Below are 57671 nucleotides of genomic sequence, written 5' to 3' on the forward strand. Positions count from 1 at the left end.
GGGGCCGCAGGGCATGGGGATGATCCTGCGTCCCCGCGCGGGCGCCCCCGGTTATCCAACCTCTTCGATAGGAGCTTTTCCCACATGGCAGACATCGCATTCGAGAAGGACCTCTCCGTGGTGGAGACCGGCATCGAGGGCCTCAAGGTCGTCGACCTGGCCGTCCACGGCGACTCGCGCGGCTGGTTCAAGGAGAACTGGCAGCGCGCCAAGATGTGCGCCCTGGGCATCCCGGACCTCAGGGTCGTCCAGAACAACGTCTCCTACAACGACAGCCGCGGCGTCACCCGCGGCATCCACGCCGAGCCCTGGGACAAGTTCATCTCGGTGGCCCGCGGCAGCGTCTTCGGCGCCTGGGTGGACCTGCGCGAGGGCAGCGCCACCTACGGCAAGGTATTCACCTGCACCCTGGACCCGTCCAGGGCCATCTACGTCCCGCGCGGCGTGGGCAACTCCTTCCAGGCCCTGGAGGACGGCACCGCCTACACCTACCTGGTGGATGCCCACTGGTCCCTCGAGCTCAAGAGGACCTACACCTTCGTGAACCTCGCCGACCCCGAGCTCGCCATCGAGTGGCCGATCCCGCTGGACCAGGCCACCGTCTCCGAGGCCGACCTCAACCACCCGATGTTGAGGGACGTCGTCCCGATGGCGCCGAAGCGCACCCTCGTCACCGGCTGCGACGGCCAGCTGGGCCACGCGGTCCGCGCGCTCGCCGAGGAGCGCGGCATCGCCAAGGACTTCGACTTCTGCGACATCGACACCTTCGACATGTCCGACCCGGACGCCTACGCGCAGTACGACTGGTCGCTCTACGGCACCGTGATCAACTGCGGCGCCTACACGGCCGTGGATAAGGCGGAGACCCCCGAGGGCCGTGTCATCGCCTGGAAGGCCAACGCGACCGGCCCCGCCCTTCTCGCCCGCACCTGCGCCGGGCACGGGATCACGCTCGTCCACGTGTCCTCCGACTACGTCTTCGACGGCACCGCCGAGGTCCATACCGAGGAGGAGCCCCTCAGCCCGCTGTCCGTCTACGGCCAGACCAAGGCCGCCGGCGACATCGCCGTGGCCGGCTGCCCGCGCCACTACATCATGCGCAGCTCCTGGGTCATCGGCGAGGGGCACAACTTCGTCAAGATCATGAGGGGGCTGTCCGACCGCGTCGCCGACCCGGACGACAAGCTGGACAAGGTCACCGTGGTGGACGACCAGCTGGGCCGCCTGACCTTCACGCGCGACATGGCCGCGGCCATCTTCCACGTACTGGACGCGAAGGCCCCCTACGGCACCTACGACTGCACCGGCTCCGGTGCCGTCAGGTCCTGGGCGGACATCGCCCGCGTCGTCTTCGATGCCGCCAACGGCAACGGCGGCAGGGTCGTGCCGGTTTCGACCGCCGACTACTACGCCGGCGCCGCGGGCCCCATCGCCCCGCGCCCGGTCCACTCGGCGCTCGACCTGTCCAAGCTCGAGGCTGCAGGCTTCCACATGCCCGACTGGGAGGAAGAGCTGGGGGAGTACCTCAAGACGCTCTAGCCGTTATTAACTTTTCGAGAGAAAAAGCCGCCGCTTGTTAACGGCGGCTTTTCTTATGCCTGGCGTATAGACCCGCTGCAACAAGGGCGGCGGCGGTCGCCAGACTCACTGCAAGCCCCGCAAGGGCGCCCGGAGTCTTGTAGGTCATCACGATCTTATTCGCGCCTTTCTGCATGTTAAGGGACGACAAGCCCTTATCGGCGGCGGGCGTTAGTTCTGCGGCGGTTCCGTTTACCGTTGCGTTCCAGCCCTCATCGTACGGAACGCTCAACAGCAGGTTGCCGTCATCCTTGGCGGTATACTCGCCTTCGATCCTTCCGTCCTCAAAAACCGTCGTAATAAACTCGCTCGCCTTAAGCTCGTTAATAATCTGCTCGAAAACATCCAGATTGAGGGCGTAAAAGACCGGCTCATTGTCTTGGGGCATGTCTGTATAGCCCTCTGCGACTCCGATTGACACCGTATGCTGGCTCGGGGTGTCCGATGCATCCGCAATCTGGCGGATATTATTGTCGAATCTCCAGGCCTCGTTTTCGATTGCTCGCTGGTCGATGGTAAGGGCGACGGGCCAATAACTGCCGGCGGTCGCATCTTTGTTGATGTAGAGATACCCGATGGAGCTTGCCGGAAGAGTAACGCTCCATTGCTTTAAGCTATCGCTATTCTCCGTGCTCGCGGCCTCGATCTTGGTATAGAGCTCGACCTTGCGGCCTAGGATTTTGCTGTAGAGGTCGTTCTGCTTTTCGAAGGGGTTCTCGCTCTTCAGCGTGCTGTTTTGGATATCGCTTGAGGCTGCGACGCCAATGCTGAGCGCATAGGGGTTCTCGTACACCGAGCTTGTGGAGTCGGCCTGATTCGTCTTGGCCGAAACGTATCCTGCAGGCGCGTTTTCAGGAATGGCGTACTTAACTCCCAATAGGGCATCGACGGCGAGAATGGGCTCGGCATAACGGGTCGAGAATTCGCCGACGCTGCTGTATCCAAGGGAGTTGAGCAGTGCGATGGCCTGCGGGTTGTTGGCAGACGAATACGAAGACAACTGGTTGTACCCAAGCGCTAGGCCTTCGTTGAGGGCGGCGCTATCGGCACGCGTGGTCGTTCGATCGATGCGGTAGAATGACGCAGAATCCTGGTCTTGAATGGCTGTGATCGTGTTGGTTGCGGTGGCGACATAGGTGCTGTTGGCTTCTTCGGAATAGCCTGCGTACAGTTGGTTCCACATCACATGGGCGTTGATAAACAACTCAATTGCGGTGATTGTCAGGATTGGTAATACGACGGCTGGTCGATAGGCATGACGAAATTTGGGCTGGCCCTCGAACACCTGCAACGAATAGCCCGCTGCCCACAGCGCAAAGAAGCTCAGCAAGAAAGTCGTGCGCGAATAGAATCCGTTGGGCACGCGCATGCCGCACCAGATGTACTCGAGCGGGCTCAAAACGGAGCTGGCGACCAGGATTATCGTGACGACGAGCGTTGCGATGCGTGTCTTGATCGAAACCGTGCGGTTAAACAGCAGGCTCACCGCGAGCAGCATCATGATGACGCCGCAATAGAACTGCGGTGTACTATCGTTGTTCACCCACATGCCAGGGAGAAAGCCCCTGATGAGCGATTTGAGGCTGGTTTTAAGCAGCGGCCCGAGGGCTAGGACGGGGCCGCCCTTGGACATGGCAAGGATGGTCGGCAAAAAGGTCCAAGCGGACAGAAGTAGCCCGAGCACGATGGCGCCTGCGAATCGCAGGGCCCGATCGAGCATGAGCTTCCAGCTAAAACCTTCTTCTGCAACATAATCGACAAATTCGACCAATACGAAGATGCAGAGGAACAGGATGCTGATGTAGGCCGTATACCAGCAGAACATGACATTGAGCGCCGTTGTGATGACGAGGCGGATCATGCACTGCTTGCGGATGAGCTCGTGGCATCCGTAGGCGCAGATGGGCAGCAGGATCAGGCAATCAATCCAGAGTGGGTTGCGCAGGTTGCTGATGGTCCAGCTGCAAAACGTGAACGAGAGGGATAGCAAGAATGCGGCGGGCTTGGAAAGGTCAAAGCGCTTTTGCACATACCAAGCGCTGCTGATGTGGATGCAGCCAAGCTTGAGCGCGGTTATGGCAAATACGAAGAGCGTCAGCTTGTCTGCGGGAAACAGCACGCAGAGCAGGTTGAAGGGGCTGGCGAGGTAGTAGCTATAGAGCCCCCATGTGTTCATACCGAGGCCCTGTGAGAAGGAATAGCGAAGGTTTGCCTCGCCTAAAAGGACGCGGCGAAACCACGCGAAGAAGTCGATGTATTGGTATTTGAGATCGTTGGTGAGAAACGAGTTGTCGCCAAAGGGGTAGACATGCCCCGCCTCTGCAAGTGCGACAAAAAATGCGATGGGAAACGTGAAGCAGGCGGCGTAGAACGCCACATTCTTGAGCGTGCTGTTATTGGGCCGTGTCATCAGATTCCTCGTTGGATTCTCGAATGATATAGATGGGGCGGTGCTTGGCCTCCAAGTAGGCTTTTGCTAGGTACTCGCCAATGATTCCCAGGCACAGGAGCTGCATGCCGCCAAACAGCGTAATGAGGCAGGCAAGGGAGGGCCATCCGCCTACGGGATCGCCCCAAACAAGCGTTTTGACCAGGATGACGATAAATCCCATGATGGCGATGAGGCAGAAGACGATACCCGTGAGGGCGGCGAGGGAGAGCGGCGCCGTGGAAAACGCGACGATGCCGTCGATGGAATAGAGGAGCAGCGACCAAAAGCTCCACTTGGTCTCGCCCGCGACGCGGTTGACGTTTACGTAGGGGAGCCATTTGGTCTTGAAGCCCACCCAGCCGTAAATGCCCTTGGAGAATCGGTTGTATTCGCCCATGGAGATGATGGCGTTGACCATAGGTCGCTTCATGAGCCTAAAATCGCGTGCTCCGTCGACGATGTCGGCCTTGGAAATGCGGTTGATGATCTTGTAGAACATACGGGCACAGAACGACCTGATGGGAGGCTCGCCTTCGCGGGTGGTCCTGCGTGTGGCGACGTTATCGTAGTCTTCGGTCTGCAAGATTTCGTACATCTGCGGCAGGAGCGAGGGCGGGTCCTGCATGTCGGCATCCATGGTGGCGACATAGTCGCCCTTTGCGTGCTGGAGTCCGGCGAGTAGTGCCGCCTCCTTGCCAAAGTTGCGCGAGAAAGAGTGCCAGCGGATGGCGTATGGATGCGCCGCCGCGGCTTCCGCCTTCATGACGGCGAGCGTTTTGTCTGCCGAGCCATCGTCGATGAGGACGGCTTCAAAGGAGATGCCGGGGTCTTGCCGGGTCATGATGCGAACGACGCCATCGAGCTCTTTGAGAAAGATCGGAAGTGATTCCTGCTCGTTGTAACTCGGTACGACGATGGAGATGAGCGGCATGGTGGTTTACCTCTCGCTTGGCTTGGAAGTAGGGTGGCCGGGCTGGTCGTCGTAGGCGTATTTGCTGTACACGTTGACCTCCCACTGCTTTTTTTCGACCTTTGCCACGGAATCGAGGATGAAGCCGGTCGCAAGGCTCAGACCGCACAGGAACATAAACGACGCGGCGAGCATGGCGGTGGGGAAGCGCGGAACGAGGCCGGTCTGGAAATACTCGACAACGATGGGCATGCCCAAGGCGAGGCCGATCACCGCAAACAGAAGCGCGACGAGGCTGAAGAACTTCAGCGGGCGGTAGTCCTTGAACAGCGTGCCGATCATCGCAACGACTTTAATGCCGTCGCTCACGGTATTGAGCTTGGACTCGGAACCTTCCGGACGGTCGCGGTACTCGATGGGCACATCTTTGATGCGCCAGCGGTGGTCGACGGCGTGGATCGAGAGCTCGGTTTCGATCTGGAAGCCCTCGGAAAGCACAGGGAAGGTTTTAACGAACGGGCGGCTCATGGCGCGGTAGCCGGTCATGACGTCATCGAAGCTGTAGCCATAGATCCACTTGATCATGGAGCGGACCAAATTATTACCAAAGCCGTGGAAGGCACGCTTGTTTTCCTCGGCATAGGTGCCATTTGAGAGACGATCGCCTACGGTCATGTCGGCTGTGCCGTTAAGGATGGGCTCGCAGAGGGCTTTGGACGCCTCGGCGGGGTAGGTGTCGTCTCCGTCGACCATCAGGTAGCAATCGGCGTCGATGTCGCGAAACATCTGGCGGCATACGTTGCCCTTTCCCTGACGGGGCTCAAAGCGGACCGTGGCGCCGTGTTCGGTGGCGATGCGTGAGGTATCGTCCGACGAGTTGTTGTCATAGACATAGACCGTCGCTTGCGGAAGCTCGCGGTGAAAGTCGTCGATGACTTTGCCGATCGTGAGCGCTTCGTTGTAGCAGGGGATGATGACGGCGATGGATTCAGAATTCACTCAATGCTCCTTATACATTCAATCCTTGAAAGTATAGCCGTTTGGGCTTGGCATCCTAAGATGTGGGTTAGTTCTCCAGTTTTGTTGCGCGAATCGTTTGCATGGCCGTCGGGTCTATACTGTTCGTTTGTCAACGATTACGAGTAAAGGAGTTGCATCCGTGTCGGATCAGACAAAGCAACAAGAAACTCGCAGTCTGCCTGCGACGTTTGCTAAGAACGAATTTGAGAAGGATGCGTTTATCCTTCGTCAGCTGGTTACCAAGGATTTTAAGATCAAGTATCGCCGTAGCGTTCTGGGCGTCGCATGGTCGGTTCTCAACCCGCTGCTGATGATGATCGTCATGGCCATCGTGTTCTCGACGATTTTTGGCCAGGGCCGCAATGGATCAATGACGCCCGAGATGTACCCGCTGTACTTGATCGTGGGTAACGTTACCTTTGCCGTCATGTCCGAGTCCACGAACCAGGCCCTAACGTCGATCGTGGGTGCTGCCCCTCTGCTCAAGAAGGTTAAGGTGCACCGCTGGGTCTTCCCGGTGCAGAAAGTGCTTTTCTCGCTGGTGAACTTTGCCTTCTCGCTGGTCGCCGTCGCCATCGTCATGCTGTGGTTCCGCGTTATGCCTTCTTGGCACCTGATTCTGCTGCCGGTTTGCCTGCTGCTGCTTATGTGCTTCTGCATGGGCCTGGGCATGATGCTCTCTGCCCTTACGGTCTTTTTCCGCGACGTTATGCATCTGTGGAGCGTAGTCATTACGGCGTGGACTTATATTACGCCCATCTTCTGGACGACTGACTATATTGCGCAAATGCCGCATCTCGTGCGTATCTTGATGTATGCGAACCCCATGTACAACTACCTGCAGTTTATGCGCGATATCTTTCTGTTCCAAACTACGCCCTCGCTTATGACGTTTGGTATGTGCGCTGCTTGGGCGGTCCTTGCGCTTGTTATTGGCTATACCGTGTTCCATAAGTCCGAGCGCAAGTTCATCCTCTACATCTAAGGAGTGCTGTGATGACTGAATCTGTTGTTGATTACAGCGAGCAGCCTCTGGCTGTCGAGGTCGACGACGTCACCATGATCTTTAACATGGCGTCCGAGTCGCTGACCAACCTCAAGGAGTACTTCATCAAGCTTGCCAAGCACGAGTTGTTCTTTGAGGAGTTTAGGGCGCTTAAGCATATTTCGTTTGATATTCATCGTGGCGAGGTCGTGGGTCTGGTTGGCACCAATGGCTCCGGCAAGTCTACGATGCTCAAGATTATCGCTGGCGTGCTTGAGCCAAGCGAGGGCAGCGTTAAGGTGCACGGTAACATCGCGCCGCTGATTGAGCTTGGTGCCGGCTTTGATCCCGAGCTGACCGCCCGCGAGAACATCTATCTGAACGGCGCCCTGCTCGGCTATACCAAGGAGTTCATCGACGTCAACTTTGACGGCATTATCGAGTTCGCTGAGCTTCAGAACTTTGTCGACATGCCGCTTAAGAACTTCTCCTCGGGCATGGTTGCGCGTATTGCCTTTGCAATCGCGACGATTACCGAGCCCGATATTCTGATCGTTGACGAGACGCTGTCCGTCGGTGATGTGTTCTTCCAGCAGAAGTGCGAGGCCCGCATCCAGCACTTTATCCAGAGCGGCGACGTGACGGTTCTGTTCGTTTCGCACTCCATGGAGCAGGTTGAGCGCATCTGCCAGCGTGCCGTTTGGATTGAGAAGGGTGACCTTCGCATGGATGGCCCGGTCGATGAGGTCTGCAAGGCGTACCGCGAGCAGTTCAACTAGGTTATAATTACTTGCGCCTGACAGGCTTGCGCTTGCTTGGGTGTGCGGTTATATGCTCCATTAGCTCAGTTGGATAGAGCAGGGGACTTCTAATCCCAAGGTCGACGGTTCGAATCCGCCATGGAGCACCATCGTTTATTAAGCCCGGACCGCTTGGAGGTCTGGGCTTTTTTCATCTTGTGTGCTGTGGTTTTGAAGGGTTCGCAATGGGAAGCAAAAGGCTCGACTGGATCGATATTGCAAAGGGGATCGCAATTATTCTGGTCATTGTGGGGCACACCGTCCCAAATCCCTCTCCCTTGCGGCACGCGATCTTCTCGTTTCACATGCCGGTGTTCTTTATTCTTGCCGGGTATACGTTTAGGCCGAAGCCGTGGCGCGAACTGCTGAGTGATTCGGTGTCGCGCCTGCTGGTGCCGTATGTGGTTCTTGCACTGGCGTGGCAGGTGCCGACGTTCTTGATGAGCGGCGCTCCTTTGACGAGCGGTACGCTGGTTGCGGGGCTTAAGACGCTTGTGTTTGCCTCGGGCGTTGATGTGCCTGGGTTTGGCGTTACCGCCGTTGGCATGGCATGGTTTTTGGCGGCGCTGTTTACGTCGCGCCTACTGTTTAATGTACTTGTGCGGCTGTTTGATCGCCGCGGGATTGGGGTAGTTTGGCAGGGTGTTGTCTGTGCCGCGATTGCCTTTTGCGGATTGAGCGTGTCTCGCTTAATGGGTGTTTACCTGCCGCTCGATTTGGATCTGAGCTGCTATATTGTGCTGCTGATGTGGGTTGGCTATACGGCGCGCCAAAGGGGGCTGGAGCCGAGCGTGAGCAAGCCTCTGCTGTTTATTGGAGCCGGTGTCGCTTGGCTTGTCCTTGGCGCGCTGAGTGGGCTTGAGCTTTCGAGCCGCCGCGTGGATGGGTTTGTGGTTGCGACAGTTGCCGCTCTTGCCGGCAGCTACTGCGTGTGCTGGGTTTCCATGGCGCTGGAGAAGTTGAAAGACGTGCCGGTTGTGGGATCCTTTGAGCGATCGCTCGTGTTCTGCGGACAGGCCAGTCTTGCCATCTTTGCAATCCACGCGGTCGATTGGTTTATTCCTTGGCAGACGATGCCGCTGCTTATGACGCTGCCAGTGCCATGGCTCTTTGCGTCGATTGTGCGCTGCGGGTGCGACATAGGGTTGGCGTACGTGATCAAGAAGGCGTAATTAAAAGCGGGGAGGACCAAGTTGGTCCTCCCCGCTGTCATTTATTCGGTAGTGTTGCAGGCTTACTTTTCGAGATGCTTTTCCAGCAGCTCCAACGCGTGGGCGTAGCCTTGGAGGCCTTCGCCGGTGATGGTGGCGAAGCAGGCCAGGCGTGCATAGCTCACCTGGCGGAAGTCCTCGCGTGTCTCTACGGCGCTGATGTGGACCTCCACAGCCGGGATGGCGACGGCCTTGAGGGCATCGAGGATCGCCACGCTCGTATGCGTATAAGCGGCCGGGTTGATGACGATGCCGTCGACCTTGCCGTAGGCCTCCTGGATCTTGTCGACGATGCTGCCCTCGTGGTTAGACTGGAAGACCTCGATCTCGTCGAAGCCCTGTGCGGCACCTGCCTCCTGGCAGATCTGCACTAAGCGGTCGTAGTTGCCGCTGCCATAGATGCCCGGCTCGCGAATGCCGAGCATGTTGAGGTTGGGGCCGTTGATGACGAGTGCTTTCATGGTTGCTTCCTTTGCGATTGGAAAACCACCACAAAGGCGCCTGTCCCCTTTGTGGTGGTTTTGGTTAGAGAGCGGGTGGGAGGGTGTCGAGGAGGGCTTGGGCGGTGTTGGCGGCGCAGTCGCGTGAGTCGATGATGTAGTCGGCCCAGGCGCGGTAGCGTGGCATGCGCTGCTTGGCCAGCTTATCGATCCCGTCGCGCGCGGTGATGGGGCGGCCCTTGTGGGCGAGCTCGTCGAGCTTGCGGTTGAGCATCACAATCTGGCTGTTCTGGTGCAGCAGCGGGTAGTTCTCGTCGCGCGTGACCACGCCGCCGCCGGTGGAAAGCACCAGGCCGCTGCGCTTGGAGATGTCGGCCAGCGCCGCCGTCTCCTGTTCGCGGAACGCCGCCTCGCCGCGCTCGACGATAAAGTCGGCGCAGGGCATGCCCAGGCGCTCCTCGAGGGCGCGATCCAGATCGATGTGCTCTCGCCCCGTGAGCAGGGCAATCTGCTCGCCCACACGGGTCTTGCCCGAGCCCGGCATGCCGATCAGCGCGATGTTCTGTTCGCGGCGTGACAGGCGCTCCGTTACGTCCAGAATGCGCTCGCGCGGAGTGACCTGGCCGGTGTAGCGCTCAACGGCTTGCGCCGCCTGGGCCACGAGCATGAGCAGACCGCCGATGCAGGGGATGTCGCGGCGCTCGGCCTCGAGCATGAGTCCCGTGCGGGCGGGGTTGTAGACAATGTCGATAACGCCCTCGAGCGCATCGAGCCCTTCGAGCGTGCATGGCGCGTCGGGGCAATGGGGGAACATTCCGGCGGGTGTGCAATTGACGAGCAGGGCGGCGTCGGACTGCTGCGCGATGTTGTCGTAGCTGACTTCGCTCGTACGGCCGACCGGCACGACGATGGCGCCCAGGTCTCCCAGCACCATACTTGCCGTGGTGCCGGCGCCGCCGGTGGCTCCGAGCACGAGGACCTTCTTGCCGGCAACCTCTACGCCCAACTCCTCGACCAGACACTGAAAACCAAAGTAGTCGGTGTTGTCGCCGCGCAAACAACCGTCAGGCAGGCGTGTGATGGTGTTGACGTTGCCCATTCGCTCGGCGAGCGGACTCAGCTCGTCCAGGTATTCCATGACGGCGCGCTTGTAGGGGATGGTCACGTTGGTGCCCTCCCATTCGTCACCCGTCATAAAAGCCTGGAGGTCCTCGGGCTCGCGCTCAAATCGTACGTACTCGAGCCCCGCGAGCTCCTTGTAGATGGTCGGGGTGTAGCTGTGGCCCAGCACACGGCCCAGCACGCCGTAGGGGCGGGTTGCGGCGACATCGGTCATCTAGAGCACCTCCGTGTAACTGCCAAAGTAGGTGAAGCTCTCGCACACGTCGTCGATGGAATCGAGCAAGTCGTCGAGGGCCTTGCTGCCAAAGGGGCAGTCCAGGTCAAAGTAGAACATAAACTCAAAGTCGTGCCCGGGGATGGGGCGGCTCTCGAGCTTGATGAGGTTGATATTGAGCGCGTAGAAGCGCTCGAGTACGCGATAGAGTGCGCCCGGCTCGTTGGCCGTGGTAATCATGAGCGAGGTGCGGTTGGCGCCGGGGTAGACGCGTGGCTCGCGGCTGATGACGACAAAGCGCGTGTAGTTGTTGTCCGAGTCCTGGATGTTGGGCTCCAGCACCTCCAGGCCGTAGAGTGCCGCGCAGCTGCGCGATGCGATGGCGGCAACATCGGTGCGCTCGGAGCTGGCGACCATCTCGGCCGACATGGCCGTGTTGGGGTATTTGGTGGCGTGCAGGTCGTGGGCTTCGATAAAGCCGGCGCACTGGGCGATAGCCTGGCCGTGGCTATAGACCTCGTGCACGTCGGCGAGCTTGGTGCCGGGTTTGACGAGCAGATTGTGGTCGATCTTGAGACGCAGCGAGCGCACGATATGGAAATCGAACTGGGCGAGCAGGTCGTAGACGGCGTTAACCGAGCCGGCGGTGGAGTTCTCGATGGGCAGCACGCCAAACTCGCAGAAGCCGTCGCGCACGGCGCGCATGACGCCCTCGAAGGTCTCGAAGAACGCGATGTCGGGCACGTCAAAGAGCTTGCATGCGGCGATCTGGCTGTAGGCGCCTTCGACGCCCTGGCAGGCAACGGTGGCCGTTTGAGGGAAGGGCGTGTCGGAGGCTGCAGCCGTGGCGTGGGCCTTTTGCGAGACGGTAATGCCCTTGAGTTCGTTGATGTAGCGCTGCTGCTCGGCCTTGCTCATGCTCATGAGGAGACGGAACAGGGTGATGGTCTGCGCCTCGTAGCGCTCGGGCGCGCGGCTGGCGAGGTTGTTGAGCTTGGAGCGCTCACGGGCGGGGTCGAAGACGGCCTTGCCCATCTCGATTTTTGACTTGGCGACCTCGGTGGCAATGTCCATGCGCTCGACAAAGCTGTTGAGGAGCGTGGTGTCGATGCCATCGATGGCCTGGCGGATGTCAGCAAGGTCCATGGAGACCCCTTTCACGTGTCGGGGGATGTTGAGGGGTGGGTAGTTAGCGCTGGGCGGCGTCTTCGAGGAGGGCGTCCCAGATGGCGAGGGCGGCGGCTGCTTCGGCTACGGGGACAGCTCGGGGGACGATGCAGGGATCGTGGCGGCCGTGGACCGAGAGCTCGGCATTTTCCATAGCGTCCATGTCCACCGTCTGCTGCTCGCGGCCAATTGAGGGCGTCGGCTTTACGGCCATGCGCCACATGACGGGAGCGCCGGTCGAAATACCGCCCAGGATGCCGCCGGCGTTATTGGATTCGACCTCGATCTCGCCGGTTTCGGCATCGATTCGATACGGATCGTTGTTCTCGCTGCCGCGCATGGCGGCCACGGCAAAGCCCATGCCGAACTCCACGCCCTTTACGGCGGGAATGCCAAACGCGATTTGCGCGATGCGGTTCTCGATGCCGTCGAATATGGGGTCGCCGATGCCTGCGGGAAGCCCGTAAATGCCGCACTCCACGATGCCGCCGATGCTGTCGAGTTCGTCGCGCGCGGCTAGGATCTCCTCACGCATGCGGCCGGCTGCGGCGGCGTCAATGCACGGCAGATCGTTCGTAAGGATCGCCTTGCGGTCGGCCTCGCGATAGACCATATCGTCCATCGGCAGGTCGGAGATGCCGCCGATCTGCGCCACATGCGCCATCACTTTAATGCCGCAGGCCTCGAGTGCCTGCAGCGCAATGCCGCCGGCGATGCATAAGGGGGCCGTTAGGCGGCCGGAGAAATGACCGCCACCGGCGACATCGTGCATGTTGTGATACTTCACGCGCGCAGGGAAGTCCGCATGTCCGGGGCGGGGCTTGCGGCGCAGCTCGGAGTAATCCTTGGAGCGCGTGTTGGTGTTCTCGATAATCGCGGCGATGGGCGCGCCGGTGGTATGTCCATCGACCACACCGGCGATGATGTGGGCGGCGTCGGCCTCGCGGCGTTTGGTCGCGGTCTCGTCGCGACCGGGGGCACGACGGTCGAGGAAGGCCTGCAGCTGCTCCTGGTCAACAGCGATGCCCGCCGGAATGCCATCGAGGGAGCAGCCGATGGCGGGGGAGTGCGACTGACCGAAGATGCTTAAATGCAAGACGTTGCCAAAGGTCGAGGACATGCTATTCCTCCTCGAGTGTGACCTTGCCGCCCAGCAGGCGGTAGTGGTCGAAGAAATCGGGATAGGACTTGTTGACGGCCTCGGCGCCGTGGATCACGACCTCGCCGGTGGCGCGGCTCGCGGAGATAGCGGCCATCATGGCGATGCGATGGTCGTTGTGCGAATCGACCTCGCCGCCGGTGAAGGCATCGACACCCTTGATGATGAGGTCATCGCCGGCAATGCGCACCTGCGCGCCCAGCGCGGTGAGCTCGCGGGTGGTGGTGGCCAAGCGATCGGATTCCTTGATGCGTAGGCGGGCGCAATCGCGAATAAAGGTGCGGCCTTGCGCCAGCGATGCCACGGCCGAGATTACGGGCACCAAGTCGGGGATGTCGTGGGCACTCATCTCAAAGCCGGCGAGCTTGTCGGACTGCACGGTGGCGGCGTTGGTGGAGCGCACGATGCGGGCGCCAAAGCGCGAAAGCGCGGCAAGCACGTTACGGTCGCCCTGTGCGGAGCTTAGCGACACGCCCTCGACGGTGATTGGGTCGGTGCCGATGGCACCGGCGCACAGCCAAAAGGCAGCGTTGGACCAGTCGCCCTCGACGGCTACGCTGCCGGGCGTGCGGTACGAGCCGCTGCTCACGCGGAAGTTCGTGACCTCGGGCTGGCCGTCCTTGGCCGGAATACGCTCGACGTTGACCTCGACGCCAAAGGCCTTCATGGCCTGGATCGTCAGGTTGATGTAGGGACGGCTCTCAATGAGGCCGGTTACCTGCACGCAGGAGGGCTGGGCCAGCAGCGGGGCTGCCAGCAGAAGGCCGGAGATATACTGCGAGCTCACGTTGCCCGGAAGCACAAAGGTGCCCGGGCGCATGCGGCCGCTCGTCTTGAGCGGAAAACCGCCCAGACCCTGTAGGTCGCAGCCGGCGGCGATGATCTCGTCCGAGAGCGGGGAGAGCGGGCGGGCGCCCAAGCGCCCCTGACCCACAAAAGTTGCTTCTGCACCCAGCGCGCAGGCGACAGGCAGCATAAAGCGGAGCGTGGAGCCGCTTTCACCGCAGTCAAGCGTGCCGCCGGCAAGGGCCTTGAGCAGGCCAAACTCAACACTCTTCATGGTGGGGTGGACCTGGAAGCCGTCCTCGACGGTCTCGATGCGAGCACCCAGGGCCGTAAGGCAACGCACCGTGGCCTCGATGTCGGCGCAGGTGGTATTGCAGGTGACGTGTGTCTCGCCGTTGGCAAGCGCAGCGCAGATGATCAGGCGATGCGCCATCGACTTGGACGCGATGGCGGGAACGGTGCCCTTGAGCGGGGACGGGGTGATGCGGGCTAGCATGCGGATGCGTCTCCCTTCTGGCCGAGGCCCTCGGCAATGAGTTCGTGGAAAGTGGAAAGCGGTGTGCGGTCGATGCTGCAGCGGCCAATGCCGTGCGGAATCACCAGGTCGATGGTGTCGCCCGCGCGCTTCTTGTCGTGGAGCGCCTCGGCAAAGACGGTATCGGCATCTAGGTCGCAGCGGGTCTTGAGGCCATGGCGGGCGCAGAGCTCCTCAATACGACCGGGCAGTGCAGCATCGCAAGCGCCGTGCAGGGCCGCGGCGCGCGTGATGATGCCCATGCCGATCGACACGCAGTTGCCGTGTCCCAGCTCAAAGTGCTCGCAGGCCTCGACGGCGTGTCCGGCGCTGTGTCCAAAGTTGAGGAGCTTACGCTGGTTGGTTTCGCGCTCGTCGGCGACGACCACGGCGCGCTTGATGTCGATATTGCGGGCGATGATGAGCGCTACGCGGGCCACATCGCGGTTGAGCAGCTCCAGCGTGAGCGGGGTCTTCTCCAGCTCGGCGAAAAGCTCCGGGTCGGCGATCACGGCGTGCTTGACGACCTCGCCGCAGCCGTCGGCGAACTGCTCGGGCGTGAGGGTGGCCAGGCACCCCACGTCGGCAATAACCACGCTCGGCTGCCAAAAGGCGCCGGCCAGGTTCTTGCCGGCAGCCAGGTCTATGGCGGTCTTGCCGCCCACCGACGAATCCACCATGGCGAGCAGGCTCGTGGGGATCTGCACAAACTTGCAGCCGCGCATGTAGGTGGCGGCCACAAAGCCCGCCACGTCGCCCACGACGCCGCCGCCGAGTGCCACGATCACGTCGGAGCGCGAAAGCTCGTGCTCGGCCACAAACTCCAAAATGGCAACGTAGGTCTCAGCGCGCTTATGGGCCTCGCCGGCCTCGAAGGTGCAGATGCTCACCTCGTAGCCTGACGCCTCCAGGCTCTGCTTAACGGGCATCTGGTAGAGCGGGCCCACGTTGGTGTCCGTCACGATGACGGCCTTGGTGCCGCCGGCGGTGGCGCGCACGAGCGGCCCCGCCTGCTCCAGCAAAAACGTGCCAACATGCACCTGGTAGGGGCGTGCAGTGTCGATATCGATGGTAATCGCCATAAGCTTCGGTCCTTTCGACCTGGCGTGATGGGTTGTCTAGTGGGAGGCCTCGTCGTCGAGTGCGCGCTTAATGCGGTCGCCCTCGGCAAGGAGATTCTCCAGATAGCGCTGGTCGCGGTCCTTGAGCGCGCGGCTGTAGGCGCCAAGCGATTCGATCAGATGGTCGATCTCGAAGGCGAGCGCGTCGGCGTCGTCGATCATGAGCTCGGACCACATTTGCGGATTGAGGTGCGCCACGCGGGTGAGGTCGCGGTAGCTGCCGGCCGAAAAGCCGTGGTGGACCTGAGCGGTCGGGCTCTTAACATAGGCGTTGGAGACGACGTGCGCGAGCTGGCTCGTAAAGGCGATGACGCGGTCGTGCTCGGCGGCGCTGGTCACGCTGAACTTGCCAAAGCCCAAGGGGCGTACCATCTCGCGCACCTGGCCCAAAAGCTCCAGTTTGAGCGCATCGTCCACCGCGGGCGGTACGAGCACGAGCGGGGCGCCCTGGAACAGGTCGGCGCGGGAGTGCGCATAGCCCGAGTACTGCGTGCCCGCCATGGGGTGCGCGCCCACAAAGTAAAAGCCGTGCTCGCGGGCAAGCTCAAAGGCGCGCTCGCACACGATGCCCTTGACGCCCACCGTGTCGATCACCACGGGGCCCATGATGGCCTCGGTGTCGGTGGCGTCGGCGAGCGCCTGGGCGTGCGCCTCGAGCCACTCGATGCATGCCTCGGGATAGCAGGCAAGGACGATGATGTCGCATTCGCCGAGCGTCTTGTCGTTAAGCTCTCCGGCGACAGTGCCCATGCTGGCGGCCGTCATGACATCGTCATCGGGGTCCCAGGCCAGCACGCGGACGCCCGCCTGCGCATAGCCGCGGGCAAAGCTGCCGCCGATGAGGCCCAGGCCGACGATGCCGGCGCACTTGGGGCCGCCCTGGTTAACGCGCGCGTTTCTCACTGTACCCATGGGCTACTCCATGGTCTCTTGGCAGACGACCTCGCGGATGGCGCGGATGCGGCGCATGGTGTCGTCGAACTGGTCGGGGGTGAGGGCCTGAGCGCCGTCGGACCATGCGCGGCTCGGCTCGTCGTGGACCTCGATCTCCAGGCCGTTGATGCCGCAGGCGGTCGCGGCGAGCGCCATGGGCTCAACGTAGCGGGTGTAGCCGGTGGCGTGGCTGGGGTCGGCGACGACGGGCAGGTGCGACAGGTGGTGCAGCACCGGCACGGCATTGAGGTCGAAGGTGTTGCGGGTGCGGGTCTCGAAGGTGCGGATGCCGCGCTCGCACAGGATGACGTTGTCGTTGCCCTCGCTCATGATGTACTCGGCGGCCATGAGCAGCTCATCGATCGTGCCGGACATGCCGCGCTTAAGCAAGATCGGAGTCTTGGTCTTGCCGACCTCTTTGAGCAGAGGGAAGTTCTGGGCGTTGCGGGCGCCGATCTGCATGACGTCGATTTTCTTGTCCAGGAAGACCTGCACGTCGCGCGGGTCCATGATCTCGGTGACGATCGGCATGTCGAGCTCGGCAGACGCCTCGCACAGCAGGTCCAGACCGGCGGGGCCCATGCCCTGGTAGGCGTACGGGGAAGTGCGGGGCTTGTAGGCACCGCCGCGCAGCATCGTGGCACCGGCGGCCTTCACGCGGCGGGCGATGCGGATGAGGTTCTCGCCCTCGACGGAGCACGGGCCGGCGATGACCTGGAACTGATCGCCGCCGATCTTGACGCCGTGGCCGCAGTCGATGACGGAGTCCTCGGGGTGGAACTTGCGGTTGGCGCGCTTGAACGGCTCGGAGACGCGCTGCACGCGCTCGACGACATCCATGGACTCGAGCAGGAACGGGTCGATCTTGGTCGTATCGCCCACCAGGCCGATGATCGTCTCATTCTCGCCGCGCGAGACATCGGTCTTCAGGCCCTTTTTCTCAATCCAGCTGACGATATGGCTGACGGCCTCGTCGCTGGCGCTCTCTTTTAAAATTGCAATCATGGTGTGCCTCTCACCTCGATGGATAACCCTTGCAAAAACGGCCCGCATCGCGAGCCGTGTACATATGGTGCATGAGAGTTTATACTATCTGACTCGCTTTTGCCTTCTAAAGTGGGCCGTTGAGCCGCGTCTTCCTCGGAATTGCAAAGCTTTTTCTTTTATTTTGATAGCCCGTGGTGCACTTGGGTATAATGCCAAACGTTGGCCCTATTAGCTCAGGGGATTAGAGCGTCTGCCTCCGGAGCAGAAGGCCGTTGGTTCGAATCCAACATGGGGCACCATCGAACGTGAGACCGTCCGAACCTCGCATGGTCCGGGCGGTTTTTCTTATACCGACGCGACGTGATGGGACGTGGTATGGCAGCAACGGATATCGAGCGCGGACTCTCGACCGCCGAGGTCGAGGAGCGCATCGCCGCCGGTAAGATCAACCGCAACATGGAGCTCAAGACCAAGTCGGTCAAAGAGCTCATCATCGAGAACCTCTGCACGCTGTTCAATTTGATCAACGTGATCTTGGCGTTCCTGGTCATTTTGACCGGTTCGTTTAAGAATCTGACGTTCCTGTTCGTGGTGTTCCTCAATACCGCTATTGGCGTCATTCAGTCCATGCGTTCCAAGAAGATGGTCGATAAGCTCACGCTGCTGACCTCCAAGAAGGCCATCGCGGTGCGCGACGGCTCCGAGGTGGAGCTCGACCTGGACCAGATCGTGCTCGACGACATCATCCGCCTGGGGCGCGGCGACCAGATCCCCGCTGACGCCGTGGTGGTTTCGGGCGAGGCGCTCGTGAACGAGAGCCTGCTGACGGGCGAGAGCGATCTTATTAAGAAACAGCCCGGTTCCGAGCTCATGAGCGGCAGCTTTATCGACTCGGGTCTGCTGCGCGCCCGCGTGATCCATGTCGGCGCCGACAACTACGTGGCCAAAATTAATAACGAGGCCAAGTACGTCAAAAAGGTCAATTCCGAGATCATGAACGCGCTTAACGCCATCGTGCGCTTTGCGAGCATCATCATGATCCCGCTCGGTTTGGCGTTGTTTGCCTCGAGCGTGAGCGAGCTGTGGGATGCCGCGGGAACCCCAGGCAATAGCGCGCTTTCGTGGTGCTTCTCCGAGCTGTTGGCTGGTCATGTGCCTTCGTCGGCGCTGCTGTCCACGGTGGGCGCCCTGCTGGGCATGATCCCGCAAGGCCTGGTGCTGCTGACCTCGTCGGTGCTCGCCATCGCCACGGTGCGCCTGGCCCGCCGCAAGGTACTCGCGCAGCAGCTCTACTGCATTGAGACGCTCGCGCGCGTCGACGTGCTGTGCCTGGACAAGACGGGCACCATCACGTCGGGCCGCATGGAGGTCGAGGGTACCTATCCGCTGCCGGTCGAGGGTATGGGTGCGGGGGAGGGCGACGCCGCCGTTCCCGTCGATACCACGGTGCTCGATTTTGCGCTGGCTAACGTCGCACGTGCGACCTCGGCCGATGCCAACGAGACCTGTCAGGCGCTGCTCAACTATTACGCCGACCGTCCGGTCGAGGTGTCCGAGCCGCTGTCGGTCATTCCGTTCTCGTCTTCCAAAAAGTGGAGCGGCGCGTCGTTTGCACAGGGCTCATATGTGATGGGTGCGGCGCAGTTTGTGCTCTCTGATCGTGCGTTTGCCCAGGTCGAGAACCGTGTCGCCGAGCTTGCCGATACCTGCCGCGTGCTCGTGGTGGCGCGCGTTGACGGCTTTACGCCCGATGGCGATATGGTGGGCGAGGCCGAGCCCGTGGGCTTTGTGACCATACGCGACGAGATCCGTACCTCGGCGGCCGAGACCATCGGCTACTTTAACGAGCAGGGCGTGACTCTCAACGTGATCAGTGGCGACGACCCGCGTACGGTGTCGTCGATCGCGCGCGTGGTGGGCGTGCCGGGGGCGGACGCTTATGTGGACGCCACGACGCTCGATACGCCGGCCAAGCTCGATGCCGCAGTGGACCGCTACCATGTCTTTGGTCGTGTGACCCCGCAGCAGAAGCGCGAGCTCGTGCAGGCGCTCAAGCGCCGCGAGCACACCGTGGCCATGACGGGCGACGGCGTCAACGACGTGCTGGCGCTCAAGGAGGCCGACTGCTCCGTGGCCATGGCGGCCGGCTCCGATGCCGCGCGTAACGTGGCCGAGATCGTGCTCGTCGACAACGACTTTGCCTCGATGCCCGCCGTGGTGGCCGAGGGCCGTCGCTCCATCAACAACCTGCAGCGTTCGGCTTCGCTGTTCCTGACTAAGACGCTGTTCTCGATGGGCCTGGCGGCGCTGTGCATCGCACTGCCGCCGTACCCTTTCGAGCCGATTCAGATGACGCTCATCAACTTCTTCTGCATCGGCGCGCCGGGCTTTGTGTTGGGCCTGGAGCCCAACAATGCTCGTGTGAAGGGGTCGTTCCTGACGAACGTGCTCAAGCGGGCACTGCCGGCGTCGCTTGCGGTCATTTTGGCCGCGGCGCTCGATATCTTTGTGGCGCGCGTGTTTGGCTTTAACCAGCTCACGCTGTCTACGATGTGCCTACTTACGTCGTGCGCGGCGAGTGTCAGCCTGATCTGGCGTATCTCGCAGCCCCTCACGCCCTTACGTGTGGCGCTCTTTGTGTTTGTAGTTGCCGGCATCCTGACGGGCGTTATCGGATTCCCGAAGCTGCTGTCTATTGCCAACCTGTCGATGGGCCAGATGGTTATCTTGGCTGTCATCGTGGTCATCACCTGCTCGGTGTTCTTTAAGCTCGCCACGATGATGGATTCGCTCAAGCCGCGTCGTCGTCATGCCGCAACTGGTTTTGGCCGCGGTGTGCGCGTCCGCTTGGGTCGCGGTGGCGGCAAGGTGAGCTCGACGGGTTCGACGGCCGAGCGTTTTGCCAAGCGCGTCGCCGCCGACATGGCGCAGCGCCGCGAAGCTCGCACCGTTCGTGAGGCCGAGGCCCGCGCACTCGAGGGCGTGGCCCAGGCCCAGCCCAAGAAAAAGAAGAGTACCGGAGTCAAGCGCTCCCGCGTAACCAAGTCCGCCCAAGGCATCAAAGTCTCGATGCCGAGCAAAAAGAAGAAGTAACTACGCGCCCTGGCGATGTTGAATTGGTGCCTTGCTCCTGTGGGGCCTTGGCGATGTTATGCTCTAACCTCGATTGTTTGAATTGCTTCGAAAAGAGGATGCCGTGATCTGTCCGCATTGCCTTAAGACCATCGAGGACGGCGCCTCGTTCTGCCCCTACTGCAACGCCTATGTGGGTCCGGGCGATGGTCCCGAGCACACCGAGTTCGTGTTCTGTGAGGGCTGCGGTGCCCGTCTTTCTCCGCATGATCGTACGTGCCCCAAATGCGGACGCCCCGCTCCGGGTATCCTCTCCGAGGACGCGGCCGCATCCGACCTGGCAGCGGGCCGCACGGCGGGCTTTCCGCGCCTAACGCAAGAGCAGATCGATACCGAGGTGCCGCATGCGCCGGCCTCTGCCGCTGCGGTGCTTTCGGACGCCGCCGACCCCAATGAGACCTGCGTGCTGCCGGCTTTCGATAAGGATTTCGGTATCCCCAAGGTCGATATTCCCATGCCCGTTTCCCTGCATGACGATGCTCAAAAACCCAAGCGCAAGGTGCACCCCGACGAGGACGCCTATCACAAGCACAAGCGTCATATTCCCAAGTCGCTTATCGTAATCGCGGTCCTTGCCGTCGTTTGCGGCGGTGCCTATTGGTTCGTGACGACCGATCCCATGGGTGTTATGCCCGGCTTCTACGACCAGTTTGGCCAAGCTGCACAGACCACCTTCCCCACGCGCCAAAAGGGCGAGGCCACTGAGGACGATACCAAGCAGGACGATTCTGCGGAGGTGGTCCAGGAAGAAACCGTGCTCACCGATGATCAGCTCTATACCAGGCTCGACGGTCTGTATCAGACCATCGTGTCCTACGCTGACGAGGACCAGATCGGCGAGGTCATCGATTCCTTTAACAACGGCTATCTCCGAACGCCGCTGTCCACCCGTCAGGAGCTGTCGCAGAGTGCCTACGCCCTGCGCGACCAGATCAAAAAGACGCAAGATGAGCTCAACAACCTTAAGTACCAGGACGATACGGTCTATGCGGATGACATCGCCCACTTAAAGCAGCTTGCCGAGTGGATGTATGAGCGCGTTGACGTGATCTGCCAGAGCTGGGATATCTCGCTGGCCATTCCCGATGGCGAGTCGATGAGTTCCCACCAAAGCGAGATCCTGGCGCCCATCGCGCAGGGTGGCAACAGCGCGCTGAACCAGTACGATGCCAATGTGGGTTCCTGGAAGCCGCAGCAGCGTTCCTAAAATTAGTTCGCCATAGTCGGCATAACCTACGTGCGCAATTGATGTAAGCCCGTGCTTATTGCTACAATTCGTACAAATATGCTTTAAACGCACGAGGAAGGAACCACATGTTTGGTTTTAAGAAAGAGCTCTACACGCCCGAGTATCAGCTTGTCGGCGACGAGTGCGCCGTAATCGAGACGTCGAAGGGTACCATCAAGGTCAAGTTTGACGGCGAGGGCGCTCCCATTCATGTCGCGAACTTCTGCGAGCTTTCCACGATGGGCTTCTATGATGGCCTTAAGTTCCATCGCTATGTGCCCGGTTTTGTTATCCAAGGTGGCGACCCCAATACCCGCGACATGTCCGGCGCCGACGTCGCCGCCGGTCTTGAGGGCCCCGACGGCATGCCCGGCACCGGTGGCCCCGGCTACTGCATCAAGGGCGAGTTTGCCACCAATCCGCGCAACAGCCATGTCGATGGCGCCCTTGCCATGGCACGCTCCATGGATCCCGATTCCGCGGGTTCGCAGTTCTACTTCTGCCTGGGTGCCCAGCATAACCTCGATTCCGGTTACACCGTCTTTGGTACCACGGTCGAGGGTCTCGATGTGATTTCGCAGCTGCGTGCCGGCGACGAGATCGTCCATGTCGAGATTGTTCACGAGTAAAGGGGACTTTCTTGAATAGCCAGCTGATCCAACAGGGCCGCGCCGCTTACCGCGCGGGTGATTTTTCCGCTGCAGCCCAGATGCTTGGGGCGGCAAAGACTCCCGATGAGATTATGGGCGAGGCCGATCACCTTCGTGGCAACGCCTTGATGCACCTTGGCATGTATGCCGAGGCCGCCGAGGCCTATGCCGCCGCCCTCAACGACGGTACCTACGGCAAGCGCGGCGCGCTGCTCACCAACCGCGGCAAGGCGCTCGCTGCCGTGGGCGACTACACGACGGCCGCTCAGGCGTTCTCTGCCGCTACGCAGGATGCTTCCTATGCCACGCCGTTCAAGGCCTATCTGGGCCTGGGCAATGCGCTGTTCCAGTCGGGCGACTATGCCAACGCGGGAACCGCCTTCCGTCAGGCTGCCATCGACGGCGCCAATCCGGCTCCTGCCGCCGCGCTCGGCGAGCTCGGTCGTTGCTTCATTAAGCTCGGCCGTCCGGCGGATGCCGTGGAGACTTACCGCACGGCTATCGACTTTGCCGGCCCCCGCGACGACACGCGTGCGCTCAACGCCGGCATGGGTCAGGCGCTTTCTGCCGCCGGCCGTCCCTCCGACGCACTCGACGCCTTTAATGCCGCTACTGCCGATGGCATCTACCAGCTCACCTCCGAGCAGGCCGATGAGCTTGCCCGCGTGCACGATTCGCTTGCCGCGCTGTCTGCCCAGACGGCTATGGCCACGGCTCCGGCGCCCGCGATGGACGCTCCTGCCGTCGATCCTCTCGATCCTACGGGCGCGACCGGTCAGTTTATGCCCGATCCCTCGGACACCGGCTTCTTTACGCTGTCCGAGTCCGAGATGGTCCAGCAGGACCGTCAGGATCGTAAGCAGGCCAAGGTCCGTCGTCGCCATCGCCATACGGGTCTTAAAGTCTTCATCGTTCTGCTTCTGCTTATTTTGATCGCCGCGGGCGGTCTGGGCTTTGCCTACACGCGCGGCTTTGGCTTCCCGTCTCAGGAGTCTGTCGTTACCGATCTGTTCCAGGCTGCCGGCGACGGTGACGCCGCAAAGGCCGAGTCTTGCCTGGCCTCGAGCCTGTCCGAGGACGCTAAGTCGATGATCATCTCCTCGATTCCGCAGGGTGCCACCGTGTCCGTCGAGGGCATGGATCAGTCCATGACCGAGACGACCGCCAAGGTGAAGGCATCGCTGTCCAAGGGCGGCGAGCAGGAGTACACCGTCAAATTCGTGCGCTCCGACAACCATATCGGCTGGGCCGTTTCTTCGCTTGATATGGATTTCTCGGCTGCTGACAACCAGTAGTGACCTTATGGGATTTAGCTTTGCCCGGCGCTTCACCGCAAGTGAGGCGCCGGGCTTGCGCTAGTATGATGAGCTAGTAGTTTTCCAGCAATCATCCAACACATCAGGAGTTGCGTTGTTTTCTTTGATGGATATGTTCTTCGGTAGCTATGCGGGCGATCTTGCCATCGACCTCGGCACCGCCAATACGCTTGTCTCCGTGCGCGGCAAGGGCATCGTCATTCGCGAGCCCTCCGTTGTCGCCATCGACAAGAACGACGAGCGCATCTTGGCGGTCGGTATCGAGGCAAAGCGCATGCTCGGCCGTACGCCCGGCAACATCGTGGCCGTTCGTCCCCTGAAGGACGGCGTCATCGCCGACTTTGATGTTACCGAGGCCATGCTTCGCTACTTTATCGACAAGGCGTCCGAGAAGCGCTATCCGTGGACTCCGCGTCCGCGTGTTGTCGTCTGCGTTCCCTCCGGTGTCACGTCGGTCGAGAAGCGCGCTGTCTTTGAGGCCACGATCCAGGCCGGTGCCCGCCAGGCCTATCTGATCGAAGAGCCCATGGCGGCTGCCATCGGCGCCGACCTGCCCGTCGAGGAACCCACCGGCTCCATGGTCATCGACATCGGTGGCGGTACCACCGAGGTTGCCGTTATCGCTATGGGCGGCATCGTCGTCTCGCAGTCCATCCGTATTGCCGGCGACGAGTTCGATCAGGCCATCCTCACGCACGTTCGTGATGCCTACAACCTGGCCATCGGCGAGCGTACGGCAGAGGACATCAAGATCAAGGTCGGTTCCGCCGTGCCGCTCAAGGACGAGCTCGACGTTGAGGTCAACGGCCGCGACGTGATCACCGGTCTGCCCAAGACCGTGCGCATCGAGAGCGAGGAGATTCGTCGCGCGCTCAACAAGCCGCTCGACGAGATGGCCAAGGCCGTCAAGGACGCACTCGACGCTACGCCTCCCGATCTTGCCTCGGACCTTATGTACTACGGCATTTTGCTGACCGGTGGCGGCGCGCTGCTGCGCGGTCTCGACGTGCGCCTGCGCGATGAGACCGGTGTTTCGGTCAACGTTAGCCCCACGGCGCTCGATAACGTCGTTAACGGCTGTGCCCGCGTGCTCGAGGCCAATGCGTTTGATGGCGGCTTCGTCCAGACCAATGCTTAATTTCCAAAAGGTGGATTCCATTTGGCACGATCTTCGGGTTTCTCCACAAATCTGAATACCAAGCGACAATCAACGGGTATGCGCCCGTTGATTGTTTTCAGCCTGATTTCGGTGTTGCTGCTCACGTTTTACATCCGCGAGGGCGAGGCAGGACCGATTCATGCCGTGCGCTCGGGCGTGACGACGATTACCTCGCCGGTGCGCTTTGTGGGCTCGGCTGTGGCGGCTCCCTTCAATGCGATCGGTAACGTGTTCTCTAACCTTACGGCGTCGCAGGACACGCTTGACGAGCTTAAGAAGCAAAACGAGGAACTGACCTCTAAGGTTGCCGAGCTCTCCGAGGCTCAAAAGACCGCCGAGCGACTGGAGGGGCTGGTCGGCCTGCAGTCGACCTACAACCTCAAATCAACCGCAGCTCGTATCGTCGGCGCTTCGTGCGATGCCTGGACCTCGACCGTCACCATCGATAAGGGTTCTGCCGACGGTCTTACCATCAACATGCCTGTGACGAGTTCTGCCGGTGTCATAGGCCAGATTATCGAGGTCTCGGCCAAGACGTCCACCGTGCGCCTGATTGGCGATGAGAACTCGGGCGTGTCCGCTATGGTGCAGGACACGCGCGCCCAGGGCATGCTGCAGGGTCAGGCTGACGGCACGCTGCGTCTTGAGTACGTGAGCGTCGATTCCGACGTTAAGGTTGGCGACATCATCGTGACCTCGGGCATTGGCGGTGTGTTCCCCAAGGGTCTACCGCTCGGCACCGTCTCGTCTGTTGAGAAATCGGCTAACGACGTGTACTACACCATTGTGGTGCGCGCCCAGACGACGGCCGAGAACAACGAGGAAGTGCTGGTCATTACCTCGCTGACCGACGAACAGTCGGCCTCGGATGAGGACGTGAACACGGCCAACAGCACGCCGCAGGGAACGTCGCGCGATGCTGCGACCAAGACGAAGGACGAGAGCCCGGATGACAGTTCCGACACGTCCGAGACGACCGATTCCGGCTCGAGCGAATAGGGGGCATGTCCATGGATCTACACGAGCAGGGGATGAGCTCCCGCACGTTTGTAATCGCCGCCATTGTGTGCGTGCTGCTGCAGGCAGGCCTGGCACCGCAGATCTCCATTGCGGGCGGTCGCGTCAACTTTATGATTATCCTGGTGTGCCTAAGCGTGTTCTCGGGCGACCCGACCCGTGCCGTCGTGTGCGGTTTTTGCAGCGGCTTGTTCTATGACCTTTCCGCTGCCGTGCCGGTGGGCGTTATGTCGCTCCTGCTGACCGTGGGTTCTTTTGCCCTGGTGCATAGCGCTGCCGGTCAGACGGGCGGTGCCCCGAGTGCGCGCGGCATCACGGTGGGCGCCTTCGCGTTCGTCATTAATGTGATCTACAGCATCATCTTGCTGTTTATGGGTTTGGAGACGAGCTTTGTCGTGGCGATCTTCGGCCATGCGCTGCCGTCTTCGATCCTGACGGGTCTGGTTGCCATTCCGTTTTTGATGTCCGGCGTCGTGCCGCAGTCCGGTTATGGATTCTCCGCACGTGGCGGACGCCAGACGGGCATGCGCTTTAAGCCCAAGACCCGTAAGCTCAAATAGGGGAGGCTCGTAGATGTCTTCCCAGATGACGGTTATTATCGCCGGTATCGTGCTGGTTGTGGCCATCGTGGTCGCACTGGTCATTATGCGTCGCGGCGATTCTCGTTTTACCTACGATACGCAGCATGGGACGGCCCCGCGCGCCACCGAGGGCGAGGGCAATACCGCGGCGACCGCCTTTAAGGGCCGCTTCTCCATCCTCACCACGGGTGTGGGCGCGATGTTCGCGGCGCTTGCCGTCAAGCTGTGGGGCATGCAGATGGTCTCGTCGGACTATTACGAAAAGCAGGCTAATAGCAATCAGACGCGCACCGTTACCACACCCGCTGTGCGCGGCCGCATCCTCGACCGCAATGGCGTGGCGCTTGTCCAGAACCGTCCCTCACTTGCTGTCGTGGCCTACCGCGACCTTGCCGAGGATGAGGTTCTGGTTCGCCATCTTGCCAACGTGCTCGGTATGCCCTACGTGGCGGTGCTGCGCAATATTCAGGACAATTCCGAGGGCGCTCAGAGCCTGCATACCATCGCGACGGACGTCCGTCGCTCCACGGTTGCCTATATTCAGGAGCACGCCGGCGAGTTCCCGGGCGTCAAGATTGCCGAGCGTACCGAGCGCCAGTATCCATATGGCGAGACGGCATGCCATATCTTGGGCTATACCGGCACCATTACCTCCGAGCAGCTCGAGGCCCAGAATAAGAAAACCTCTGGTGATGATGATGCTTCTGCTGGCCGGATTACGTACCAGTCGGGCGATATCGTGGGCCAGGCGGGTGTTGAGAGCTACTACGAAAACCTGCTGCAGGGTATTCGTGGCGAGCAGACCGTCAAGGTCGATGCCTCGGGCAATGTGACCGGTCAGGCCGGCGCCGTGCCCGCCAAGGCCGGCTCCGACATTAAGCTCACGCTCGATCTTAAGATCCAACAGGCCTGTGAGACGGCGCTGGCGAGCGCCATCGAGCTTGCCAAGACCACTGGCTACAGCAATGCCGGCAACGGCGCTGTGGTGTGTCTCGATCCCAACAATGGCGAGATCCTGGGCATGGCGAGCGAGCCCAAGTTCGATCCGTCCGTCTTTATCGGCGGCGTCTCAAATGACGTGTGGACCGAGCTCAATGATGACAAGGGTTCGCACCCGCTGCTCAACCGCGCCATTAGCGGACAGTACATGTCGGCCTCGACCATCAAGCCGCTCTCGGCACTGGCCGGTCTTGAGTTTGGAACCTACACTTCAACGCAGACAACCAACTGCACGGGCTATTGGACGGGCTTGGGCAAGGCTTGGGGCAAGCGCTGCTGGTTGACGTCTGGCCACGGCACCATGACGCTGCAGTCGGGTATCGCCAACTCGTGCGACCCCGTCTTCTACGACATGGGCAAGGCGTTCTTTTATGACGAGCAACATTCCGAGGGGCTGCAGGAGGTCTTTCGTCGCTGGGGCCTAGGCAAGACCTGCGGTATCGATCTGCCGAGTGAGGGCGCGGGCCGTATTCCCGATGCCGAGTGGAAAGAGTCGTACTTTACCGACGCCTCTGCCGAAGACCGCAAGTGGAATGCCGGCGATATGACCAACATCGCCATCGGCCAGGGCGACATTTTGGTGACGCCTCTGCAGATGGCATGCGCCTACATGGGCCTTGCCAACGGCGGCAAACAGTACGTGCCTCACGTGTTTTTGTCTGCCGTGTCGCGCGATGGCGACGGCGATGCCTATAAGTACAACGGCAAGGGCAAGAAGAAGCGCCTGGAGGCCAAGATCAACAGCGATTCGGATTTGGCTCTTGTTCGCAACGGCATGCACGACGTGATTTACACGGCATCGACGTCCTTGGCGGCTCACTTTGGCACCCTGACGCCGCAGGTGTACGGCAAGTCGGGCACGGGCGAGAAAAGCGGCGAGGACGAATACGCGTGGTTTTGCGCCTATGCGCCGGCCGATGATCCCAAGTATGTCATCGCTACTGTCCTGGAGCAGGGCGGCGGTGGCTCAGATACCGCGATGCATGTCGTGCGCGATGTGCTCGGCGTGATTTATGACGAGCCCGATACCTCTTCGGCCTCGGGCGATTCTTCGGTTCGATAGGAGGTTGCGATGGATTTTTCTCCGGCGGATCTGTTCCGTTCAACCAAGACCGGCTCTCGCAGCAGCCTGGACCGCGTCAACAAGCAACTTTCGGCCTCGCGCGGTACGTTTCGCCAAAAGGTGCATATCGGTGTGCTGCTGGCTACCGTCGCGCTCGTTGCCTATGGCGCCATCATTATTTGGTCGGCGTCACAGTTTAAGGCCGACGCCTCATTCTCGCGCCACCTGCTGGGCATTGGCATTGGCGCGGTGCTTGCGGTGCTCGTCTGGCGTACCGATCTGCGCGGCATCTCTAACTTCTCGACGGCGCTGCTCGTCATTGACCTTATTGTGATCTTCTCGCCCAAGATTCCGGGCCTGTCCTATACGGGCGGTCTGGGCATGACGGGCTGGATCAAGATTCCCGGTATCGGCTTGACATTCCAGCCGGTTGAGCTTGCCAAGCTCATCACCATCTTCTTTATCGCCACGCTTGGCTCGCAGTATAACGGCCGCATCGATACCGTTCGCGACTACGTCAAGCTCTGCGGCATGCTGTCCATTCCGTTTTTGGCCGTCGTCGCCATGGGCGACCTGGGCTCGGGCCTGGTCGTGCTGGTCTCGGGCGCCATCGTCATCTGCATGAGCGGTGCACGCCGCGAATGGGTGCTGTCGACCCTGGCCCTGCTCGTGGGCCTGGTGGCCCTCGTCCTGGCGCTCGATTCGGTCTTTGATTCGTTGCTCGGCCACGATGTGCTCATCAAGCAGTATCAGATGAACCGCCTGACGGTCTTTATCGACCCCGATAATGCCGATTCGGACGATGCCTACAACCTGCAGCAGTCGCTTATCGCCGTTGGCTCGGGCGGCTTCTTTGGTAAGGGTTTGGGCCATGCGACGCAGTCGGCCGGCGGCTTTCTGCCTGAGTTCCACACCGACTTCGTCTTCGCCTTCCTGTCCGAGACCTTTGGCTTTTGCGGTTCCTTTTTGCTCCTATGCCTCTACGTGCTGCTGATCTTTTCGACGATTCGCGTCGCCTTTAAGTGTGAGTCGCTGTTCTTGCGCCTATCGTGTGTGGGCATCGTTGGCATGTGGGCGTTCCAGACCTTCGAAAACATCGGCATGTGCATCGGCATGATGCCGATTACCGGTATTCCGCTACCGTTTATTAGCTTCGGTTCGTCTTCGATGATGATTCAGCTGCTGACGGTGGGTATCGTACAATCCATATGGCGGCATCGTTCGGGCGCCGCGTAACCGCTGGAGGGGTTTGCTATGAAAATTCCCGTAGATAAGCTGACCCGCGCTTTTAAGATGGGCGCGTCCGTTAAGAAGGATTCCGATACGCCGGTGCGCGTCTCGGTCTATCTGGATTCGTCCGCCTCGCGCTTTCTTGCTGAGACGGTGCGTGACGCCTTTGTGCCGCAGACGACCTCGGGCATTGTGCGCGTCGAGCGTCTGGGGGAGGAGCGAATTGCTCCAAAGACCGATACCGATGTGGTACTGGTGCTCTCGTGTGGTTCCGACCGCCTGGAGAGTGCCGTGCAGGAGCTCGTGATCGCCGGCGCGCCCGTGTGCGTGCTTGCCGAGTCTGCTGTGGAGGTGCCGTTTATCGAGGAGTCCACGCCCATGCTCGGCGTGGTGGCGGCAACCGATAAGACGTATCTGCTCGAGACGCTTGCCCGCTGGATTCTCGATCGCACCGACAAGGAAACGGCTTTTGCGGCGAACTTTGCCTTTATGCGCATCGCGGCAGCTAATCGTATCATCACCTCGTGCGCGCTCACCAATATGGCGACCGGTGCGCTGGTGTTTTTGCCGGGCGCCGATTATCCCGTTATGGCGCTGGCGCAGGTGGGCATGCTCTTTGAGCTCGCTGCCGTCTTTGGACGCGGCATTAAGCCTGAGCGCGGCTACGAGGTCGCGGGCGTGCTTGCCGGCGGTCTTGTGATCCGCGCGGTCACCCGCGCGCTCGTCAAGCAGACGCCGCATATTGGGTTTGCCGTTAAGGCGCTCACTGCTGCCGCGGGCACCTATGGCATGGGCCGTGCGCTTGTTTCGCTCTACGAGCGCGATGTCGACTACAGCCGTGCCAACGAGGTGGTCACTGCCACGTTCTCCCGCGTTCGCGATCTGGTGACCACGGTCGCGGGCGCTACCCGTCCTATGGCGTCCTACCAAGACGCATCCGATCTCGCTGCTTAGGGGTTTTCTGTTGCGCGTTCCGTATCAAGACTGCTTTCATTTAATTGAGCCGCTGCTCGCCAAGGTCGAAAAGCCGAGCCGCTATATCGATCACGAGTGGGGCACGCTTTCCAAGGCCGATGCCGACTACCGTTGCTGCCTGATCTACCCGGATGTGTACGAGGTTGGTTTGCCCAACCAGGGCATCGCCATCCTCTACAACATCCTTAACCAGGCCGAGGGCATCTCCTGCGAGCGTGGCTATGTGCCGTGGCCCGATATGGGTGACGCCATGCGCGAGGCGGGCATTCCGCTGCTGTCGCTCGAAGGTGCTGCCCCCGTTGCTTCGTTTGATATCGTCGGTCTGCATGTGCCGCACGAGATGGCGGTGACGAACTTCCTCGAGGCACTCGATCTCGCTGGCATTCCGCTGTTAGCGGCCGACCGAGGTGAAGACGACCCCATCATCATCGCCGGCGGCCCCTCGGTGTACAACCCCGAGCCGTACGCGGCCTTCTTCGATGCCATCCTCATCGGCGAGGGCGAGGAATCGCTGCTCGAGACCTGCCAGCTGCATCGGCGCCTGCGCGACGAAGGAGTCCCGCGCGCGCAGATTGTTGAGCAGCTTGCATCCATTGCCGGCAACTACGTGCCGTCGCTCTATGAGATTCGTCACGACGAGCCCTGCTCGCCGCATGGCTACACCGTGCCGCGCGAGGGCAAGGATGCTCCGGCCGTGGTCTACAAGCGCGTCGTCGAGGATTTCGGCGCCACGAATCCGCTGTCGCAGTCGTGCGTGCCCTATGCGCAGCTGGTTCACGACCGCCTGTCTATCGAGATTCTGCGCGGCTGCGCTCGCGGCTGTCGTTTTTGCCAGGCCGGCATGACGTATCGCCCGGTGCGCGAGCGTTCGGCCGACCAGATCGTCTCGTCGGTGATTCAGGGTCTGGAAAAGACCGGCTATGACGAGGTGTCGCTGACCTCGCTCTCCACGACCGACCACTCCTGCATTCGTGACGTGCTCGGCAGGCTCAACCGTCGCCTGGAGGATACGGGTATTCGCGTGTCTATTCCGTCGCAGCGCTTGGATTCGTTTGGCGTGGATATGGCCGAGTCGGTCGCCGGCGAAAAGAAGGGCGGCCTGACGTTCGCGCCCGAGGCCGGCAGCCAGCGCATGCGCGACATCATTAACAAGAACGTGACCGAGGAGGACCTGGACCGTGCGGCCAAGGCGGCCTTCGAGGCCGGCTGGAACCGCATGAAGCTCTACTTTATGATGGGCCTTCCCGGCGAGCGCGACGAGGACATCGTGGCCATCGCCAATCTGGCCGATCACGTGCTGGAGCTTGGTCGTTCCGTGGTGCCCAAGGCTCGTCGCGGCTCGATCTCGGTGTCCATCTCGGTTTCGGTCTTTATCCCCAAGGCTGCCACGCCGTTCCAGTGGTGCCCGCAGCTCGACTACGACGACGTCAAGCGTCGCCAGAAGTTGCTTATCACGAGCGTTCGCAACCGTGCCGTCCGCGTGCATTACCACGATGCCGAGACTTCGCTCATCGAGGCCGCGCTGTCCCGCGCCGGTCGTGACATGACGCCCGTCATCATCGATGCTTGGCGCGCGGGCTCTCGCTTTGACGCCTGGGTAGAGCATTTCTCGCTCGATAACTGGAAGGAGGCTGCTGCCAAAAACGGCATCGACCTCAATGAGCTCGTGCACCTGCCCTACGAGTTGGACTGGCGCCTGCCGTGGGAGCATGTGAGCCCCGGCTGCACGCGCGGCTTCCTCGAGCGCGAGTACCGTCGCTCACTCGAGGGCGTCACGACTCCCGACTGCACCCGCACGTCGTGCACCGGCTGCGGAATCTGCCCCACGCTTCACGCCAAGAATGTATTGATGGGTGATCGCGCATGAGTGAGCGCCTGACCGACACCCCCACGCTCTTTAGGCTTCGTGTTCGCTATGGCAAGCGCGATCGCCTTAAGTACCTGGGCCATCTCGAAGTAATCCATACCATTGAGCGCATCGTGCGCCGCGCGGGACTTCCCTATGCCGTCACGCAGGGCTTCTCTCCGCACATGCGCGTGGGCTTCTCTTCGGCGCTACCGGTGGGTACGTCGTCGACCTGCGAGTGGTATGACCTGTTTATGACCGAGTTCGTGGCGCTCGACGAGGCGTTTGGGCGCCTGGCTGCGGCGTCTCCGGCCGATCTGGCGCCCATCGAGGCGGCGTACATCGACGTGCGCACGCCGGCGTTGACGGCGCAGCTCACGCGTCTGTCGTATCGCATCGACCTGCACTTGGATCCCGAGGCGCCCGTAAGCGCCGACGAGGTGCGCGCTGCGATTGACATGCTGCGCGCGGACCATGGCATCGACTACGCGCGCGGCAAAAAGAGCAAGCGCTTGGATTTGGATCACACGCTCGTGGGCTATGAGCTCACGGCAGGGGAGCGCCCGGACCATTTGGTGCTCATGCTCGACACCCATGCCGACAACGAGGGCTCCATGCGTCCGGAAATTTTGCTTTCCGCTGCTGATGTTTTGTTGCAGGGCTTGACCCCGGGCGTGGATGCACCTATTGTTTCCACCGGTATGCAAGACCTCGTGACCATCTGCTCCTACGATGTCGAGCGTCAGAATCAAGCATGCGAGGACGACGAGGGCCGACTCGTCAGCCCCATACCTGTGCGAACTTGTGGATTTGCTCCACATACTCGTTGACGGGGGTATTTTCGCCTGCTACTATATTCGGCTGTTGCACTAACTGATGCATGAAGGGCAAGTAAACATGTACGCAATCGTTAACACGGGCGGCAAGCAGTACAAGGTCGCCACCGACGATGTCATCACCGTCGAGAAGATCGAGGGCAATGAGGGCGACAAGGTCACCCTGCCGGTCATCTTCCTCAACGATGGTAAGAAGATCGTCACCGATCCCGACAAGCTGGCCAAGGCCAAGGTTACCGCTCAGATCGTTGAGCAGTTCAAGGGCGAGAAGCAGCTGGTCTTCAAGTTCCACAAGCGTAAGCGCTATCGTCGTCTGAAGGGTCACCGTCAGCAGCTCACCAAGCTGAAGATCGTGAAGGTCCAGGCTACGTCCCGCGCCAAGAAGGCTGTCAAGGCAGAGGCCGAGGCTGTTGCCGAGGCTCCCGTCGCCGAGTAGATTACACTCGTAACGAAAGAGTAGGTATACACAATGGCACACAAAAAAGGACTCGGTTCCTCCCGTAATGGCCGTGACTCCCGCGGTCAGCGCCTTGGCACGAAGCGCTATGCCGGCCAGACGGTAACCACGGGCACGATTCTCGTCCGTCAGCACGGCACTCACATCCACCCGGGTGAGAACGTTGGCCGTGGCAAGGACGACACGCTGTTCGCGCTGGTCGACGGTACCGTTGAGTTCCACAAGGGTATCAAGCACAGGGTCAGCGTACGCCCGCTCGCGAACGCGTAATTCACCCTTCATAGAGCACATATGTGGGAGGCACTTGAGTTTTAGGATTCAAGGGTCTCCCTCTTTTTGTAGGAGGCGATTCTGTTGTCACAGTTCACCGATATCAGCCGCATTAACGTGTGCGGCGGCGACGGCGGAGCCGGATGCATGTCGTTTAGGCGCGAGGCATTTGTCCCCAAGGGCGGCCCCGATGGCGGCGACGGCGGTCGTGGCGGCAATGTCGTCATCCAGGCCGATGCTCAGCTGTCTTCGTTGATCGATTACCGCTTTAAGCATCACTTTCGTGCCGAGCGCGGAACGCACGGTCAGGGCGCCCGCCGCAACGGCAAGAGCGGCGAGGACCTCATTTTGAAGGTCCCCATGGGCACCGTGGTCCGCGAGCTCGATCCCGAGACGCAGACCCCGATGTTCGAGATTGCCGACCTGGTGCACGACGGCGAGCGCGTTGTCGTGGCGCCCGGCGGTGCCGGTGGCCTGGGCAATACGCACTTTGTGACGTCGGTGCGCCGCGCGCCCGCGTTCGCTCAGCTGGGCGAACCGGCCGAGGAGCACTGGATTGAGCTTGAGATGAAGCTTATGGCCGATGCCGCACTCGTGGGCTTCCCCTCGGTGGGCAAGTCCTCGCTTATCGCGCGCATGAGTGCCGCCCGTCCCAAGATCGCCGACTATCCGTTTACCACACTCGTGCCGAACCTCGGCATGGTGCGTGCCGGTGAGTATTCTTACGTCGTTGCCGACGTTCCTGGTTTGATCGAGGGTGCGAGCGAGGGCAAGGGTCTGGGCCATCAGTTCCTGCGCCACATCGAGCGCACGGCCCTGATCATGCATGTCGTTGACATGACGGGTGGTTTTGAGGATCGCGACCCGGTTGAGGATTACCGCATCATCAACCGTGAGCTCGAGCAGTATGGCGCCGAGCTTTCGGAGCGTCCGCAGATCGTCGTCGCCAACAAGTGCGATGCGCCGGGCACGGCCGACAAGATTGCCGACCTCAAGCGTGCGGCGCTCGACGACGGGCATATGTTCTTTGCCGTGTCCGCCGTTACGGGTGCCGGCCTCAATACGCTGATGCTTGCCGTGGGCGAGCAGGTGGCTAAGCTGCGAGCCGAGCTGGCGGTCTCTGATGAGCCGGTCGATCTGCGCGACGAGGAGTGGGAGCGTCGCCGTCTGCAGCGCGAGAAGCGTTTCCGCATTGTCCAGGAGGAGCCCGGTGCCTTCCGCGTGGTCGGTCGTGCCATCGAGCGCATGGTCATCCAGACCGACTGGGAAAACGAGGAAGCCGTCATTTACCTGCAGCACAAGTTTGCGCGTATGGGTGTTGACGACGCGCTCGAGAAGGCCGGTTGCCGTGCGGGCGACGAGGTCCGCATTTGCCAGCGTGCCTTTGACTTTGAGGGCGCTGAGGACTTCTCGGAGTACGAGGAGCTCGAGGACGCTGGCGAGGACGTTGCCGTTGAGGCCATTGACGTGGCCGATGCTGCGGATGAGGGCGTCGAGGCTATCGATGCGGCTGATGCCGCGGACGATGCCGAGACCTCGGAGGGCGAGTAAGCCATGTCGCTGCGCGGTGGAATCGGTTTGCCCGAGCTACCCATAAAAGAGGGCAAGGAGTTTCGGCTTGGCATTATGGGCGGCACCTTTGACCCGATTCATTACGGGCACCTGGTGACTGCCGAGCAGGCGCGCGAGTCGCTCGACTTGGACGCTGTGCTCTTTATGCCGGCGGGCTCTCCCGCCTTTAAGCTTGACAAGCCGGTGACGCCTGCCGAGGACCGTTATGCCATGACGGTCCTCGCCACCGCCGCGAACCCGGCCTTTTTGGCGAGCCGGTTCGAGATTGACCGTCCGGGCGTAACCTATACGGCCGATACGCTTCATGCCCTTCGCGACTTTTACCCGCCGCAGGTAAAGCTCTACTTTATTACGGGCGCCGACGCGATTATTGATATTGTGACCTGGCATGATGCCGAGCGAATTGCTGAGCTTGCTACCTTTATTGCGGCGACGCGACCGGGTTTTGATATCGATACGGCGCGTGCCCGAATCAAAGAGTCGGGGCTGCCGTTCGATGTGCGCTATATTCAGATTCCGGCGCTGGCGATCAGCTCGACGAACATTCGTAAGCGAGTTGCCCGCGGCATGAGCGTGCGCTATCTTACGAGCGAGTCTGTGCTCGGCTACATTCGCAAGCGCAGGCTATATGCCGATCTGGGTCAAGAAGATTTTGAGTGATGGGGGCTACGTTGTCGGTAGAGGATCAGTTTGAGGGCGATGAGCGCGCGCTGCTCAAGCGCATTCAAGAGCTGCTCGATGTTCGCATGAAAGATAAGCGCAAGCGCTATGTGCATTCGCTGGGTGTTGCCGAGACCGCACTTCATCTGGCCGAGGTCTACGGCGTTGACCGCTTTGATGCCGCTGCCGCCGGCTTAATTCACGACTGGGACAAGGTGCTTTCCGATGACGAGCTCGTGGCCCGCGCGATTCACTATGGCATCAAAGTTGCCGGCTCTCCTTCCGCCGCGACGCCGCTTTTGCATGGCCCTGTTGCCGCCTATGAGCTTCCGCAGCTTTTCCCCGAGCTGTCGCCGGCTGTTTTCCAGGCTGTCGACCGTCACACCGTGGGTGCCTGCGATATGACGCCGCTCGATATGGTGGTCTTTGTGGCAGATGCCATCGAGCCTAACCGTCACGGCGACTATGTCCATGCGCTGCGCAAGATGGTGGGGAAGTCCTCGCTCGATGAGTTGTTCTTCTCCTGTTTTGCGCAGGGTCTGGTCTATGTGATCCAGTCCGGGCGCTATCTTTATCCCACGGCTATTACGATTTACAACCATTACGCCCAGCTGCGCTAGCTCGGGCTGTCTAGAAAGAGGTATTCCATGGCCGACGAGACCATGACCGACGAGCAGATTCTTGAAGGTGTGGAGCACAAGAGCTTCGTTGCCACGTCCGACCGCACTGCCGCCTCGCTGTCCGCGAGCGGTGTCGCCGCCGAGGATGTCGCCCGCGCCGCCGCGCAGGCCGCCTACGACAAGAAGGGCGAGGACGTGCAGGTGCTCAACCTGACCGAGCTTTCCGACGTGTGCGACTACTTTGTGCTTGCCACCGGTACCAACAACCGCCAGGTCGATTCTATCGTCGACGAGATCGAGGAGAAGGTCGCCGTGGCTTGCGGTGAGCACCCGTTCTCTATCGAGGGCCGCGAGCAGAAGACCTGGATGCTCATGGACTACGGCTCGGTTGTCGTCCACGTCTTCACTCCCGAAGCCCGCGACTTTTACCGCCTAGAAAAGCTCTGGGGTGACGCCCCCCAGCTCCCCCTCGACCTCCTCTAGTGGCTCATTTAATATGGGGCTTTTAGCTAGCCTCGCGCATTTCGCCGGGCAGTTGCGGTTTTCCGCACCTGCCCGGCTTTCTTTTTGCCCAAAGGCGGTTAATCGTCGAAGCGGGATTGGCGGCCGAAAGATAGGGCGGTGTCGCCGAACTTGTCTCGGACGGCATCGATCGCGACGGAGAGGTCGCGACGGTCGCTTGATTGGGCTCCGCGGTCGTCGACTTCGCAGAACAGGTCGGTCTGGATGCCGCCTTGATGGTCAAAGTCGCTCATGCCGATGCCTGCTAAGCGAACATGCATGCCTTCCTGCCAGATGTTGTCGAGCAGTTCGAGCGCAACCGCCACAAAGATATTCTCGTCGTCGGTGGGGTGGGGAAGCCGCCGCTGCGCCGTGCGTCCGCTGCCATACGAATACTTAAGCTTGAGCGTTACCGTGCCGCCCGTCAGTCCCTGACGGCGCAGGCGGCGTCCAACCGACTCTCCCAACAGCGCAATCGCCGCTTCGATGTCCCCACGCTCAGTCAAATCTTTCGCAAAGGTGCGCTCATTGCTCACGGATTTAACCTCGCGTTCCTCATCGAGGCTTGTTACTTCGGATATTTCGAGCCCCAGCGCACGCTGGCGCATGCGTTCGCCGTTGACGCCAAAAATTGCAGCTAGCGTGGATTCCGGCGCGCGTGACAGCTCGCCGAGCGTGTAGATGCGCATGCGGCGCAGTCGCTCCTCGGCCGAGCGCCCGATGCCGCTCATGGCAGATACCGGCAGCGCGGCCAAAAAGCGCTGCTCGGTTCCGGGGCGCACGATGGTCAGCCCAAACGGCTTATCCCGCTCGCTTGCGATCTTTGCGACCGTCTTGTTGCAGCCCACGCCAATGGAACAGGTCACTCCCAGCGCTGCCACGCGGTCGCTTATGCGCCGTGCAACCAGCAGCGGGTCCTCGGGCGCAAAACGACCCGGTGTGATATCGATAAAGGCTTCGTCGATGGATACGCGCTCAACGCGCGGCGTCTCTTCGGCAAGAATCGCCATGACCTGCGCGCTCACCTCGCGGTAGCGATCAAAGTGCCCATGCGTCCAAATGGCCTGCGGACAGAGGCGCCGTGCCTCGGCCGAGGGCATGGCGGAGTGCACGCCAAAGCGACGCGCCTCGTATGAGCAGGTGGATACAACGCCGCGGGAATCGGCATCGCCACCCACGATGAGTGGCTTGCCGCGCCACTCGGGATGGTCGAGCATTTCCACGCTCGCAAAAAACGCATCGAGATCCATGAGGCCCACCGCCGGCCCCGTCCAGGGCGGCGGCGTGACGCCCGCAGCATCTTCATAACCGTATGTATGTTCGCGTCTTTTCATGGCATGAGTATACCGCGCAGCTCATGTGGGGTGCGTGGATGTGCTTGCAAATCGCGAATTCTTGTCTAAGATATGGATTTGCCTTCGACTACACCGAAGAAGTTGGTCTCACGGACTTCACCTGCCCGCGTCGATGGCGTATTATGTTCAACTGTTTGTTTGTAGTTGCAGCCTAAAGCTGCTTGGTTGGAGGAGTTTCCTTTGGCAGTCAAGATTCGCCTTGCTCGTCACGGCGCTAAGAAGCGTCCGTACTACCGTGTCGTCGTCGCCGATTCCCGCGCCCCGCGTGACGGTCGTATCATCGAGGAGGTTGGCCGCTACAACCCGATGACCGCCCCCAAGACCATCAACCTCGACCTCGAGAAGATCGCCGACTGGCAGTCCAAGGGCGCTCAGCTCACCGACGCCGTCGCCGCTCTGGTCAAGGCCGCCAACGAGGGCGAGAAGACCGAGACCGTCGTCAAGAAGTCCAAGAAGCAGCTCGCCAAAGAGGCCGAGGCCGCTAAGGCTGCCGCTGAGGCCGCTGAGGGCGCCGAGGAGTAAATCGTGCCTGAGGTTGACGCTGCACAGCTCGAGGGTGAGGCAATGCTCTCAGATCGCATCGCCGATCTCGTCGAATATCTCGTTGTTCAGATCGTCGACGACCCGGATTCCGTGAGCCTTGAGGTCATCGATGGTGACGACGCCTCTACGATCGAGGTTTCGGTCGCCGAGGATGACGTCGCTAAGGTCATCGGCCGTCGTGGCCGTACCATCAAGGCCATTCGCACGCTCGCCCGTGCACTGGCCGCTCGCCTCGACACTGCTGTCGAGGTAGAGGTTCTGGGCTAGGACCTTGAGGTCCCAGTACAAAAACATCGCCCGTGTGGTCAAGCCGCACGGAAGGAAGGGGGAGGTCCTCGCGCAGCCGCTGCGGGGGCTTCCTTCTGTATTAGAGCCGGGTATGCGCGTCGCCCTGACGCCGCCGGCGCTCAAGCGCGACCGCTTTTGCACGGTCGTGTCCGTCACCGATACGGGCGATGGCGATCTGGTCTCGTTTGAGGGTATTGACGACTTGACGGCCGCCGAGGGCATCACGGGATGCTATGTGCTGGCAAATCGTGACGACTTTGAGCTCGATTCGCTCGACGCCGCCTATACCGACCTGATGGGCCGCGAGGTGGTCGACGAGCGCTTCGGTTCGCTCGGCACGATTGTCGAGATCATGTCGACGCCCGCCAACGATGTTTGGGTTGTCGAGGGCGATCGGTACGGCGAGGTACTGATTCCCGTGATCGAGCAGGTTGTGCTCGATCTTCCCGACACAGGAACAATTTCCGTCCACGTTATGGACGGCCTGATCGATATGGACAAGTAGGGAGGACAACATGCTGATTGAGACCCTTTCGGTCTTTCCCGAGATGTTTGAGCCCGTCATGTCCACATCGATTTTGGGCCGCGCCCGTAAGGCCGGCCTTTTTGATTTTAAGGCGTATAACCTGCGCGACTGGACGCACGACCGTCATCGTACCGTCGATGACGAGCCGTACGGCGGCGGGCAGGGCATGCTCATGAAGGTCGAGCCTATCGCAGAGGCCATCGAGGCCATTAGCGCAGAGGGTTCCAAGCCCACGGTTGTGTTCTTCACCCCCTGTGGCGAGCCCTTTACGCAGCATGTGGCCGAGCGCCTGCTCAAAAGTGAGCGCCTGCTGTTTGTGTGCAGCCGCTACGAGGGCGTCGACGAGCGCGCGTATGCGTATGCCGATGAGCGTCTGTCGATCGGCGACTACGTGCTTACGGGCGGCGAACTTCCCGCTATGGTCGTTGCCGATGCCGTCGTGCGCCTCATTCCCGGCGCCCTTGGTGATGAGATGAGCAACGTCGACGAGTCGTTCTCGACCGCCGAGGACGGAGGCCTGCTCGAGTACGCGCAGTACACCCGTCCCGCCGAGTTCAACGGCGAGGGCGTGCCTCCGGTGCTTGTGAGCGGCGATCACGCCAAGGTCGATGCCTGGCGTCGCAAGAACGCCATCGAGCGCACCTGCCGCTGGCGTCCGGACTTGATCGAGACGGCGCGGCTCACGCCCGAGGAGCGCGCTTACGCGCAGGTGATCCTTGACGCTTCGTATTCGCAGAGCGAGGAGTGAGTATGGTTCCTACGCAACATTCCGCGTTGAGGGGCGCTTTTGAGTGGGTCGCGGTCATCGCGATCGCGCTCGTGGCCACCTTCCTGATCCGCACCTTTGTGGTCGAGCCCTTTGTGGTACCCACCGGCTCCATGGAGGACACGATCGAGATTGGCGACCAGATCCTGGCACAAAAGGTGAGCCTCGAGCTCGGTCAGCCCGTCAAACAGGGCGATATCGTGGTGTTCCACAACCCCGATGCCACTTCCGAGCATGATGTTCTTGTCAAGCGTGTTATTGCCACGGCCGGCCAGACGGTCGACCTGCAGGACGGCAAGGTCGTCGTCGACGGCCAGGCGCTCGATGAGGACTATACGACCGGCATGAGTTGGCCGCTTTCGGTCCAAGCGCCTGGCGCCCAGGTGAGTTATCCCTACACCGTTCCCGACGGGTGCGTGTGGGTGATGGGCGACAACCGCGAAAACTCAGCCGACTCACGCTACTTTGGTCCCGTTGATCGCTCTGATTTGATCGCCGTGGCGCTCGTGCGTTACTGGCCGCTTAACCGTCTGGGCGCTATCGACTAAAAACCGCTATAGTACAGTACCTAACCGTGTAATCGTTTCGACGAGGGGATATTAGAGGCATGAACGCTTCATCGCTTTCCTTCCAAGACATCATCCTGCGCCTCCAGCAGTACTGGGGCGAGCAGGGCTGCGTCATTATGCAGCCCTATGACTCCGAGGTCGGTGCCGGTACCTTCCATACCGCGACCACGCTGCGCTCGCTCGGTCCCGCCGAGTGGCGCACCTGCTATGCGCAGCCCTGCCGCCGTCCCGCCGACGGCCGCTACGGCGAGAACCCTAACCGCATGCAGCACTACTATCAGTTCCAGGTGCTCATCAAGCCCTCGCCGGTCAACGCCCAGGAGCTCTACCTGGGTTCGCTGGCCGCCATTGGCCTGGACCCCAACGACCATGACGTCCGCTTTGTCGAGGATGACTGGGAGAGCCCGACCCTGGGCGCCTGGGGCCTTGGCTGGGAGGTTTGGCTCAACGGCATGGAGGTCACGCAGTTTACGTACTTCCAGCAGGTGGGCGGTATCGAGGTCGACCCCGTGCCCGTCGAGATCACCTATGGCCTGGAGCGTATCGCCATGTATGCCCAGGGCGTCAACTCCGTTTACGACCTGGTGTGGAGCTACCTGCCCGATGGCACGCCCATGACCTACGGCGACGTGTTCCTCGAGAACGAGCGCGAGTTCAGTGCCTATAACTTTGAGGTCGCCAACGTCGAGATGATGCGTCAGAAGTTTGACGACTACGAGGCCGAGTGCCATTCCTGCCTGGAGCGCAAACTGCCGCTGCCGGCGTACGACTGCGTCATGAAGTGCAGCCATGCCTTCAACCTGCTCGATGCCCGTGGCGCCCTGTCCGCGGTCGAGCGTGCCAACTACATCCTGCGCGTCCGCGCCGTCGCCAAGGCGTGCTGCGAGGCCTACATGGCCGAGGTCGCCGGAGTCAACGAGAATGCCGACCAGGAAGGCGAGGTGGCGTAAGCCATGGCAGACGCTAAGGATTTCCTGTTTGAGATCGGTACGGAGGAAATGCCCTCCGCACCACTGAACAATGCTGTCAAGCAGCTTGGCACCATGATCGCCAAGGGCCTCGACGAGGCCGGTCTGGCCCATGGCGAGGTCCGCGTGATCTCGAGTCCGCGTCGTCTGGCTGCGCTTGTGGCCAACGTCGCCACTGCGACCGATGAGGTTCACGAGGTCAAGCGTGGCCCCGCGGCCAACATTGCCTTCGACGCCGACGGAAACGCCACCAAGGCCGCCCAGGGCTTCGCCCGCAAGTGCGGTGTGGCTGCCGAGGATCTGGTCCGTCGCGAGGACACCGACGGCCGTGAGTACGTCTTTGCCGAGAAGAACATTCCTTCCGCTCCGGCCACCCCGATCCTGACGGCCCTGTGCGAGAAGACCATCGCCGGCCTGCAGTGGCCCAACTACCGTAGTCAGCGCTGGGGCCACGAGCATGCCACGTTCGTGCGTCCGGTCCGCTGGATCTGCTGCCTTTTGGGCGAGGATGTTGTGCCCGTGTCGTTTGCCGACGTGACGAGCGGCAACACCACACGCGGTCACCGCGTGCTCGGTCCCGGTGACCACGTTGTCGCTAGCGCCGCCGCCTACGAGCAGGTGCTCGAGGACGCCGGCGTGCTTTCTGCCGAGCGCCGTCGCGAGGCGATTCTCGCCGGTATCGCCGAGGTCGAGGCTGCCCGTCCCGGCTGCCATGTCGACACGCCTAAGAAGGTCTTTGAGGAGGTCATCAACCTCTGCGAGTGGCCGACGGTGCTCGTCGGTACCTTCGATGAGGAGTTCCTCAAGGTCCCGCACGAGATCATTTGCGAGTCTATGCTCACCAACCAGCGCTACTTCCCGATTTATGACGGCGAGGGCAAGCTGACGCGTGAGTTCGTGATCGTCTCCAACAGCAAGCCCGAGAATGCCGAGCGTGTGATCGACGGCAACGAGCGTGTTGTGCGCGCCCGCCTGGACGACGCCAAGTTCTTCTACGAGGAGGATCTGAAGATCTCCCTCGACGAGTTCCGTGAGCGCCTGGCCAAGGTCGCCTTCCAGGAGAAGCTCGGCAGCGTGCTCGCCAAGTCCGAGCGTATTGAGCAGCTCGCGCTCGCTATTGCCCGCGAGGCTCACCTGGGTGCCCACCTTGCCGCCGACGCTGCTCGCGCCGCACACCTGTGCAAGGCCGACCTGGTGTCCAACGCCGTCGTCGAGTTCACGAGCCAGCAGGGCGTGATGGGCGGTTACTACGCCATCGCGATGGGGGAGAACGACGAGGTCGCTCATGCTATCCGCGATCACTATCGTCCCCGCTTTGCCGGCGACGAGCTGCCCGAGGGCACCGCTGGCTGCATCGTGGCCTGCGCCGATAAGCTCGATACCATCGCCGGTATCTTTGCCATCGGCGAGCCCCCGACCGGATCTTCCGACCCGTACGCGCTGCGTCGTGCCGCCATCGGCATCATCAACATCCTGCGCGACCGCCTGCCGATTGACCCCACGTCGCTCATCGACTTTGCGCTCGAGCTCTACGCTGAGCAGGGCATTGAGTTCGACGCCGCCGAGGTCGCCCAGCAGGTTCGCGACTTCTTCCACGGCCGTCTGGTGAGCATGGCCCGTGACGAGAAGATCCCGGCCGACACCGTTGCCGCCGTTTCCGCGGTGCACATCATTGCCCCGTCGGTCTTCTTCGCCCGCTGCGCCGCCCTCGACGAGGCCCGCAAGAACGACGCCGAGACCTTCGACAACCTGGCCACGGCCTATGCCCGCGCCGCGCACATCTCCAAGCCCGAGCTGGGTGCGGAGTACGATCGTGCCCTGATGGGCGAGGTCGAGCTTGCGCTTGCCGACGCCTCCGAGGCCGCTCAGACCGCCGTCGATGCCGCCCTTGCTGCTGAGGATTACCCTGCCGCGTTTGCCGCTCTGGCCGCCCTGCGTGCCCCCATCGACCGTTTCTTTGACGAGGTTATGGTCATGGACAAGGACGAGCAGCTCCGCGATAATCGCCTTAAGCTGCTCAACCGCTTCGAGGCCGTTTTCTCCGGCATCGCCAACATTGGTGAGCTTGCCCGCAAAAAGTAAGCTAGCCTGCGCATAAGCGCAAAAGGAGCCCCGCATGGATTGCCCGGTCACCGCTCGTTCCACCGTTATCGTTATCTCCGACTCGCTCGGTGATACCGCTTGTGAGGTGGTGCTTGCGGCGTCCGGGCAATTTGATGAAGGGGCTTTTCGTGTTTTACGTCTGCCTAAGGTGACCTCGGTGGAGCAGGTCAAATCGTTTGTGGGCCCGCGCGTCGATGCCGACCATCGTGATATCGCCGTGTTCCATACCATCGTCGACCCGGCGCTTCGTGCTCGCGTGCTCGACTACTTGGGTATGCTGCACATTCGATCGGTCGACCTGATCGGCCCGACGCTTGCAGTCCTGTCGTCGCTTATTGGCGTGCCGCCAAAAGGAGTGGCGGGTGTGATCCATAAGACCGATGACCGGTATTTCCACCGCATCGAGGCCATGGAGTACTTCGTCGAGCACGATGACGGACGTGGCTGCGACGATCTGTCGGGTGCCGATATCGTGCTGCTGGGCGTGTCGCGCACATCCAAGACGCCGCTTTCGATGTATTTGGCCTATCAGGGCTACAAGGTTGCCAACGTTCCGTTGGCGCACGGTATGGAGCCGCCCAAGTCGATTTACGAGGTCGATCCGATGCGTCTCTTCGGCCTGATTTCGACCGTCGATGTGATTTCCGAGATTCGCGATAGCCGCCTGGGCGACGACTATGCCCGTGCCGTTGCCGGTTCCTACGCCGAGCCCGAGAGTGTACGCAGCGAGCTCGAGGAGGCTCGTGCCCTCATGAAACGTCTGGGTTGCTTTGTGGTGCGTACCGACGGCAAGGCGATCGAGGAGAGTGCCTCCGAGATCATCGCTCATCTAGAAGAGATTCAAGAGGCAAGAGCCCGCCGTGCCGCCCGCCGAGCCCAACAGCAGTAGTCCTTTCTGGGATGATTAGTTTTGATAAAGCGATTTAGCAGTTTCTACCGCTTATGACCTGCAATTATACTGTAGTGGTATCTTCATAAGGTAACCACCTTTACCTACCGTTTACCGCCGGTTTTAGCACGTTTACCAAACCGCGTATCCTCTGCTTAAGCCCGTTCAAATCCCGCCGTATAGTTCCCTCACGGCCCGCATCCGGCGGGTCGATTCGTTACCACGGTCGTGCGCGTGAGCGCATGGAAGGGGATGTATCGTGAGCGATTGCAAGAGGGTTTACCGTTTTGGAACCGATGCCCAGGGCACTTGTGTCACCGAGGGCGACAAGTCGATGAACTTCGTGCTTGGCGGCAAAGGCGCTAACCTTGCCGAGATGAGCCGTATCGGCCTGCCGGTTCCCGGTGGCTTTACCATTACCTGCCAGACCTGCGTCGAGTACTCTGGTGCCGGCAACGTCTGGCCCGAAGGCGCGCTCGACGAGATCGTTGCCGCCGAGGCCGATCTCGAGGACCGCTGCGGCAAGAAGCTCGGCGACGCCCGCGACCCGCTGCTCGTCTCGGTGCGCTCGGGCGCTCCGTTCTCCATGCCCGGCATGATGGACACGGTCCTCAACCTGGGCCTCAACGACGATTCCGTCCAGGGCCTTATCGCCCAGACGCAGAACCCGCGCTTTGCCTGGGACAGCTATCGTCGCTTTATCCAGATGTTCTCCAACGTCGTCATGGGTGTCGATGCCGACTTGTTCGAGAATGCCCTGACCCAGGCCCGCCTGGTCGCCGGCGTTCGCGTCGACTCCGAGCTTTCGGCTGAGGATCTCCAGGAGCTCGTCGAGACGTTCAAGGGCATTTTCTCCGACAATGTCGAGGCCGCCCTGTACCCCGAGCTCGAGGTCGCGGACGGCAGGCCCATCTTCCCGCACGATCCGGAGCTCCAGCTGCGCCTTGCTATCCAGGCCGTCTTCGGTAGCTGGATGAACGAGCGCGCCTGCATCTACCGCAAGCAGCATGGCATTTCCGATGACCTTGGAACCGCCGTCAACGTCCAGGCTATGGCGTTTGGCAATAAGGGCGAGACCTCAGCGACTGGCGTCGCCTTTACGCGCAATCCGGCCGACGGCACCAAAGAGTTCTACGGCGACTTTCTGGTCAACGCCCAGGGCGAGGACGTCGTCGCCGGCATCCGCAACACCGAGCCCATCGCCGATCTCAAGATCACCCCGGGCCTCGAGTCCGCAGGTGAGGAGCTTGAGCGTGTCTTCCTGACGCTTGAGGACCACTACCGCGACATGTGCGACATCGAGTTCACCATCGAGCAGGGTAAGCTCTGGATGCTCCAGACCCGCGTGGGCAAGCGTACCGCCACCGCCGCCCTGCGCATCGCCATCGAAATGGTCGAGGAGGGTCTGATCACCCGTGAGGAGGCCGTGAGCCGCATTGACCCCGCGCAGCTCGACCAGCTCCTGCACCCGCAGTTCGACTCCTCCAAGAAGTACGAGGCGCTCGCATGTGGCCTTAACGCCAGCCCCGGTGCCGCCGTGGGCGAGGTCGTGTTCTCGAGTTATGACGCCGTCGCGCGTTCTGCCGAGGGCCACAAGGTCATTCTGGTCCGCTGGGAGACCAACCCCGACGACCTGAAGGGTATGGTCGCCGCCGAGGGTATCTTGACGAGCCATGGTGGCAAGACGAGCCACGCCGCCGTTATCGCCCGTGGCATGGGTACCCCCTGCGTCTGTGGTGTCGAGCGTTTCCATATCGACGCGGCCGAGAAGGTCGTGCGTATCGAGGGTAGCGACCGCGTGCTGCACGAGGGCGACATCATCTCCATCGACGGAACCCAAGGCATTGTCGTCGATGGCTCTGTCGATTTGGTCTCCGCCGAGCTCACCGGCGACCTGGACACTATCCTGTCCTGGGCCGACGAGATTCGCCTGGACGAGACCTGTGGTCATGCCAACCATGTGCGCGTCAACGCCGACAATCCCGAGGATGCCGAGCTTGCCCTCGAGTTTGGCGCCGAGGCTATTGGCCTGTGCCGCACCGAGCACATGTTCCTGGGTGATCGCAAGAACATTATCCAGAGCTTCATCCTGTCCGATGACGAGGCTGTGAAGCAGCAGGCCCTGGCCGATCTGCTCAAGGTCCAGACCGAGGATTTCTTGGCGATGTTCAAGACCATGTCCGGTCGCGACGTGGTCGTTCGCCTGCTCGATCCGCCGCTGCATGAGTTCCTGGATGATCCGCGTGAGCTCGAGGTCGCCATCACCAAGAAGGAAGCCGCTGGCGCCAGCGAGGAGGAGCTTGCCGCCCTGCGCGCCCGCCTGCGTCGTATCGACGGCATGGTCGAGTCCAACCCGATGCTCGGCTTGCGCGGCGTGCGCCTGTCCGTCGTCTTCGGTGACCTGCCGCTCATGCAGGTCCGTGCCGTGGCAACGGCTGCCGCCCGCCTTATCAAGGAAGGCGTCGACCCGCGTCCCGAGATTATGGTTCCGCTCGTTTCCATTACGGCCGAGCACGTTCAGACTCGCGAGGTCATCGAGCGCGTGATCGCCGAGGTTTCCTCCGAGGAAGGTGTCGAGCTCAACATTCCCGTGGGCACGATGCTCGAGCTGCCGCGCGCTTGCATGGTCGCCGACGAGATTGCGCAGCATGCCGACTTCTTCTGCTTTGGCACCAACGACCTCACGCAGACGACGTTCGGTTTCTCGCGTGACGACGCCGAGGCTAAGTTCATCCCGCTGTACATGCACAAGAAGATCTTGAAGGACAACCCCTTCGAGACCATCGACTCGGCGGTACTCGAGCTGGTGCGCATGGCCGTGGTGAAGGGTCGCGCTACCAACCCCGGCATGCACTTTGGCGTGTGCGGTGAGCACGGCGGCGACCCTAAGTCCATCAAGGGCCTGTTCAACGTGGCCGATGTGGACTATGTGTCCTGCTCGCCCTACCGCGTGCCTCTCGCACGCCTGGCTGCCGCCCAGGCCAAGCTCGAGGCGAAGCGCTCCGCCTAACGTTTTGGGTATAGACGCCTAGCGTAGCCCCCTTCATTCGTGAGGCGGGCGGTTATCATGTGCGGGTTTTGTCTTTTTGTCTGCGTAAAAAATTGTTCTTGCAGCGGAAACCCGCGCGTGTATACTCGAATACGTTTGTTCAACTACGTGCCGGCCAAGGTGGTACGGCACCTCTAGAAGAGTAAGGAATTGCACATGGATTACATCCGCGCAATCGAGCGTCAGCAGATCCGCGAGGACATTCCTCAGGTTCGCGTCGCCGACAACGTCAAGGTTCACTACCGCATTAAGGAAGGCGACCGCGAGCGCATCCAGGTCTTCCAGGGCGACGTCATCCGTATGGCCGGCGCCGGTGCCCGCGAGACCTTCACCGTCCGCAAGATGTCCTTCGGTGTCGGTGTTGAGCGTACCTTCCCGCTTCACAGCCCCAAGATCGCCAAGCTCGAGGTCGTCCGTCATGGTCGCGTCCGTCGCGCCAAGCTGTACTACCTCCGCGACAAGGTGGGCAAGGCTGCTCGCATCCCCGAGAAGCGCTAAGAAGATCGCAGCGTCTGTCCACTCGTTTGGACACAAGGGTCACCTTCGGGTGGCCCTTCTTTTTATCTGATTTGCATGCAAGGAGGGCCTGGTATGGCCAACATGACGAGCTCGGTTTCGGCATCGCAGGTTGCCGGTGAGTTGGCGAGCGCCACGTTCGAGGAGATTCCCGCCCTCGTGGAGCATTATCGCGAGGATCCGCGCCAGCAGGTGATCAAGGCTTGCGAGCGTGCCCTTAAGCGTCATGCCAAGGAGCTTGCCGAGCGCGAGCGCGTCAACGGCATGTATCAGCTTATGCATGAGCTCGGCGGTGATGGTTTGGTCGTGGGCGTCGACGAGGTGGGTCGCGGATCGGTGGCCGGTCCTTTGACGGTATGCGCCGTCTGCCTTCCTATGGAGCCGCGCGTCTGGGGCATCAACGATTCCAAAAAGCTCACGCCGGCGCGCCGCGAGTTGCTCTCAGTGAAGATTGCCGAGGTGGCGACGGCAATTGGTTTTTGCCATATCGCGCCTAAGGATATCGATGAGATGGGCATGGCCCGCGCCATTCGAGCCGCTGTCGCGGGCGCCGTGGCCGATACGGGGCTCGAGCCCGATTGCGTGCTTATGGACGGTAACCCCTTGGGCGCCGTTCCCAACGAGCGCGACGTGGTGAAGGGCGATGCCAAGATCGCCTGTATCGCCGCGGCGTCCATCATGGCCAAGGTCACGCGTGACGAGATGATGGTCGAGTACGATGCCGAGTATCCCGAGTACCATTTGGCCGAATCGAAAGGCTACGCAAGCCCCGAGCACATCGAGGCCATTCGCAAACATGGACTTTGTCCACTGCACCGCGTGAGCTTTTGCGGAAACTTTCTGCAGACTGAGCGCCTTTTCTAGGTCAATTGTGGAGACAGGGACCTCAGGGGTTTTATAAACCTGCTGGTAGCGGGCCGTATGCAACACCATTGCTGCGTACGGCCCGTTTTTTGACGGCATTTGGTCAGCTTTTGGTTTGCTTCCGGTACTTACCCGCATGAAAGGTGCCCTCATCATCGGGGCAATGCAGCGTGCGGGAAAGGAGACCCCATGAGTGCCGCAAGCAAAAAGAGCAAGACGCAGCAGCTCAAGGAGCGTTGGGAAAACGGCGAGCTCGACTGCGGGGCGATGACGCCCGAGTTTATCAAGGGACTCAGTCCCCGCGAGCTGGGCATGCTGGGCGAGCTGATCACCATCGACTACTTTAACGAGCGCGGCTACACCTTGCTGGAGCAGGGTTATCGTTGCACCGAGGGCGAGGCCGATCTGGTGCTGCTCGATGAGCTCGACGATGTCGTGGTGATGGCCGAGGTCAAGACCAGACGCGTCGCACTGGATTGCAGCACGCGGGTCTTTCCCGAGGAGGCCGTGGACGCCCAAAAGCAACGCCGCTACCGCCGCATCGCAAGTTGCTATCTCATGGAGCATTATCCGCTCAAGGCGATTCGCTTCGATGCCGTGGGCGTCACCATTCGTGGCGGGCATATCGCTGAGATCGAGCATCAGTACAACGCGTTCGATTGGCAGGTGTCGTGATGGCGTTCGAGACGTTTGCCGTTCACGCGGCCTGCATCCGTGGCGTCGAGGCGATTCACGTCACGGTCGAGGTCTCGCTTGCCGGTGGTGTTCCGGGCATCCAAATGCTCGGCATTCCGAGTATGGAGGTGATGGAGTCACGCGGTCGTATTCGCTGCGCGATGCGCTCCGCCGGGTTCGAGATCCCACGCTCGGGCATTACGGTCAACCTAGCGCCCGGCGATATTCGCAAGACCGGTAGCGGCTTTGATCTGCCCATCGCCATCGCGGTTCTGGCGGCCGATGGGCAGATTCCCCGTGACAACCTCGATCGCTGCCTTATCGCCGGCGAGCTCGGCTTGGACGGTACGGTGCTTCCCGTCAAGGGCGAGGTGGCGTTTCAGCTATTGGCGCGTGATATGGGGCTGTCCTTTATCGCCGGCAGGTCCGATCAGCATGTGCCGCTTGCGGGCGTGGATTGCGGATTTATCGATCATCTGTCTCAGCTTGCTCGCGGCATGGGCGATGCCGTGCGTCATTATCTGGATTCCGAGGGTGTTGAGGCGACCTTTGAGCCCGAACTCGACTATGCCGATGTGCTGGGGCAGGAAGTCGCCAAGCGCGGCATGGCGCTTGCGGCCGCCGGCGAGCTCGGTTTGCTTATGATCGGGTCCCCGGGATCGGGCAAGACGATGCTCGCCCGTCGTATGACCAGCATCCTGCCCGAGCTTTCCGTTGAGGATCAACAGGAGGCGCTGTGCATCCATTCGGTTTTGGGTGAGAACATCGATGGCTTATTGGCAGGTCATCGGCCGTTTCGAAGTCCCCATCACAGCATATCAACGGCTGGCCTCATTGGCGGAGGGCGCCCGGTGCATCCGGGTGAGATCAGCCTGGCTCATGGCGGCGTGCTCTTTTTGGACGAGCTTGCTGAGTTTCCCACGGGTGTGCTGCAGACGCTGCGTCAGCCCATCGAACGCGGCTACGTCAGGATCGTACGCGTCGACGGGGCCTTTACCTTCCCGTCGCGCTTTCAGCTGCTGGCTGCGAGTAACCCTTGCCCCTGCGGCTTCTTGGGTGATCGCGAGGTGCCGTGTCGCTGCTCGGCGGCGATGGTCGAGCGCTATCGGTCTAAACTGCGCGGTCCTTTGGCCGACCGTATCGACATGATGATCGATGTGACCCGTCCCGACCCCCAAGTGATTATCGAGGGTGCGGAGGGTATGTCGTCTGCCGAGTTACGTGACTACGTTGTGCGCGGTCGCGCTTTTCGCGCTTGGCGCGAATCCCGTATGGACGATGCGGATGCCGAGGCCGAGGATGACGAGACACGGTCCATTGACGGCGTCGTTTCGACCTTTGAGCTCGATGATGCGGCGGAGAAGTGTGTGCTCGGCCTGTCGAAGCGCACACATCTCACGGGTCGCGGCATTGTGCGACTGGTGCGTATCGCGCGTACAATCGCCGACGTCGCCGAGAGCGAGCAAGTGACGCAGGACCACGTGCTCGAGGCAGCGATGTACCAGGGAAGGAGGGACCAATGATGGCCGAGGGGACCTACGAGCTGCATCCAGGTGATGCGTTGTATCCCGAGACCGTTTTGGAGCTTTCTGATGTACCCCAGACGCTCTATGTGCGCGGCAACCCCGAGGTGCTTTCGACGCCCGCGCTCTCCATCATCGGCGCGCGCAAGGCCTCGCCGTATGGTCTTGCCGTGGCAGAGCTTGCGGCAAAGGTGGCGGTCGAGGCGGGAGTGACGGTAGTTTCGGGCGGCGCGGTCGGTTGTGACCAGGCCTCGGGTTGGGCTGCGGTCAACGCCGGCGGCAAACACGTCGTGGTGCTGGGGACGGGCGCCGACGTGGTCTACCCGCGTTCGAGCGCGGGGCTTATTATGCGCACGCTCGATACGGGTGGCGCGGTCGTGTCGATCTCTCCGTGGGGCATGGGTCCGCGCAAGTTTGCCTTTCCGCGCCGCAATCGCGTGATCGCGGCCCTGTCGCAAGCCCTCTTTGTTTCCGAGGCGGGTATGCCTTCCGGGACGTTTTCTACAGCCGAGGCTGCTATGGATTTGGGGCGTGAACTTCTTGTCGTGCCGGGGTCGATCCTATCGCCCGAGTCGCGTGGCACGAATTACCTCATTGCGAACGGTGCTTGCTGCATCATCGACGAGGAATCTATCGAGATGGCTATCTCACGCATCTACGGCACCCTGCGCTACTCGCGCCCCGATGCTCCCGGCATTGCCGACCTGGATCCAACACAGCAGACCGTGATGCATGCGCTCATCGCCTCTCCGCTCAAGGTCGACGACATCGCGGCGCTCGTCGCGCTCGATGCTGTCGGCGTACTCAAACTCTTGGGTTCGCTTGAACTCGAGGGCCTTATCGAGCGCATGATGGATGGAAGGTATGCGCCCTCCAAGTTTGCCCTTCACGCCCAGACGCCCTTCGGTCACAATGGAAAACGTGTCAATTAGAAAGGTGTTTGCAGATGCAGTTCGATCAGGTGACGGTTATCGGTGGCGGTCTGGCGGGTTCGGAATGCGCGATCCAGCTGGCAGACCGCGGTTTTGCCGTAAAGCTGTGCGAGATGCGCCCCCAGGTTAGCTCCCCGGCTCACCATACCGATCACTTGGCAGAGCTCGTCTGCTCCAATTCGTTTAAGTCGACCCGTCCGGATTCCGCGGCTGGTTTGCTGAAGGCCGAGCTTGAGCGCATGGGTTCAGTCCTGCTCGATTGCGCCCATCGCGCGGCTGTTCCCGCCGGCGGTGCCCTGGCGGTCGACCGCGTCAAGTTTTCCGAGCTTGTCGAGGCCGAGGTTGCCGCCCGTCCCAATATCGAGGTCGTGCACGGCGAGGTCACGCAGATTCCCGAGGGTCACGTGGTCATTGCCGCGGGCCCGCTGTGTTCACCGGCGCTGAGCGAAGAGGTCATGAAGCTCGTCGGTGGCGACGCCCTTGCGTTCTTCGATGCCGCGGCGCCGATCGTCGATGCCTCCACGCTCGATATGGACGTGCTGTTTTCGCAGTCGCGCTACGAGGAGCAGGGGAGCGGCGACTATCTCAACGCTCCGCTCAACAAGGAGGAGTACGAGGCCTTTATCGAGGCACTTACCACGGCCGACCGCGTGGTGCTCAAAGACTTTGAGGGCGGCGATCTGTTCCAGGCCTGCCAGCCTGCCGAGGAAGTTGCGCGCACCGGCAAGGACGCCATTCGCTTTGGCGCCATGAAGCCCGTCGGCCTCACCGACCCGCGTACCGGACGTCGCCCCTGGGCGGCGATTCAGCTGCGTGCCGAGAACAAGGAGAAGACCGCCTATAACCTGGTGGGCTTCCAGACAAACCTGACCTTTGGCGAGCAGAAGCGCGTCTTCCATATGGTGCCGGGCCTGGAGAACGCTGAGTTCTTCCGCTACGGTGTCATGCACCGCAATACCTTTGTCGACGCCCCGCACGTGCTCGATGGCACCTTTGCCGTGCCCGGTACCGGCGTGCGCCTAGCCGGTCAGATCACCGGCACCGAGGGGTACATGGAAGCCGTGGCGACCGGTCTGCTCGCGGCGCTCAACACCTATGCCGAGGCTATCGGTGTCGCGGGCGTCGAGTTGCCGCGCGTGGGCGCTCTGGGTGCGCTCGTGGGCTATGCGACCGATCCTGCCACCGTGGGCTATCAGCCTATGCATGTCAACTTTGGCCTGGTGCCGCCACTCGAGGATGGTAAGCGCCGCAGCAAGCGCGACCGCTACCAGGCCTATGCGGACCGTGCGCTCGAGGCCCTTGATGCCTATCTGGCCACTCGTCCTGATCTGTTTGGAGGCGACCGGTCATAGCCTTTGACCTGTACGACACCGTCGACTCGTTTATCGCCTATATCTCACGTGTCGAGGGACTTTCTCCCAACACGGTGACGGCCTACGGCTCGAGGCTGGAGCGCTTTGCTGCCTGGTGCGAGCGCGAGGATATCGATGCTTTCGCTGCCGACGTGCGCACCATTCGCCGCTATCTTGCCGAGCTTTCGCGTGAGCAGGTGGCTCCCCGAACGCTTGCGGCGCATCTGTCGGCTATCCGATCGCTCTATCGATGGATGGCTGCCGAGGGGGTCGTGGAGGGCGATGTGGTCTCGGCAATTTCCTCGCCCAAGCTCCCGCGCGATCTACCCGGTGTGCTGACGACCCAACAGGTGGAGGCGCTGCTCAAGACGCCTGATACCTCAACACCCGCGGGACTGCGCGATGCGGCGATGCTCGAGCTGCTCTATGCCTCGGGCGCCCGTATCTCTGAGCTCGCAGCACTCAATGTGGAGTCCATTGCGTGGTCCGAACGCACGCTGCGCCTGTGGGGCAAGGGGAGCAAAGAACGTATCGTCCCTCTGTATCGTCGTGCGCTCGAGGCGACGCGTCTCTATATTGAGGAGGGGAGGCCGGAGTTGCTCGCTCAGGCAAAGCGTCGTGACCCCGCTACCGGGCCGCATCCGCTGCTTATATCGGCGCGCGGTAATCGCATGAGTGCCGCCATGCTCAGGCGGCGGTTTCATATGCTGGCGACGCTCGCCGGCATTCCGGCCGACATCGCCCCGCATGCGATGCGCCATACCTTTGCGACCGACTTGCTCGAGGGCGGCGCGGACCTGCGCTCGGTTCAAGAGCTGCTGGGCCATGCGAGCCTGTCCACGACGCAGATCTACACGCATCTCACACCCGATCGGCTTAAGCGGGCTATGGCTCAAGCCCATCCCCGCGGCGAATAGTGGCTGGGACGTCCCGCGCCGCGCTCAGGTGTGTGGTTTTGATTGCGGGTTGGCAGGAAGATGCATTCCTGCTATCATTCATCGGGTTGCTTCACGGCAACAGGTTTTTATCACGCACGCGCGGCTACTTCATACCGTGGTGCCCGGGCTTTGGTAGCACATGTCCGGGTTGGTTTTGGAGGATGACCCCGCGCGGAGGCAAACCACAGGAGGTTTAACATGGCTACCAAGATTAATATCCGCACCCTGCTCGAGGCCGGCTGCCACTTCGGTCACCAGACCCGTCGCTGGAACCCCAAGATGAAGCCGTTCATCTTCGGTGAGCGCAACGGCATCTACATCCTCGACCTCAAGCAGACTATCCTCGACGCCGACCAGGCCTACACCTTCGTCAAGAACGTCGCCAAGGGCGGCAACGTGCTGTTCGTCGGCACCAAGAAGCAGGCTCAGGAGGCCGTCAAGAACGCTGCTGAGCGCGCCAACATGCCTTACATCAACCAGCGTTGGCTCGGCGGCATGCTGACCAACTTCGTCACCATCCGCTCCCGCATCAACCGCATGGAGGAGCTTGAGGCCATGGTCGAGGACGGCCGCATGGCAGTGCTCCCCAAGAAGGAGCAGGCTGTTCTCGGCAAGGAGCTCACCAAGCTCCAGACCAACCTCGGTGGCGCCCGCGACATGAAGGGTCTGCCCCAGGCTCTCTTTGTCATCGACACCAAGCGCGAGGAGAACGCCATCAAGGAGGCTCAGCGCCTGAACATCCCCGTCGTCGCTCTGATCGACACCAACTCCGATCCCGACGAGGTCGAGTACGGCATCCCCTGCAACGATGACGCTATCTCTGCTGTCACCCTTATGTGCGAGCTCATGGCTGACGCCTGCCTCGCTGGCTCCGGCAAGGAGCAGGTCTCCGAGGCCGAGATGGCCGCTGAGCCCAAGGCCGAGTAAATCAGTCTTAGTTAATTCTTTTTCATCTCTTTGAAAGGAACCACAATGGCCCAGATTACCGCCGCTATGGTCAAGCAGCTCCGCGAGATGACCGACTCCCCGATGATGGAGTGCAAGAAGGCTCTCGTCGAGGCTGACGGCGACATGGACGCCGCTGTCGACGTTCTGCGTAAGAACGGCCTTGCCAAGGCTGCCAAGAAGGCTGGCCGTGAGACCAACGAGGGCGCTGTCGCCGCGTACGTCTCCGAGGATGGCAAGACCGGCGCTCTGCTCGAGCTCTCCTGCGAGACCGACTTCGTTGGCTCCAACGCCAAGTTCACCGGCTTTGCTTCCAAGGTCGCTGAGGTTGTCGCTACCACCGATCCTGCTGACGTCGACGCTCTGCTCGAGAAGCCGATGGGCGAGGAGACCGTTTCCTCCGAGCTCACCGAGATGATTCACATCATGGGCGAGAACATGAAGATCTCCCGCTTCGCTGCCCGCAAGGCCGAGAACGGCGCGCTCGCTTCTTACATCCACATGGGTGGTAAGATCGGCGTCCTCGTCGAGTTCGCCTTCGAGAAGGCCGAGACCGCTCAGGCTGAGTCCTTCAAGACCTTCGCTCACGACGTTGCCCTTCAGGTTGCCGCCGTCGCACCGATCTGCGCTACTCGCGATCAGGTTCCGGCCGAGACCGTCGAGCACGAGAAGCAGATCTACATGGCCCAGGCTGCCGAGTCCGGCAAGCCCGAGGCTATCCAGGAGAAGATGGCTGTTGGCCGTCTGGAGAAGTTCTACAAGCAGTCCGTGCTCACCGAGCAGGAGTTCATCAAGGACAGCTCCCTCACCATCAAGAAGTACGCTGAGCAGGTCTCCAAGGAGCTCGGCGACACCATTACCGTCGTTGCCTTTGACCGTCTGGTCCGTGGCGAGTAAATAAGCTCTTGTAGCTGGTAATGAGCAGGCTGTGGGTTTTACTCACAGCCTGCTTTTTCATGGCTCTTATCAGAGCCTTTGATATCATATTGAGAGTCTAATTAAAGGAGGATCGCTTTGTCCGACATCCGATATAAACGCGTGCTTCTTAAGCTTTCCGGCGAAGCACTGATGGGCGACGGCCAATATGGCATCGACCCCAAGGTTACCGACCATCTTGCCAAGCAGGTCAAGGAGCTGCTCGCCGTTGGCCATGAGGTCGGCGTCGTTGTCGGCGGCGGCAATATTTTCCGTGGCATGGCCGGCGCTGCCGGTGGCATGGAGCGTGCTCAGGCCGACTACATGGGCATGCTGGCAACCGTTATGAACGCGCTTGCTCTGCAGGATGCCTTCGAGCATAACGATGTTCCCTGCCGCGTGATGAGCGCTATCCAGATGAACGAGATCTGCGAGCCCTATATTCGCCGTCGCGCCATCAACCAC

Annotated in this window: 53 protein-coding genes and 2 tRNA genes (1 of these 55 running past the window's edge); 43 read left to right on the forward strand and 12 right to left on the reverse strand. The window is 61.3% G+C overall.

From position 1 onward, the window contains the following. Positions 1–84: 84 nt before the first annotated feature. On the forward strand, positions 85–1539 hold the full coding sequence (locus DW151_RS03285; RefSeq protein ID WP_118334443.1) for a sugar nucleotide-binding protein: 1455 nt from the start codon (positions 85–87) through the stop codon (positions 1537–1539). A gap of 37 nt (positions 1540–1576) precedes the next feature. Here DW151_RS03285 and DW151_RS03290 read toward each other — a convergent pair whose 3' ends face one another. From DW151_RS03290 to DW151_RS03300, 3 genes are read right to left on the reverse strand one after another with little or no spacing between them, the layout of a single operon-like run. Beyond that, positions 1577–3988 carry a YfhO family protein gene (locus tag DW151_RS03290; RefSeq protein ID WP_118334445.1) on the reverse strand — a complete coding sequence of 804 codons (2412 nt, stop codon included), beginning with the start codon at positions 3986–3988 and terminating at the stop codon, positions 1577–1579. Beyond that, entirely contained in the window at positions 3972–4940 is a 969-nt protein-coding gene (locus tag DW151_RS03295; protein ID WP_118334446.1) for a glycosyltransferase family 2 protein, read from the reverse strand. Before DW151_RS03295 ends, DW151_RS03290 begins: the two co-directional genes overlap by 17 nt. A gap of 6 nt (positions 4941–4946) precedes the next feature. Continuing rightward, positions 4947–5918, reverse strand: a complete 972-nt coding sequence (locus DW151_RS03300) for a glycosyltransferase family 2 protein (RefSeq protein WP_118334448.1) — start codon at positions 5916–5918, stop codon at positions 4947–4949. A 160-nt stretch (positions 5919–6078) separates the two neighbouring features. Here DW151_RS03300 and DW151_RS03305 point away from each other — a divergent pair, with 160 nt between their 5' ends. The 4 genes from DW151_RS03305 to DW151_RS03320 all read left to right on the forward strand — a co-directional run bounded on the left by DW151_RS03305 (position 6079) and on the right by DW151_RS03320 (position 8896). After that, positions 6079–6924: an ABC transporter permease gene (locus tag DW151_RS03305; RefSeq protein ID WP_231501564.1), complete on the forward strand. Its 846-nt coding sequence runs from the start codon at positions 6079–6081 to the stop codon at positions 6922–6924. 11 nt (positions 6925–6935) lie between these two features. After that, positions 6936–7703 carry an ABC transporter ATP-binding protein gene (locus tag DW151_RS03310; RefSeq protein ID WP_118334449.1) on the forward strand — a complete coding sequence of 256 codons (768 nt, stop codon included), beginning with the start codon at positions 6936–6938 and terminating at the stop codon, positions 7701–7703. A 54-nt stretch (positions 7704–7757) separates the two neighbouring features. Beyond that, positions 7758–7834, forward strand: a tRNA-Arg gene (locus DW151_RS03315). Between the two features lie 75 nt (positions 7835–7909). After that, positions 7910–8896 (forward strand): acyltransferase family protein, encoded by a 987-nt coding sequence (locus DW151_RS03320; protein WP_118334451.1) that lies wholly within the window; start codon positions 7910–7912, stop codon positions 8894–8896. A 62-nt stretch (positions 8897–8958) separates the two neighbouring features. Here DW151_RS03320 and aroQ read toward each other — a convergent pair whose 3' ends face one another. The 8 genes from aroQ to aroF form a co-directional block, all read right to left on the reverse strand. Further along, entirely contained in the window at positions 8959–9396 is a 438-nt protein-coding gene (gene aroQ / locus DW151_RS03325) for a type II 3-dehydroquinate dehydratase (protein ID WP_118334453.1), read from the reverse strand. A 64-nt stretch (positions 9397–9460) separates the two neighbouring features. Beyond that, positions 9461–10711 carry a shikimate kinase gene (locus tag DW151_RS03330; RefSeq protein WP_118334454.1) on the reverse strand — a complete coding sequence of 417 codons (1251 nt, stop codon included), beginning with the start codon at positions 10709–10711 and terminating at the stop codon, positions 9461–9463. Continuing rightward, a complete protein-coding gene (pheA, locus tag DW151_RS03335) occupies positions 10712–11857 on the reverse strand; it encodes a prephenate dehydratase (protein ID WP_118334456.1) in 1146 nt (381 codons plus the stop codon). 43 nt (positions 11858–11900) lie between these two features. Next, complete coding sequence (aroC, locus tag DW151_RS03340; RefSeq protein ID WP_118334457.1) at positions 11901–12998, reverse strand: chorismate synthase; 1098 nt, start codon at positions 12996–12998, stop codon at positions 11901–11903. A 1-nt stretch (position 12999) separates the two neighbouring features. Beyond that, entirely contained in the window at positions 13000–14319 is a 1320-nt protein-coding gene (gene aroA / locus DW151_RS03345; RefSeq protein ID WP_118334459.1) for a 3-phosphoshikimate 1-carboxyvinyltransferase, read from the reverse strand. Continuing rightward, a complete protein-coding gene (gene aroB / locus DW151_RS03350; protein ID WP_118256531.1) occupies positions 14313–15419 on the reverse strand; it encodes a 3-dehydroquinate synthase in 1107 nt (368 codons plus the stop codon). The genes aroA and aroB overlap by 7 nt, the downstream gene beginning before the upstream one ends. 36 nt (positions 15420–15455) lie before the next feature. Continuing rightward, a complete protein-coding gene (locus DW151_RS03355) occupies positions 15456–16370 on the reverse strand; it encodes a prephenate dehydrogenase/arogenate dehydrogenase family protein (protein WP_117564237.1) in 915 nt (304 codons plus the stop codon). Between the two features lie 3 nt (positions 16371–16373). Further along, complete coding sequence (aroF, locus tag DW151_RS03360) at positions 16374–17396, reverse strand: 3-deoxy-7-phosphoheptulonate synthase (RefSeq protein ID WP_118334461.1); 1023 nt, start codon at positions 17394–17396, stop codon at positions 16374–16376. Between the two features lie 204 nt (positions 17397–17600). Between aroF and DW151_RS03365 the strand changes: the two genes are divergently transcribed. The 19 genes from DW151_RS03365 to rsfS all read left to right on the forward strand — a co-directional run bounded on the left by DW151_RS03365 (position 17601) and on the right by rsfS (position 37472). Beyond that, positions 17601–17677 (forward strand) — tRNA-Arg (locus DW151_RS03365). A 76-nt stretch (positions 17678–17753) separates the two neighbouring features. Further along, entirely contained in the window at positions 17754–20471 is a 2718-nt protein-coding gene (locus DW151_RS03370) for an HAD-IC family P-type ATPase (RefSeq protein ID WP_118334462.1), read from the forward strand. Positions 20472–20574: 103 nt separating this feature from the next. After that, positions 20575–21717: a zinc ribbon domain-containing protein gene (locus DW151_RS03375; protein WP_158571646.1), complete on the forward strand. Its 1143-nt coding sequence runs from the start codon at positions 20575–20577 to the stop codon at positions 21715–21717. A gap of 107 nt (positions 21718–21824) precedes the next feature. Beyond that, positions 21825–22367 (forward strand): peptidylprolyl isomerase, encoded by a 543-nt coding sequence (locus DW151_RS03380; protein WP_055249980.1) that lies wholly within the window; start codon positions 21825–21827, stop codon positions 22365–22367. A gap of 11 nt (positions 22368–22378) precedes the next feature. After that, entirely contained in the window at positions 22379–23683 is a 1305-nt protein-coding gene (locus DW151_RS03385; RefSeq protein WP_231500813.1) for a tetratricopeptide repeat protein, read from the forward strand. 127 nt (positions 23684–23810) lie between these two features. Then, positions 23811–24842, forward strand: coding sequence for a rod shape-determining protein (locus DW151_RS03390; protein WP_006236061.1), 1032 nt, complete (start codon positions 23811–23813; stop codon positions 24840–24842). A 78-nt stretch (positions 24843–24920) separates the two neighbouring features. Then, positions 24921–25862, forward strand: a complete 942-nt coding sequence (mreC, locus tag DW151_RS03395) for a rod shape-determining protein MreC (RefSeq protein WP_118334465.1) — start codon at positions 24921–24923, stop codon at positions 25860–25862. Positions 25863–25873: 11 nt separating this feature from the next. Beyond that, complete coding sequence (locus tag DW151_RS03400) at positions 25874–26440, forward strand: hypothetical protein (protein WP_117583249.1); 567 nt, start codon at positions 25874–25876, stop codon at positions 26438–26440. 13 nt (positions 26441–26453) lie between these two features. Beyond that, positions 26454–28523 carry a penicillin-binding protein 2 gene (gene mrdA / locus DW151_RS03405; RefSeq protein ID WP_117736660.1) on the forward strand — a complete coding sequence of 690 codons (2070 nt, stop codon included), beginning with the start codon at positions 26454–26456 and terminating at the stop codon, positions 28521–28523. 9 nt (positions 28524–28532) lie between these two features. Next, a complete protein-coding gene (locus DW151_RS03410) occupies positions 28533–29759 on the forward strand; it encodes an FtsW/RodA/SpoVE family cell cycle protein (protein ID WP_055249988.1) in 1227 nt (408 codons plus the stop codon). A gap of 18 nt (positions 29760–29777) precedes the next feature. Then, complete coding sequence (locus DW151_RS03415; RefSeq protein WP_006236071.1) at positions 29778–30707, forward strand: YcjF family protein; 930 nt, start codon at positions 29778–29780, stop codon at positions 30705–30707. A 10-nt stretch (positions 30708–30717) separates the two neighbouring features. Next, the gene (locus DW151_RS03420; protein WP_118334467.1) at positions 30718–32595 is read left to right on the forward strand and encodes a TIGR03960 family B12-binding radical SAM protein; all 1878 of its coding nucleotides are present in this window, start codon (positions 30718–30720) and stop codon (positions 32593–32595) included. Next, on the forward strand, positions 32592–33404 hold the full coding sequence (locus tag DW151_RS03425; RefSeq protein ID WP_117848385.1) for a TIGR03936 family radical SAM-associated protein: 813 nt from the start codon (positions 32592–32594) through the stop codon (positions 33402–33404). The genes DW151_RS03420 and DW151_RS03425 overlap by 4 nt, the downstream gene beginning before the upstream one ends. 67 nt (positions 33405–33471) lie before the next feature. Continuing rightward, positions 33472–33846 (forward strand): 50S ribosomal protein L21, encoded by a 375-nt coding sequence (rplU, locus tag DW151_RS03430; RefSeq protein ID WP_035138585.1) that lies wholly within the window; start codon positions 33472–33474, stop codon positions 33844–33846. A 33-nt stretch (positions 33847–33879) separates the two neighbouring features. Beyond that, positions 33880–34137 carry a 50S ribosomal protein L27 gene (gene rpmA, locus DW151_RS03435; protein ID WP_006236075.1) on the forward strand — a complete coding sequence of 86 codons (258 nt, stop codon included), beginning with the start codon at positions 33880–33882 and terminating at the stop codon, positions 34135–34137. An 84-nt stretch (positions 34138–34221) separates the two neighbouring features. Then, a complete protein-coding gene (gene obgE / locus DW151_RS03440) occupies positions 34222–35688 on the forward strand; it encodes a GTPase ObgE (RefSeq protein ID WP_192934567.1) in 1467 nt (488 codons plus the stop codon). Positions 35689–35691: 3 nt separating this feature from the next. Further along, positions 35692–36369: a nicotinate-nucleotide adenylyltransferase gene (gene nadD / locus DW151_RS03445; protein ID WP_117637231.1), complete on the forward strand. Its 678-nt coding sequence runs from the start codon at positions 35692–35694 to the stop codon at positions 36367–36369. A gap of 86 nt (positions 36370–36455) precedes the next feature. Beyond that, on the forward strand, positions 36456–36989 hold the full coding sequence (gene yqeK / locus DW151_RS03450; RefSeq protein ID WP_192934568.1) for a bis(5'-nucleosyl)-tetraphosphatase (symmetrical) YqeK: 534 nt from the start codon (positions 36456–36458) through the stop codon (positions 36987–36989). A gap of 27 nt (positions 36990–37016) precedes the next feature. Next, positions 37017–37472, forward strand: a complete 456-nt coding sequence (gene rsfS, locus DW151_RS03455; protein ID WP_118334469.1) for a ribosome silencing factor — start codon at positions 37017–37019, stop codon at positions 37470–37472. A 98-nt stretch (positions 37473–37570) separates the two neighbouring features. Here the strand turns inward: rsfS and dinB are convergent, their stop codons facing one another. After that, positions 37571–38824, reverse strand: a complete 1254-nt coding sequence (dinB, locus tag DW151_RS03460) for a DNA polymerase IV (protein WP_089573447.1) — start codon at positions 38822–38824, stop codon at positions 37571–37573. A gap of 201 nt (positions 38825–39025) precedes the next feature. Here dinB and rpsP point away from each other — a divergent pair, with 201 nt between their 5' ends. From rpsP to pyrH, 19 genes are all read left to right on the forward strand, one after another. Continuing rightward, positions 39026–39367, forward strand: coding sequence for a 30S ribosomal protein S16 (gene rpsP / locus DW151_RS03465; RefSeq protein WP_022094749.1), 342 nt, complete (start codon positions 39026–39028; stop codon positions 39365–39367). Positions 39368–39409: 42 nt separating this feature from the next. Beyond that, entirely contained in the window at positions 39410–39655 is a 246-nt protein-coding gene (locus DW151_RS03470) for a KH domain-containing protein (RefSeq protein ID WP_171021534.1), read from the forward strand. Positions 39656–39659: 4 nt separating this feature from the next. Beyond that, positions 39660–40181 (forward strand): ribosome maturation factor RimM, encoded by a 522-nt coding sequence (gene rimM, locus DW151_RS03475; RefSeq protein WP_055309865.1) that lies wholly within the window; start codon positions 39660–39662, stop codon positions 40179–40181. A gap of 10 nt (positions 40182–40191) precedes the next feature. Then, entirely contained in the window at positions 40192–40950 is a 759-nt protein-coding gene (gene trmD / locus DW151_RS03480) for a tRNA (guanosine(37)-N1)-methyltransferase TrmD (RefSeq protein WP_118334470.1), read from the forward strand. A gap of 2 nt (positions 40951–40952) precedes the next feature. Continuing rightward, positions 40953–41516, forward strand: a complete 564-nt coding sequence (lepB, locus tag DW151_RS03485) for a signal peptidase I (RefSeq protein ID WP_118334472.1) — start codon at positions 40953–40955, stop codon at positions 41514–41516. A gap of 59 nt (positions 41517–41575) precedes the next feature. Further along, complete coding sequence (locus DW151_RS03490; protein WP_006236091.1) at positions 41576–42487, forward strand: glycine--tRNA ligase subunit alpha; 912 nt, start codon at positions 41576–41578, stop codon at positions 42485–42487. Between the two features lie 3 nt (positions 42488–42490). Then, positions 42491–44587 (forward strand): glycine--tRNA ligase subunit beta, encoded by a 2097-nt coding sequence (gene glyS / locus DW151_RS03495; RefSeq protein ID WP_118334473.1) that lies wholly within the window; start codon positions 42491–42493, stop codon positions 44585–44587. A 34-nt stretch (positions 44588–44621) separates the two neighbouring features. Continuing rightward, on the forward strand, positions 44622–45497 hold the full coding sequence (locus tag DW151_RS03500) for a pyruvate, water dikinase regulatory protein (protein ID WP_118334475.1): 876 nt from the start codon (positions 44622–44624) through the stop codon (positions 45495–45497). A 259-nt stretch (positions 45498–45756) separates the two neighbouring features. Then, the gene (gene ppdK / locus DW151_RS03505) at positions 45757–48507 is read left to right on the forward strand and encodes a pyruvate, phosphate dikinase (RefSeq protein ID WP_118334476.1); all 2751 of its coding nucleotides are present in this window, start codon (positions 45757–45759) and stop codon (positions 48505–48507) included. Between the two features lie 195 nt (positions 48508–48702). Further along, positions 48703–49044, forward strand: a complete 342-nt coding sequence (gene rplS / locus DW151_RS03510; protein WP_006236098.1) for a 50S ribosomal protein L19 — start codon at positions 48703–48705, stop codon at positions 49042–49044. A 93-nt stretch (positions 49045–49137) separates the two neighbouring features. Continuing rightward, complete coding sequence (locus DW151_RS03515; protein WP_118334478.1) at positions 49138–49926, forward strand: ribonuclease HII; 789 nt, start codon at positions 49138–49140, stop codon at positions 49924–49926. 189 nt (positions 49927–50115) lie between these two features. Next, complete coding sequence (locus tag DW151_RS03520) at positions 50116–50601, forward strand: YraN family protein (RefSeq protein WP_035138570.1); 486 nt, start codon at positions 50116–50118, stop codon at positions 50599–50601. Beyond that, positions 50601–52124, forward strand: coding sequence for a YifB family Mg chelatase-like AAA ATPase (locus DW151_RS03525; RefSeq protein WP_118334479.1), 1524 nt, complete (start codon positions 50601–50603; stop codon positions 52122–52124). The genes DW151_RS03520 and DW151_RS03525 overlap by 1 nt, the downstream gene beginning before the upstream one ends. Further along, the gene (locus DW151_RS03530; RefSeq protein ID WP_370448017.1) at positions 52121–53056 is read left to right on the forward strand and encodes a DNA-processing protein DprA; all 936 of its coding nucleotides are present in this window, start codon (positions 52121–52123) and stop codon (positions 53054–53056) included. The genes DW151_RS03525 and DW151_RS03530 overlap by 4 nt, the downstream gene beginning before the upstream one ends. A 14-nt stretch (positions 53057–53070) precedes the next feature. Then, positions 53071–54408, forward strand: coding sequence for a methylenetetrahydrofolate--tRNA-(uracil(54)-C(5))-methyltransferase (FADH(2)-oxidizing) TrmFO (gene trmFO / locus DW151_RS03535; protein ID WP_118334481.1), 1338 nt, complete (start codon positions 53071–53073; stop codon positions 54406–54408). Positions 54409–54416: 8 nt separating this feature from the next. After that, positions 54417–55325 (forward strand): tyrosine recombinase, encoded by a 909-nt coding sequence (locus DW151_RS03540; protein ID WP_370448018.1) that lies wholly within the window; start codon positions 54417–54419, stop codon positions 55323–55325. Positions 55326–55544: 219 nt separating this feature from the next. Continuing rightward, on the forward strand, positions 55545–56273 hold the full coding sequence (gene rpsB / locus DW151_RS03545; protein ID WP_006236109.1) for a 30S ribosomal protein S2: 729 nt from the start codon (positions 55545–55547) through the stop codon (positions 56271–56273). A gap of 45 nt (positions 56274–56318) precedes the next feature. Further along, positions 56319–57188 (forward strand): translation elongation factor Ts, encoded by an 870-nt coding sequence (tsf, locus tag DW151_RS03550; RefSeq protein ID WP_118334484.1) that lies wholly within the window; start codon positions 56319–56321, stop codon positions 57186–57188. A gap of 117 nt (positions 57189–57305) precedes the next feature. Next, positions 57306–57671, forward strand: partial view of a UMP kinase gene (gene pyrH / locus DW151_RS03555; protein WP_040359955.1) — the 5' portion only. The gene runs 357 nt beyond the window's last position; 366 of the gene's 723 nt are visible here — the first part of the coding sequence; it begins with the start codon at positions 57306–57308; the stop codon falls past the right edge of the window.

It is taken from the genome of Collinsella sp. AM13-34, from assembly GCF_003473055.1.
GTDB lineage: Bacteria > Actinomycetota > Coriobacteriia > Coriobacteriales > Coriobacteriaceae > Collinsella.

Coding starts and splice junctions, on each gene's coding strand:
- DW151_RS03285 (WP_118334443.1), top strand. CDS start 85: ATGGCAGACATCGCATTCGAGAAGGACCTCTCCGTGGTGGAGACCGGC.
- DW151_RS03290 (WP_118334445.1), bottom strand. CDS start 3,988: ATGACACGGCCCAATAACAGCACGCTCAAGAATGTGGCGTTCTACGCC.
- DW151_RS03295 (WP_118334446.1), bottom strand. CDS start 4,940: ATGCCGCTCATCTCCATCGTCGTACCGAGTTACAACGAGCAGGAATCA.
- DW151_RS03310 (WP_118334449.1), top strand. CDS start 6,936: ATGACTGAATCTGTTGTTGATTACAGCGAGCAGCCTCTGGCTGTCGAG.
- DW151_RS03320 (WP_118334451.1), top strand. CDS start 7,910: ATGGGAAGCAAAAGGCTCGACTGGATCGATATTGCAAAGGGGATCGCA.
- aroQ (WP_118334453.1), bottom strand. CDS start 9,396: ATGAAAGCACTCGTCATCAACGGCCCCAACCTCAACATGCTCGGCATT.
- DW151_RS03330 (WP_118334454.1), bottom strand. CDS start 10,711: ATGACCGATGTCGCCGCAACCCGCCCCTACGGCGTGCTGGGCCGTGTG.
- pheA (WP_118334456.1), bottom strand. CDS start 11,857: ATGGACCTTGCTGACATCCGCCAGGCCATCGATGGCATCGACACCACG.
- aroC (WP_118334457.1), bottom strand. CDS start 12,998: ATGTCCTCGACCTTTGGCAACGTCTTGCATTTAAGCATCTTCGGTCAG.
- aroA (WP_118334459.1), bottom strand. CDS start 14,319: ATGCTAGCCCGCATCACCCCGTCCCCGCTCAAGGGCACCGTTCCCGCC.
- aroB (WP_118256531.1), bottom strand. CDS start 15,419: ATGGCGATTACCATCGATATCGACACTGCACGCCCCTACCAGGTGCAT.
- DW151_RS03355 (WP_117564237.1), bottom strand. CDS start 16,370: ATGGGTACAGTGAGAAACGCGCGCGTTAACCAGGGCGGCCCCAAGTGC.
- aroF (WP_118334461.1), bottom strand. CDS start 17,396: ATGATTGCAATTTTAAAAGAGAGCGCCAGCGACGAGGCCGTCAGCCAT.
- DW151_RS03370 (WP_118334462.1), top strand. CDS start 17,754: ATGGCAGCAACGGATATCGAGCGCGGACTCTCGACCGCCGAGGTCGAG.
- DW151_RS03380 (WP_055249980.1), top strand. CDS start 21,825: ATGTTTGGTTTTAAGAAAGAGCTCTACACGCCCGAGTATCAGCTTGTC.
- DW151_RS03390 (WP_006236061.1), top strand. CDS start 23,811: ATGGATATGTTCTTCGGTAGCTATGCGGGCGATCTTGCCATCGACCTC.
- mreC (WP_118334465.1), top strand. CDS start 24,921: ATGCGCCCGTTGATTGTTTTCAGCCTGATTTCGGTGTTGCTGCTCACG.
- DW151_RS03400 (WP_117583249.1), top strand. CDS start 25,874: ATGGATCTACACGAGCAGGGGATGAGCTCCCGCACGTTTGTAATCGCC.
- mrdA (WP_117736660.1), top strand. CDS start 26,454: ATGTCTTCCCAGATGACGGTTATTATCGCCGGTATCGTGCTGGTTGTG.
- DW151_RS03410 (WP_055249988.1), top strand. CDS start 28,533: ATGGATTTTTCTCCGGCGGATCTGTTCCGTTCAACCAAGACCGGCTCT.
- DW151_RS03415 (WP_006236071.1), top strand. CDS start 29,778: ATGAAAATTCCCGTAGATAAGCTGACCCGCGCTTTTAAGATGGGCGCG.
- DW151_RS03425 (WP_117848385.1), top strand. CDS start 32,592: ATGAGTGAGCGCCTGACCGACACCCCCACGCTCTTTAGGCTTCGTGTT.
- rplU (WP_035138585.1), top strand. CDS start 33,472: ATGTACGCAATCGTTAACACGGGCGGCAAGCAGTACAAGGTCGCCACC.
- rpmA (WP_006236075.1), top strand. CDS start 33,880: ATGGCACACAAAAAAGGACTCGGTTCCTCCCGTAATGGCCGTGACTCC.
- nadD (WP_117637231.1), top strand. CDS start 35,692: ATGTCGCTGCGCGGTGGAATCGGTTTGCCCGAGCTACCCATAAAAGAG.
- yqeK (WP_192934568.1), top strand. CDS start 36,456: ATGAAAGATAAGCGCAAGCGCTATGTGCATTCGCTGGGTGTTGCCGAG.
- rsfS (WP_118334469.1), top strand. CDS start 37,017: ATGGCCGACGAGACCATGACCGACGAGCAGATTCTTGAAGGTGTGGAG.
- dinB (WP_089573447.1), bottom strand. CDS start 38,824: ATGAAAAGACGCGAACATACATACGGTTATGAAGATGCTGCGGGCGTC.
- DW151_RS03470 (WP_171021534.1), top strand. CDS start 39,410: ATGCTCTCAGATCGCATCGCCGATCTCGTCGAATATCTCGTTGTTCAG.
- trmD (WP_118334470.1), top strand. CDS start 40,192: ATGCTGATTGAGACCCTTTCGGTCTTTCCCGAGATGTTTGAGCCCGTC.
- lepB (WP_118334472.1), top strand. CDS start 40,953: ATGGTTCCTACGCAACATTCCGCGTTGAGGGGCGCTTTTGAGTGGGTC.
- DW151_RS03490 (WP_006236091.1), top strand. CDS start 41,576: ATGAACGCTTCATCGCTTTCCTTCCAAGACATCATCCTGCGCCTCCAG.
- glyS (WP_118334473.1), top strand. CDS start 42,491: ATGGCAGACGCTAAGGATTTCCTGTTTGAGATCGGTACGGAGGAAATG.
- DW151_RS03500 (WP_118334475.1), top strand. CDS start 44,622: ATGGATTGCCCGGTCACCGCTCGTTCCACCGTTATCGTTATCTCCGAC.
- rplS (WP_006236098.1), top strand. CDS start 48,703: ATGGATTACATCCGCGCAATCGAGCGTCAGCAGATCCGCGAGGACATT.
- DW151_RS03515 (WP_118334478.1), top strand. CDS start 49,138: ATGGCCAACATGACGAGCTCGGTTTCGGCATCGCAGGTTGCCGGTGAG.
- DW151_RS03520 (WP_035138570.1), top strand. CDS start 50,116: ATGAGTGCCGCAAGCAAAAAGAGCAAGACGCAGCAGCTCAAGGAGCGT.
- DW151_RS03525 (WP_118334479.1), top strand. CDS start 50,601: ATGGCGTTCGAGACGTTTGCCGTTCACGCGGCCTGCATCCGTGGCGTC.
- DW151_RS03530 (WP_370448017.1), top strand. CDS start 52,121: ATGATGGCCGAGGGGACCTACGAGCTGCATCCAGGTGATGCGTTGTAT.
- trmFO (WP_118334481.1), top strand. CDS start 53,071: ATGCAGTTCGATCAGGTGACGGTTATCGGTGGCGGTCTGGCGGGTTCG.
- rpsB (WP_006236109.1), top strand. CDS start 55,545: ATGGCTACCAAGATTAATATCCGCACCCTGCTCGAGGCCGGCTGCCAC.
- tsf (WP_118334484.1), top strand. CDS start 56,319: ATGGCCCAGATTACCGCCGCTATGGTCAAGCAGCTCCGCGAGATGACC.